This is a genomic window from Bartonella birtlesii IBS 325, from assembly GCF_000273375.1.
Lineage (GTDB): Bacteria > Pseudomonadota > Alphaproteobacteria > Rhizobiales > Rhizobiaceae > Bartonella > Bartonella birtlesii.
This window is the reverse complement of sequence record NZ_CM001557.1, coordinates 1,127,473-1,185,143: the sequence shown is the minus strand read 5'-3', so window position 1 is coordinate 1,185,143 and position 57,671 is coordinate 1,127,473. Positions and strand designations below refer to the sequence as shown.

49 protein-coding genes, 2 tRNA genes and 5 pseudogenes (1 of these 56 running past the window's edge) are annotated in these 57,671 nt (G+C 37.5%); 14 read left to right on the top strand and 42 right to left on the bottom strand.

Annotated features, from left to right (window positions below; translation table 11 throughout):
* The 6 genes from gltA to QWU_RS05745 form a co-directional block, all read left to right on the top strand.
* A protein-coding gene (gene gltA, locus QWU_RS05775) for a citrate synthase (RefSeq protein WP_006589408.1) crosses the window boundary here: on the top strand, positions 1 to 876 show its 3' portion. It extends 420 nt beyond the left edge of the window; 876 of the gene's 1,296 nt are visible here — the last part of the coding sequence; its start codon lies off the left edge, out of view; it ends in the stop codon at positions 874 to 876.
* 738 nt (positions 877 to 1,614) lie between these two features.
* Positions 1,615 to 2,367 (top strand): transporter substrate-binding domain-containing protein, encoded by a 753-nt coding sequence (locus QWU_RS05770; RefSeq protein ID WP_006589407.1) that lies wholly within the window; start codon positions 1,615 to 1,617, stop codon positions 2,365 to 2,367.
* Positions 2,368 to 2,789: 422 nt separating this feature from the next.
* Complete coding sequence (locus QWU_RS05760) at positions 2,790 to 3,542, top strand: transporter substrate-binding domain-containing protein (RefSeq protein ID WP_006589405.1); 753 nt, start codon at positions 2,790 to 2,792, stop codon at positions 3,540 to 3,542.
* A 78-nt stretch (positions 3,543 to 3,620) separates the two neighbouring features.
* Complete coding sequence (locus QWU_RS05755) at positions 3,621 to 4,343, top strand: ABC transporter permease (protein WP_006589404.1); 723 nt, start codon at positions 3,621 to 3,623, stop codon at positions 4,341 to 4,343.
* Positions 4,340 to 5,047, top strand: a complete 708-nt coding sequence (locus QWU_RS05750; protein ID WP_006589403.1) for an ABC transporter permease — start codon at positions 4,340 to 4,342, stop codon at positions 5,045 to 5,047. The genes QWU_RS05755 and QWU_RS05750 overlap by 4 nt, the downstream gene beginning before the upstream one ends.
* A gap of 80 nt (positions 5,048 to 5,127) precedes the next feature.
* Complete coding sequence (locus tag QWU_RS05745; RefSeq protein WP_006589402.1) at positions 5,128 to 5,901, top strand: amino acid ABC transporter ATP-binding protein; 774 nt, start codon at positions 5,128 to 5,130, stop codon at positions 5,899 to 5,901.
* A 14-nt stretch (positions 5,902 to 5,915) separates the two neighbouring features.
* Here QWU_RS05745 and lpxB read toward each other — a convergent pair whose 3' ends face one another.
* The 13 genes and pseudogenes from lpxB to QWU_RS09225 form a co-directional block, all read right to left on the bottom strand.
* Entirely contained in the window at positions 5,916 to 7,103 is a 1,188-nt protein-coding gene (gene lpxB, locus QWU_RS05740) for a lipid-A-disaccharide synthase (RefSeq protein ID WP_017196369.1), read from the bottom strand.
* The gene (locus QWU_RS05735; RefSeq protein WP_006589400.1) at positions 7,096 to 7,968 is read right to left on the bottom strand and encodes an LpxI family protein; all 873 of its coding nucleotides are present in this window, start codon (positions 7,966 to 7,968) and stop codon (positions 7,096 to 7,098) included. The genes lpxB and QWU_RS05735 overlap by 8 nt, the downstream gene beginning before the upstream one ends.
* A gap of 2 nt (positions 7,969 to 7,970) precedes the next feature.
* The gene (gene lpxA, locus QWU_RS05730; protein WP_017196368.1) at positions 7,971 to 8,795 is read right to left on the bottom strand and encodes an acyl-ACP--UDP-N-acetylglucosamine O-acyltransferase; all 825 of its coding nucleotides are present in this window, start codon (positions 8,793 to 8,795) and stop codon (positions 7,971 to 7,973) included.
* Positions 8,796 to 8,817: 22 nt separating this feature from the next.
* Positions 8,818 to 9,285, bottom strand: a complete 468-nt coding sequence (gene fabZ, locus QWU_RS05725) for a 3-hydroxyacyl-ACP dehydratase FabZ (RefSeq protein ID WP_006589398.1) — start codon at positions 9,283 to 9,285, stop codon at positions 8,818 to 8,820.
* Position 9,286: 1 nt separating this feature from the next.
* Positions 9,287 to 10,332: pseudogene (gene lpxD, locus QWU_RS05720) on the bottom strand (UDP-3-O-(3-hydroxymyristoyl)glucosamine N-acyltransferase).
* A gap of 62 nt (positions 10,333 to 10,394) precedes the next feature.
* A complete protein-coding gene (gene bamA / locus QWU_RS05715; protein ID WP_006589396.1) occupies positions 10,395 to 12,791 on the bottom strand; it encodes an outer membrane protein assembly factor BamA in 2,397 nt (798 codons plus the stop codon).
* Between the two features lie 206 nt (positions 12,792 to 12,997).
* Positions 12,998 to 14,139: pseudogene (locus QWU_RS09235) on the bottom strand (M50 family metallopeptidase).
* Between the two features lie 15 nt (positions 14,140 to 14,154).
* Positions 14,155 to 14,969 (bottom strand): annotated as a pseudogene (locus QWU_RS09230) (phosphatidate cytidylyltransferase).
* 745 nt (positions 14,970 to 15,714) lie between these two features.
* Complete coding sequence (gene frr, locus QWU_RS05700; RefSeq protein WP_006589393.1) at positions 15,715 to 16,275, bottom strand: ribosome recycling factor; 561 nt, start codon at positions 16,273 to 16,275, stop codon at positions 15,715 to 15,717.
* A gap of 37 nt (positions 16,276 to 16,312) precedes the next feature.
* The gene (gene pyrH, locus QWU_RS05695) at positions 16,313 to 17,032 is read right to left on the bottom strand and encodes a UMP kinase (RefSeq protein WP_006589392.1); all 720 of its coding nucleotides are present in this window, start codon (positions 17,030 to 17,032) and stop codon (positions 16,313 to 16,315) included.
* A 155-nt stretch (positions 17,033 to 17,187) separates the two neighbouring features.
* Positions 17,188 to 18,111 (bottom strand): translation elongation factor Ts, encoded by a 924-nt coding sequence (gene tsf / locus QWU_RS05690; RefSeq protein ID WP_006589391.1) that lies wholly within the window; start codon positions 18,109 to 18,111, stop codon positions 17,188 to 17,190.
* A gap of 107 nt (positions 18,112 to 18,218) precedes the next feature.
* Entirely contained in the window at positions 18,219 to 19,007 is a 789-nt protein-coding gene (rpsB, locus tag QWU_RS05685; RefSeq protein WP_006589390.1) for a 30S ribosomal protein S2, read from the bottom strand.
* 159 nt (positions 19,008 to 19,166) lie between these two features.
* Positions 19,167 to 19,990 (bottom strand): annotated as a pseudogene (locus tag QWU_RS09225) (cell envelope integrity EipB family protein).
* Positions 19,991 to 20,136: 146 nt separating this feature from the next.
* Here QWU_RS09225 and QWU_RS05675 point away from each other — a divergent pair.
* Both QWU_RS05675 and QWU_RS05670 read left to right on the top strand, forming a co-directional pair.
* Positions 20,137 to 20,598 carry a RidA family protein gene (locus tag QWU_RS05675; RefSeq protein WP_006589388.1) on the top strand — a complete coding sequence of 154 codons (462 nt, stop codon included), beginning with the start codon at positions 20,137 to 20,139 and terminating at the stop codon, positions 20,596 to 20,598.
* 140 nt (positions 20,599 to 20,738) lie between these two features.
* Positions 20,739 to 21,161: an HIT family protein gene (locus QWU_RS05670; protein WP_006589387.1), complete on the top strand. Its 423-nt coding sequence runs from the start codon at positions 20,739 to 20,741 to the stop codon at positions 21,159 to 21,161.
* Positions 21,162 to 21,169: 8 nt separating this feature from the next.
* On the opposite strand, the gene clpA is transcribed toward QWU_RS05670, so the two are convergent.
* Both clpA and clpS read right to left on the bottom strand, forming a co-directional pair.
* A complete protein-coding gene (clpA, locus tag QWU_RS05665; RefSeq protein WP_006589386.1) occupies positions 21,170 to 23,521 on the bottom strand; it encodes an ATP-dependent Clp protease ATP-binding subunit ClpA in 2,352 nt (783 codons plus the stop codon).
* A 6-nt stretch (positions 23,522 to 23,527) separates the two neighbouring features.
* A complete protein-coding gene (clpS, locus tag QWU_RS05660; protein WP_006589385.1) occupies positions 23,528 to 23,899 on the bottom strand; it encodes an ATP-dependent Clp protease adapter ClpS in 372 nt (123 codons plus the stop codon).
* A gap of 238 nt (positions 23,900 to 24,137) precedes the next feature.
* Between clpS and QWU_RS05655 the strand changes: the two genes are divergently transcribed.
* Both QWU_RS05655 and QWU_RS05650 read left to right on the top strand, forming a co-directional pair.
* Positions 24,138 to 25,484, top strand: a complete 1,347-nt coding sequence (locus QWU_RS05655; protein ID WP_006589384.1) for a D-alanyl-D-alanine carboxypeptidase — start codon at positions 24,138 to 24,140, stop codon at positions 25,482 to 25,484.
* 32 nt (positions 25,485 to 25,516) lie between these two features.
* The gene (locus tag QWU_RS05650; RefSeq protein ID WP_006589383.1) at positions 25,517 to 25,795 is read left to right on the top strand and encodes a hypothetical protein; all 279 of its coding nucleotides are present in this window, start codon (positions 25,517 to 25,519) and stop codon (positions 25,793 to 25,795) included.
* Between the two features lie 576 nt (positions 25,796 to 26,371).
* Here the strand turns inward: QWU_RS05650 and QWU_RS05640 are convergent.
* The 6 genes and pseudogenes from QWU_RS05640 to folE all read right to left on the bottom strand — a co-directional run bounded on the left by QWU_RS05640 (position 26,372) and on the right by folE (position 31,861).
* A complete protein-coding gene (locus QWU_RS05640; RefSeq protein ID WP_006589382.1) occupies positions 26,372 to 27,769 on the bottom strand; it encodes an L-serine ammonia-lyase in 1,398 nt (465 codons plus the stop codon).
* A 290-nt stretch (positions 27,770 to 28,059) separates the two neighbouring features.
* Positions 28,060 to 28,751 (bottom strand): annotated as a pseudogene (locus tag QWU_RS09220) (nitroreductase).
* A gap of 271 nt (positions 28,752 to 29,022) precedes the next feature.
* Positions 29,023 to 29,517 carry a hypothetical protein gene (locus QWU_RS05630; RefSeq protein WP_006589380.1) on the bottom strand — a complete coding sequence of 165 codons (495 nt, stop codon included), beginning with the start codon at positions 29,515 to 29,517 and terminating at the stop codon, positions 29,023 to 29,025.
* A 116-nt stretch (positions 29,518 to 29,633) separates the two neighbouring features.
* Positions 29,634 to 30,827, bottom strand: coding sequence for an alpha/beta hydrolase (locus QWU_RS05625; RefSeq protein ID WP_006589379.1), 1,194 nt, complete (start codon positions 30,825 to 30,827; stop codon positions 29,634 to 29,636).
* A 190-nt stretch (positions 30,828 to 31,017) separates the two neighbouring features.
* Positions 31,018 to 31,102 (bottom strand) — tRNA-Leu (locus QWU_RS05620).
* Positions 31,103 to 31,240: 138 nt separating this feature from the next.
* Positions 31,241 to 31,861, bottom strand: coding sequence for a GTP cyclohydrolase I FolE (folE, locus tag QWU_RS05615; protein ID WP_006589378.1), 621 nt, complete (start codon positions 31,859 to 31,861; stop codon positions 31,241 to 31,243).
* A gap of 125 nt (positions 31,862 to 31,986) precedes the next feature.
* Here folE and QWU_RS05610 point away from each other — a divergent pair, with 125 nt between their 5' ends.
* The 3 genes from QWU_RS05610 to thrS all read left to right on the top strand — a co-directional run bounded on the left by QWU_RS05610 (position 31,987) and on the right by thrS (position 34,849).
* Positions 31,987 to 32,415 (top strand): iron-sulfur cluster assembly scaffold protein, encoded by a 429-nt coding sequence (locus tag QWU_RS05610; RefSeq protein WP_006589377.1) that lies wholly within the window; start codon positions 31,987 to 31,989, stop codon positions 32,413 to 32,415.
* Complete coding sequence (yidD, locus tag QWU_RS05605) at positions 32,416 to 32,769, top strand: membrane protein insertion efficiency factor YidD (RefSeq protein WP_017196363.1); 354 nt, start codon at positions 32,416 to 32,418, stop codon at positions 32,767 to 32,769.
* Positions 32,770 to 32,884: 115 nt separating this feature from the next.
* The gene (gene thrS / locus QWU_RS05600; RefSeq protein WP_006589375.1) at positions 32,885 to 34,849 is read left to right on the top strand and encodes a threonine--tRNA ligase; all 1,965 of its coding nucleotides are present in this window, start codon (positions 32,885 to 32,887) and stop codon (positions 34,847 to 34,849) included.
* Positions 34,850 to 34,899: 50 nt separating this feature from the next.
* Here thrS and QWU_RS05595 read toward each other — a convergent pair whose 3' ends face one another.
* The 5 genes from QWU_RS05595 to QWU_RS05575 all read right to left on the bottom strand — a co-directional run bounded on the left by QWU_RS05595 (position 34,900) and on the right by QWU_RS05575 (position 38,824).
* On the bottom strand, positions 34,900 to 35,403 hold the full coding sequence (locus tag QWU_RS05595) for a MerR family transcriptional regulator (protein ID WP_017196362.1): 504 nt from the start codon (positions 35,401 to 35,403) through the stop codon (positions 34,900 to 34,902).
* A gap of 194 nt (positions 35,404 to 35,597) precedes the next feature.
* The gene (locus QWU_RS05590; RefSeq protein WP_006589373.1) at positions 35,598 to 35,921 is read right to left on the bottom strand and encodes an integration host factor subunit alpha; all 324 of its coding nucleotides are present in this window, start codon (positions 35,919 to 35,921) and stop codon (positions 35,598 to 35,600) included.
* Between the two features lie 75 nt (positions 35,922 to 35,996).
* Positions 35,997 to 36,971, bottom strand: coding sequence for a beta-ketoacyl-ACP synthase III (locus QWU_RS05585; RefSeq protein ID WP_006589372.1), 975 nt, complete (start codon positions 36,969 to 36,971; stop codon positions 35,997 to 35,999).
* Between the two features lie 36 nt (positions 36,972 to 37,007).
* Positions 37,008 to 38,090: a phosphate acyltransferase PlsX gene (gene plsX / locus QWU_RS05580; protein ID WP_006589371.1), complete on the bottom strand. Its 1,083-nt coding sequence runs from the start codon at positions 38,088 to 38,090 to the stop codon at positions 37,008 to 37,010.
* Positions 38,091 to 38,266: 176 nt separating this feature from the next.
* Positions 38,267 to 38,824: a YceD family protein gene (locus tag QWU_RS05575; RefSeq protein ID WP_006589370.1), complete on the bottom strand. Its 558-nt coding sequence runs from the start codon at positions 38,822 to 38,824 to the stop codon at positions 38,267 to 38,269.
* 214 nt (positions 38,825 to 39,038) lie between these two features.
* Between QWU_RS05575 and QWU_RS05570 the strand changes: the two genes are divergently transcribed.
* Positions 39,039 to 39,518: an outer membrane protein assembly factor BamE gene (locus QWU_RS05570; protein WP_006589369.1), complete on the top strand. Its 480-nt coding sequence runs from the start codon at positions 39,039 to 39,041 to the stop codon at positions 39,516 to 39,518.
* Positions 39,519 to 39,574: 56 nt separating this feature from the next.
* On the opposite strand, the gene nusB is transcribed toward QWU_RS05570, so the two are convergent.
* From nusB to QWU_RS09770, 16 genes are all read right to left on the bottom strand, one after another.
* Positions 39,575 to 40,045 (bottom strand): transcription antitermination factor NusB, encoded by a 471-nt coding sequence (gene nusB / locus QWU_RS05565; RefSeq protein WP_006589368.1) that lies wholly within the window; start codon positions 40,043 to 40,045, stop codon positions 39,575 to 39,577.
* A gap of 9 nt (positions 40,046 to 40,054) precedes the next feature.
* Positions 40,055 to 40,501, bottom strand: coding sequence for a 6,7-dimethyl-8-ribityllumazine synthase (locus QWU_RS05560; protein WP_006589367.1), 447 nt, complete (start codon positions 40,499 to 40,501; stop codon positions 40,055 to 40,057).
* 81 nt (positions 40,502 to 40,582) lie between these two features.
* Entirely contained in the window at positions 40,583 to 41,200 is a 618-nt protein-coding gene (locus tag QWU_RS05555) for a riboflavin synthase (RefSeq protein ID WP_006589366.1), read from the bottom strand.
* The gene (gene ribD / locus QWU_RS05550) at positions 41,182 to 42,309 is read right to left on the bottom strand and encodes a bifunctional diaminohydroxyphosphoribosylaminopyrimidine deaminase/5-amino-6-(5-phosphoribosylamino)uracil reductase RibD (protein ID WP_006589365.1); all 1,128 of its coding nucleotides are present in this window, start codon (positions 42,307 to 42,309) and stop codon (positions 41,182 to 41,184) included. Before ribD ends, QWU_RS05555 begins: the two co-directional genes overlap by 19 nt.
* Positions 42,302 to 42,784 carry a transcriptional regulator NrdR gene (gene nrdR / locus QWU_RS05545; RefSeq protein ID WP_006589364.1) on the bottom strand — a complete coding sequence of 161 codons (483 nt, stop codon included), beginning with the start codon at positions 42,782 to 42,784 and terminating at the stop codon, positions 42,302 to 42,304. Before nrdR ends, ribD begins: the two co-directional genes overlap by 8 nt.
* A gap of 13 nt (positions 42,785 to 42,797) precedes the next feature.
* A complete protein-coding gene (gene glyA, locus QWU_RS05540) occupies positions 42,798 to 44,111 on the bottom strand; it encodes a serine hydroxymethyltransferase (protein WP_006589363.1) in 1,314 nt (437 codons plus the stop codon).
* Positions 44,112 to 45,010: 899 nt separating this feature from the next.
* The gene (rpoC, locus tag QWU_RS05535) at positions 45,011 to 49,222 is read right to left on the bottom strand and encodes a DNA-directed RNA polymerase subunit beta' (RefSeq protein WP_017196358.1); all 4,212 of its coding nucleotides are present in this window, start codon (positions 49,220 to 49,222) and stop codon (positions 45,011 to 45,013) included.
* A gap of 179 nt (positions 49,223 to 49,401) precedes the next feature.
* The gene (gene rpoB, locus QWU_RS05530; RefSeq protein WP_017196357.1) at positions 49,402 to 53,553 is read right to left on the bottom strand and encodes a DNA-directed RNA polymerase subunit beta; all 4,152 of its coding nucleotides are present in this window, start codon (positions 53,551 to 53,553) and stop codon (positions 49,402 to 49,404) included.
* A 290-nt stretch (positions 53,554 to 53,843) separates the two neighbouring features.
* Positions 53,844 to 54,215, bottom strand: coding sequence for a 50S ribosomal protein L7/L12 (gene rplL / locus QWU_RS05525; RefSeq protein ID WP_006589360.1), 372 nt, complete (start codon positions 54,213 to 54,215; stop codon positions 53,844 to 53,846).
* Positions 54,216 to 54,317: 102 nt separating this feature from the next.
* Positions 54,318 to 54,836, bottom strand: a complete 519-nt coding sequence (gene rplJ / locus QWU_RS05520; protein ID WP_006589359.1) for a 50S ribosomal protein L10 — start codon at positions 54,834 to 54,836, stop codon at positions 54,318 to 54,320.
* 363 nt (positions 54,837 to 55,199) lie between these two features.
* Entirely contained in the window at positions 55,200 to 55,898 is a 699-nt protein-coding gene (gene rplA, locus QWU_RS05515; RefSeq protein ID WP_006589358.1) for a 50S ribosomal protein L1, read from the bottom strand.
* Between the two features lie 4 nt (positions 55,899 to 55,902).
* Positions 55,903 to 56,331, bottom strand: coding sequence for a 50S ribosomal protein L11 (gene rplK, locus QWU_RS05510; RefSeq protein ID WP_006589357.1), 429 nt, complete (start codon positions 56,329 to 56,331; stop codon positions 55,903 to 55,905).
* Positions 56,332 to 56,479: 148 nt separating this feature from the next.
* Positions 56,480 to 57,010, bottom strand: a complete 531-nt coding sequence (nusG, locus tag QWU_RS05505) for a transcription termination/antitermination protein NusG (protein ID WP_006589356.1) — start codon at positions 57,008 to 57,010, stop codon at positions 56,480 to 56,482.
* 20 nt (positions 57,011 to 57,030) lie between these two features.
* Positions 57,031 to 57,243 carry a preprotein translocase subunit SecE gene (secE, locus tag QWU_RS05500; protein WP_006589355.1) on the bottom strand — a complete coding sequence of 71 codons (213 nt, stop codon included), beginning with the start codon at positions 57,241 to 57,243 and terminating at the stop codon, positions 57,031 to 57,033.
* 199 nt (positions 57,244 to 57,442) lie between these two features.
* Positions 57,443 to 57,518 (bottom strand) — tRNA-Trp (locus tag QWU_RS05495).
* A 46-nt stretch (positions 57,519 to 57,564) separates the two neighbouring features.
* Positions 57,565 to 57,671: EF-Tu C-terminal domain-related protein (locus QWU_RS09770; protein WP_017196356.1), on the bottom strand; the 107-nt coding region annotated here is incomplete at its 5' end.

Here is a 57,671-nt window from a genome sequence, read left to right as displayed (position 1 = left end):
GCTATGTCTGCATTCTATCATGACTCTATTGATATTACAGACCCTCAACAAAGAATGATTGCTTCTGTTCGTCTTATCTCCAAGGTGCCAACCCTTGCTGCCATGGCTTATAAATATAGTATTGGACAAGCATTTGTTTATCCACGAAATGATCTTAGTTATGCTGCAAATTTTCTTCGTATGTGCTTTTGTGTTCCTTGTGAAGAATATAAAACAAATCCTGTTCTTACTCGAGCAATGGACCAAATCTTTATCCTCCATGCAGATCACGAACAAAATGCTTCTACATCCACTGTACGCCTTGCAGGATCATCAGGAGCTAATCCATTTGCATGTATTGCAGCGGGTGTTGCGTGCCTTTGGGGACCAGCGCATGGCGGAGCCAATGAAGCATGCTTAAAAATGCTACAAGAGATAGGTTCTGTTAAAAGAATTCCTGAATTTATTGCACGTGCAAAAGATAAAAATGATCCTTTCCGCCTTATGGGATTTGGTCATCGAGTCTATAAAAACTATGATCCACGTGCAAAAATCATGCAGAAAACCTGTCATAAGGTTTTAAAAGAATTAAACATTCAAGACGATCCACTTCTTGATATCGCTATAGAACTTGAAAAAATTGCTCTTAATGATGAATATTTTGTTGAGAAAAAACTTTATCCTAATGTTGATTTCTATTCTGGTATTACATTAAAAGCTTTAGGTTTTCCAACCGAAATGTTTACTGTTCTTTTTGCATTAGCTCGCAGTGTTGGTTGGGTTGCACAATGGAAAGAAATGATCGAGGATCCTGCACAAAAAATTGGTCGGCCTCGCCAGCTCTACACAGGTTATGGTATGCGTGAATACGTTCCTATAGATAAACGTATAAATTAAAGTAATAAGTAACCAATCAATAAAGCTTCAATTTACTGAAGCTTTATTGTGAATGATAAAGTAACTAAAATTTAAAAGTACTTCTATAAATCTTAATTCTAAATTTCTTTTTATAGTGATAAGATTATTATAAAAATTGAAAAAGCTTAGATGACTTTGACTCAATAAATTAAAAGTATTTATGTTGATCTTGCAAACAACAAGTGATTTTTTAAAAATTAGAAAAGTTTTAACTTATAATATTCACTCTCCTAAATGAAAAAATTCCGTATTATTTTATATAAAGATTATTAATAATTGATCATATTATTATATTACAACTCATTAATATTAAGAACTTTTCTCTCTATTCTTAAAAAATAATAATGAAAATACTATTTGAGAATTATATGTAAAATAATTCTTATTTTAAGTTATAAAAATACTTTACTTTTATTGTTCTAATGGTAAAAAAGTTTCTTTGATTAAATTGCATAACTTTTAAAACAAAATTCTATATTCTTTTGAAGAAAATGCTAAAAATGGTCTGTGATAAATAACCATATAATATAGTTAGTGAAATATTTTTTTGTATTTAATCATAGTCATATTTGATAAAGTGAACGTGTTTTGCTTATAATAGCCATATATAATAGTAAAGTGAATATCAGTCATTTTTTGCATTGCTCCAGAACAGCTTACAGATTATAAAATACAATATGGTCTTGTATTTTTCCGCTTATCCAATAGGAGAACATAATGAAATTATTAACAATAGCTCTTATAATAAGCACAACACTGTTTACCCAATCATCCCATGCTCAAATACTGAAAATTGCCAGTGATGCTTCGTATCCTCCATTTAGTTACATCGATTCAAATAACGAACTCAAAGGATTTGATATTGATATATCCTATGCGCTTTGTAAAAAAATGAATGTTGAGTGTAGCATCATCACTCAAGATTTTGAAGGAATGATTCCTGGTCTTCTTGCAAAAAAATACGATGCTATTGTTTCTTCTCTTGCTCCCACAGAGGAGCGCTTGCAAAAGATTGACTTCACAGATCCTTACTATAATACAGCACTCGTTATAATTGTCGCCAAAGATTCAGAAATTAAAGAAATCTCAGCAGCAGCTTTTAAAGGTAAAAATCTGGGAGCACAATCAAATACAATACAAGCTGTCTATGCAGAAGATCACTATGCCCCTGAAGGAGTAAACATTAAACTCTACCCAACAATTATAGAAGCTAATCGTGATCTTTTAAGCCACCGGCTTGATTTGATGATCTGCGATAAAATACAAGCTTTAAACTGGCTTGAAAATGAGGGAAAAGATTGTTGTAAACTGCTAGGGACTCTGGAAAGTACAAAATTCCCTATTGCAATTGCCTTACGTAAAAATAATCATGATCTTAAAAATAAACTCAATGAAGCAATAAAAGAAATCCGTTTGGATGGAACTTATGAAAAAATTATGAAAAAATATTTTGCGTTTGATATTTATTAAGTATTAATGTGAGCTAAATTTTGAAATAGTAGCATAAGAAGTAAAAAATAATTTTAAATTTAAAGTTTTTATTATTTTTTAGAAGAAAGATGCCTATTTACCAAAAGATAAATTTTTATGTGTTTCCATTATTTGAGTGCTTTGTAATAAGAAAAAACAACATGTTAATTTTTCTTTAATCTAAGAGTTAAAATTTTTCTTTGTTCCTAAATTGAACAGTCCATGTAATCAATAAAATATTTCTTTCTCTCCTATGCTTAGGATACGCATACCTGGTAAAATAATTAATTTTTTAATGATAATATTCATTATCATGAGCGCAAAACGAACATTCATAAATTTTTGCATTGCTCCTAGAAGAGCTTACAGGTTATAAAATACATGACGATCTCATTTTTTTGCTTAGCTCATAGGAGAACATAATGAAATTATTAGCATTAGCTCTTATAATAAGTGCAACGCTGTTTACCCAATCTGCTCACACTCAAATGCTGAAAATTGCGAGTGAAGGTTCCTATCCTCCATTCAGTTACATTGATTCAAATAACAAACTTCAAGGTTTTGATATTGACATATCTTACGCGCTTTGTAAAAAAATGAACGTTGAATGCACTATTACCACTCAAGACTTTGAGGGGATGATTCCTGGTCTTCTTGCAAAAAAATATGACGCTATCATTGCTTCTATTGCTCTCACAAAAGAGCGTTTACAAAAGATCGATTTCACAGATCCTTATTATAACACAGAGCTTGCTGTAATTGTCGCCAAAGATTCAGGAATTAAAGAGATCTCAGCAATAGCTTTTAAAGGTAAAAATCTTGGTGTTCAATCGAATACAACACAAGCCGCCTATGCAGAAGATCATTATGCTTCTGAAGAAATAAATATAAAACTTTACCCGACAACAATAGAAGTTAATCGCGATCTCTTGAGCCGCCGACTTGATGTGGTTATTGTTGATAAACTGCAGGCATTAAACTGGCTTAAAAATGAAGGAAAAGATTGCTGCCATTTTTTAGGAACATTGGAAGGAACAAAATTCCCTATTGCAATTGCATTACGCCAAAATAATAATGACCTTAAAAATAAATTTAATGAAGCAATAAAAGAAATCCATTCAGATGGAACTTATAATAGAATTATAAAAAAATATTTTGCATTTGATATTTATTAAATAGTAGATGCACTAAAATTGGACAAACTGTTTATTTCTAAGAAAATATTTATCTAACTCTTTGTGAGGTATGAAAGAATGATTGAAGATTTAGCATTGCTATCATTTAGCAATGGAGGGTGGGGTGTGGTTATACTTTCTAGTGCTGGAATGACATTATCATTGGCTTTGTGTTGTGGGATCTTAGGACTTCCTTTAGGTCTTCTTTCTGCAGTCATGATTCGATCCAATATTAGAGTAGTTAAAACTATCGCTACCCTCTTTTCTTTGGTATTTCGTGGATTACCAGAGCTTTTAACTCTGTTTTTAGTTTATTATGGCTTGCAAAATATTATTCAAATTATTCTTGATTATTTTAATATTGAAATCATGTTTAGTATTAGCGCCTTTGTTGCGGGCGTTCTGGCTCTCAGCATGGTTCTTGCTGCATTTTCTTGTGAAGTCTGGCTTGGTGCGTTCAATATTTTTGATAAAGGTCAATATGAAGCAGCTAAAACTTTAGGGCTTTCACGCTCAACTACGTTTTTGCATGTTGTCTTTCCTCAGGTAATCCGGAATGCTTTACCAGGACTCTCTAATAATTGGCTTACTGTGTTAAAAGATACATCCTTAGTTTCAACGATTTCACTTGTTGATCTTATGCGACAAACAAACTTAGCAGTTGCAGCCACTGATAAAGCCATGCTGTTTTATCTTGTAGCATGCGTACTTTATTTGTTATTTTCAGCATTTTTTTCTGTAATCCTGCGCTATCTGGAGACATACATGCAAACAGGATATAGAAAGGTATCGAACTTATGATTCCTGAGTGGCTTTATTTTCTTTTTAATCCAGCTCTTTTAAACCGCTATGGGTCGAAATTTTTTGAGGGCTTTATCGTTACTGTTGAGCTTGTTTCTATTGCTTGTTCCATTGGCTTTTTTCTTGGTATGTTTATCGCGTTTGCACGTTTGTCAAAAAATAAGTTTTTACGATATTTTGCAGAGATTTATGTCTATTTTTTTCGTGGATCTCCTTTACTCGCCCAACTTTTTCTTTTCTACTACGGACTTGGTTCAATGAATAACTTCTGGCAACAGATTGGTCTATGGTGGTTTTTTCAAAACGCATGGTATTGTTGTCTTTTTATTTTCGCACTCAATTCTGCAGCCTATCAATCTCAAATTTTTAAAGGAAGTTTTCTTTCTGTCACAACAGGACAACGTGAAGCGTCAAAAGCGCTAGGATTGAGTAATTCTATAACATTTTTTAGAATTATTCTGCCACAAGCAATGGTTTTAGCATTACGCCCCTTAGGTAATGAGTTAATTTTAATGATTAAATCGAGTGCTATTGCCTCGCTCATTACTATTTACGATTTAATGGGCGTTGCTAAACTAACCTATTCGCGTACATTCGATTTCCAAGTTTACGTTTGGGCTGCTCTTATCTATCTTTTTACCGTTGAATTCATTCACCGCTTTATTGCTTTTATCGAATATCGTCTAACCCGATATTTGCGGTAAATAAAATAGTCATAAAAATCTTTATTAAATCAGAAATGTTAAACTAATAAATTTATTTATCAATGAAAGAATACAACAAGATGAATTTGAAAAATAATAAACCTGTCCATATTGCACAAGACTTTGTGATTTCCATTCGGAATTTGAATAAATGGTATGGAGATTTTCAAGTACTCTACAATATTAATTTTGACGTTAAAACTGGCGAACGAATCGTTATCTGTGGTCCTTCTGGATCGGGAAAATCAACTTTAATTCGTTGTATTAATCAACTAGAAAAAGCACAAGAAGGGTCGATTTGCATCCAGAGCATTGATATTCATGCTGCTCCTCCATGCCAGCAAAAAAATGTTCTCCGTAAAATAGGAATGGTTTTTCAGAACTTTAATTTATTTCCTCATATGAGTGTTATGCAAAATTGTATTTTAGCACCTATAACTGTTCAAGGGCTTTCTAAACAACAAGCACAAGAACGGGCAATTCGTTATCTAACAAATGTCGGTATTGAAAAATACTATAATAAATATCCTTTACAGCTTTCTGGTGGACAACAACAACGTGTTGCGATTGCTCGTGCACTTTGCATGGAACCTGAAGTGATGCTTTTTGATGAACCCACATCTGCTCTCGATCCAGAAAGTGTTGGAGAAGTTTTAGAAGTTATGGTACAATTAGCGGACACAGGTATAACAATGCTTTGTGTAACCCATGAAATGGGTTTTGCGCGTGAAGTTTCAGAAAGAATCCTCTTTTTAGAAAATGGAAAGATTATCGAAGATACAGCTTCTAACGCGTTTTTTACAAATCCTCAAAGTCAGCGTGCTCGTGAGTTTCTTGCTAAAATTAAACATTAATTACCAATATTGTTTTATCTGCACAATTCTAAATTTTTTGTTTTTTCAAGAAGGCCGATAATCGCTTGAGCACCAATAACTCCTGATGGAATTTCAGTTTTCATTTTTTGTTCTACCAACTCAAAAGCATCAAGTTGTGTCTGTCGTATTAAAGGATTATACAAAAGTTGTTCTATCTGCCTTGCTAACATTCCAGGGCGCAAAAACTCATTAAAATATTCTGGCACAAAAGGCTTATCAGAAATAATATTGGGAAGAGCAGCGCTCCATAACATCATTTTGGGAAAAATGAATAATTTGGAAAAAAAATCAAGTTTATAGCAAAGAACCATGGGAATTTTTGCTAATGCCAATTCCAATGAAACCGTTCCATGTGCTGCAAGTGCAACATCTGCTTGTGCAAAAGCACGCCATTTTGCATCTTCACCAACAACAATTTCTACTTTATTTTTCCAGCTCCGTACAAAATTACGAATTTCATTCACCAAACGTGGTAAGGTTGGTAAAATAATATATAAATGAGGAATACGTTGTGCAAGAATTTCTACTGCTTCTCGAAAAACTGGCATTAAAGAGCGAAGCTCTGAATTGCGTGACCCTGGCAAAAGAATTAATGTAGATGATGATGTTTGTTTAGAAGCAAAATGTCTTTTTTCTGCTTGAACCGCTAAAAGCGGAGGATATGCTAAAAGAGAATGTCCAACATAGGTAGTGCTAGGACCTTTCAAATCCTGCATAATTTTTTCTTCAAAAGGAAAAATCGCCAAAACATGGTCAACAAATTTGCGCATAGTCTTAGCACGCTCTGGACGCCATGCCCAAACAGTTGGTGCAACATATTTAATGATAGGAATAGAAGGTACCAACATACGCACTCTTTTTGCAACACGATGTGTGAAATCAGGACTGTCAATAATAATTAAACAATCGGGTTGTTGTTGTGCAATAAACTTAGATAAATTACGAATATGTATTAGCAATGATGGCAGTTTTTTTACAACTTCCTTCACCCCGATTAAAGCAATATCATGGAAATTAAAAAGGCTTTTTAAACCCAATGTTTCTAAATGTCTCCCACCAATCCCAATCAAATCGATATGACATCCCGTCTGTTGTGCTAAACAAGAAATCAAATCTGCTCCAAGAAAATCAGCAGACTCCTCACCTGCAACAATAGCAATTTTTAAGAAACGATTATTCATGATCGGACTTTTCAAATGTTTCTATAAATAGGGAATATTTGTTCGCTTTTTCTATTGTTGTTTTTGCTGATAGTATAAGACTTTTATTTGCTTCCACCGCAATGCCAGATAATCCACTTTTTGCAATATTCATTATTGTCGCAGGTCCAATTGATGGTAAATCAACACGACAATCTTGTTGTGGTTTTGCACATTTAACCAAAACGCCTCCTTTAGGTGGGATTTGTTCTCTTTCTCGCATTTCACAAACCCTCCACAGCATATTATCGGTTCCCTCTGCTCCCTCAAGGGCAATCACCCTTCCATTAATAACTACTGCTGCTTGCCCAATATCTAGTTGACCTAAAAGCTTTGCTGCTTTTATTGCTAAGTGAATATCTTTTTTCTCTTTCTGCGTAGCACGCCGTAATGTTACATCAAATTTTATCGGTGCCAAAAGATCTGGTACTATTTCATGAGCACCAATCACAGTAAAACCATATGATTCAATTAATTGTATAAAAGCTTTTAATAGTGCATCATCCCCAGCTCTCAAAGCGCCTATTAACTTAGGAAGAGCCAAAAATGTTGTCCAATTAAATCGAAATTGTGTAAGAAATGGCCGCCTTTTCACACCACCTGCCAACACAATATTACAAACTCCAGCTGCCTTTAAGACTTTAACAAGTCGCGCCAATTCCACAATTGATAACGTACAATGCTCATAACGACAAAGCACGGCATCCGCCTCATCACGCAAAAGTACAAGAAAAGGATTTTGTCCATGTTTTTCCAATTCCTGCGCAACAGTGATAGGTAGAATACCATTTCCTGCTATAACAGCAGTACGGCCGGAAAGAAAACTTCTGGCACAAGGGATAGGCATCTTTAATCCTTATATTCTTTTATTCTATCACCTTCAAATTTTGGTGTACAATAAAAACGTTTTCCTTCTTCTTTAATAAAATTAACAACATCAATAACTGATTGAGAAGTAGAATAGACAGAAGAAACATCACTAACACGCTCTTTAAACGGCTTACTGTGATCAAAAAGCATAACAATAGCATGGCGTAATGCATGAATATCTTTACGCTCAAGACCCGCACGTTTCATCCCAATAATATTTAACCCCGCAAGTTTTGCTTGCACACCAACAGCGGTCCCATAGGGAATAAGATCGCCAACCAACGCAGATACACCACCAATAAATGCATGATGCCCAATACGAACAAATTGATGAACAGCAGCACCTCCACCAATAATAACATAATCACCAACAGTAACGTGTCCAGCGATCATCGCATTATTGGCAAATGTCACATGATCCCCTACACGACAATCATGAGCGATATGCGCATAACAAAAAAATTGGCAATTATCCCCCACAACCGTCATTCCTATACTCGAATCGGAACCTCTATGTATTGTTACACCTTCACGAATGATACAATTTTTACCAATAGAAAGCGTTGTATACCCTCCCTTATGTTTATTATTTTGCGGATCTGCCCCCAAAACTGCATGGGAAAAGACTTTACTATTTGCGCCTAATGTTGTGTTTCCCACTATTACAACATGACTCATCAAACTGCATCCATCGCCAATAACAGTCTCTGAACTAATATGACAAAACGGTCCAATTTGTACATTCTCACCAAGCTGCGCTCCCTTCTCTACAAAAGCAGTTGGATGGATTTTCGTACCGGACATTTTTAAATTCCTATTAAATCGTTTATTCTTCTTCAATAATCATCGCAGCAATTTCTGCCTCAGCGACGCGGATATCCTCTACTTTTGCAATACACGAAAAACGCCTCATACCAGATCTTTTTTTTAAAAGCTGAACATGAATTTTTAGTTGATCGCCGGGTACAACCGGTTTACGAAATTTCGCATTATCAACAGTCATAAGATAAACCAAATTTGTTTGTTTATTCTCTAATTTTAAAAGTGAAATTGCTCCCGCTGTTTGGGCCATAGCCTCTAAAATCAATACTCCAGGCATCACTGGCCTTACAGGAAAATGTCCAGTAAAATGTGGTTCATTAATTGTTATATTTTTAATACCAACAGCTTCTTGCTCGCCATTAATGTCAACGATACGATCAATCAACAAAAATGGATAGCGATGCGGTAATATTGAGAGCAATTTTTCAATATCTACAGTTTCTAAATTTTTTATTTCTCCGATGTTGATCATATTAGCGTTTCTCCTTTTTAGCTTTGCCAATATTACGCAACGCCGCTACTTCTCGAAACCACTGCTTAAATGGTCGCGCTGGACTCCCTCCCCATTTTTCTCCATCTGGAATGTCATTCATAACACCACTACCAGCAGCAATCTGAACACATTTACCTATTACGATATGATCTGCTACCCCAACGCTCCCGCCAAGTTGAGACATATCACCTATTGATGTACTTCCAGCAACTCCACATTGCGCAGCAATAAGACAATAGCGACCAATTTTTACATTATGTGCAATCTGGACTAAATTATCAATTTTGCTTCCTTCGCCAATAATGGTATCTTCAAATGTTCCACGATCAACCGTTGTGTTCGCACCGATTTCTACACCATCCTCAATAATAACACGACCAAGTTGTGGGACTTTTTCAATTCCGGAAATACTACCAACATAACCAAAACCATCTTGTCCAATACAAACACCAGGATAAAGTTGAACTTTGTCACCTATTAAAGAATACTGAATCGTTACCTTTGGACCAATATAGCAGTCACACCCAATACGACAATTTTCACCGATAACAGCTGTAGATGAAATAAGCGTTCCTGCACCAATCTCAACATTTCGACCAACAACAGCACCTGCTTCAATACATACATCAGGTGCAAATTTAGCAGTTGGATGAATATGCGCATGCGGTGAAATTCCTTTTTGCCCAAACCACGGCATTGGCTTGACAGAATCAGGAAACAAGATTCGCCCAATCTGAGCAAAATCGCGCTGTGGTGTAGATGTAACCAAAATTGCCATAGTTTCAGGAACTTTAAAAACAATTTCATTGGTACAAAAAACAGCCACAGCAGAACTCCCGACGAGAGCATCAGAAAATTTCCGATGCTCTACAAATACAAGGGAACCTTCTACGGCACTCTCAAGTGAAGAAAGAGTATTGATCACCGTGTTAGAAAACTCTGGATTAAGAAGTTTTGCCCCTGTCAACTCTGCAACATTAGCAACTGTCAATCGCCGGGACGGCGTAAAAAAAATGTATCCGCCATCAAAACGTTTTTTCTCCCAGCCTAATCCGTTCTCTTCAATTTTTCCCTAAAGAAAATTAAAATCAGAACTTCGTAGAAATACCAAAGTTCAATTTCTGTAAACGGTCTCCTTCCTGTTTCTTTATTGGCCACGCATAATCAAAACGCAGAGGACCAAACGGTGAATCCCACATCAAACTGACACCTGCAGATGAACGCAAAGCACTTTTAGTATGAGTAACGGGAGCCTCACCTTGAAAAACAGGTTGATAATTATTTCCATAGAGCGTCGCAACATCTGCAAATAAAGCGCCACGTAACCCTAACCCTTCAGGGACAATAGGGATAGGAAATTGCACCTCAGCAGTTGCATTCATATAGGTTGTCCCTCCTAAGAAATAGACTTCACCTTTATTAGAAATCTGACGTGGACCTATTCCGTTGTACTTGAATCCTCGGATCATATCAGAACTCACCTTAAACATATCAAAAATACGAACACCATTTCGGCCGATTTCGTGAATATATCCCCCACCAAAAGAGAATAAACCAACAAGATCCATCTGCTCAGATAATGTCTTGTACATCATCGCCTTACCCGTTGTCTTCAAGAATTTTGCACTCCCACCAAGGCCGGCATACTCTTGTAAAACACGCATGTACCATCCATCATGGGGATTTTTCATATCGTCAATAGTATTATAGGTAAAACCATAACTAATCGATGAGCGTTTCCAAGGGCTGTGCTTTGCTGCTTGAACAATTGCACCAGAATATTTCCCATATAATTCTTTTATGTCAGTTTCTTTGTTTAAGTCATATTCTTTACCAAAATTATATTCTTCCTGAACATAAGAATAAGCTAAATTAGCAGATAATTGATCATTAATGGGCATCGAGAATCGGAATGATCCACCAGTCTGTCGAACATCATATGCTTTATCAGCACGATAGGTACTACGAAAAACATCAACACCAGCCGATAAACGATAGCCTAAGAAATAAGGATCAACAAACGACAAATTGTAATTACGGGATTTTTCTTGCCCTGCACCTAATCCCAAACGAACATACTGACCGCGTCCTCCAAGGTTACGTTCAGTCACAGACACTTCAAGCGACATACCAGGACTTGTCCCACCTGTTGTATAGCCTCCAGATAAAGAAAGATCACCGGTTGGAGCTTCAACAACATCGATAACTAAAGTAATCTGATCAGACAAATCTGTGGGAACCATAGAAATGTTAACAGCTTTGAAAAAGCCTGTATTTTCTAAACGGCGTTTTGCCCGTTGCACTAGGGTTTGATTGTATGCATCCCCTTCATTTAAATCAATTTCACGGCGAATAACATAGTCACGGGTCTTTTCATTCCCACGTATTTCAATACGCTGAATATAAGCACGTGGACCTTGTTCAATGTTATATGAAATCGAAATTGTATGATTTGCAAAATTACGATTGCCCCGTGGCTCAACTTTAGCAAAAGCATACCCAGAATCAGCAGCCTTATTATTGATAATTGCAACAGACTGCTCAATATTCTCTGCGCTATAAGTATCACCTGAGCGAGTTTTAAGAATTCTCTTTACAGATTGAATATCAATCCCATCAATATCACTTTCAATCTGAATATCACTAATTTTATAGCGCACACCCTCGTCAAGAACAAAATCAATTTTGTACGTACTACTCGCTACATCAAAAGTTGCTTTAGAAGAAACAACACGAAAATCCGCATAGCCGCGATTGTAGTAAAAACGACGCAAAGCTTCTTCATCAGCAGCTAGACGCTCTTCACTATACACATCCCCTCCCAACAGCATCGAGAAAATTCCTGAAGACTTTGTTGAAATCACATCACGCAAACGACTGCTTCCAAAAGCATGATTCCCCTTAAAGGTGATATCACCAATCTTTGTCTTTCGTCCTTCAACAACATTAAAAACTACATTTACCCGCCCTTTTCCAAGATTAATGGTTTGGACTGTAACTGCAACATTATTACGACCAACAGTTTTATAAGCTTCACGAATCGTATTAATATCTGCTGAGAGCTTAGCAGAATTAAAAGGTTCATTTGGCTTTAAAGAAATAAATCGTTTAAGATCAGGATCTTTAAGAGATTTATTTCCTTGAAACAACACCTGATTAACAATCTCATACTCCTTGACAAACACAACGAGTCTGTCGCTAACCTGATTTATTTTCACATCATAAAATAAGCCTAATCCAAAAAGACGCTTTACTGCAGCATCGACATCACTACTAGAAAAACTCTGTCCAGCTTTAATGCCCATATTGTCTCGAACCACCTGAGCACTCACAAATTTGTTCCCGCGAACCTCAATAGAACGCACTACAGATGCTTGCACTTCCCCAACCATCGCAATCGACATAAAAGCCGTTGTAGGAGCAACCATCCCCACACTTAACACCAACACAGATGCTGCACTTAAAAACTTTGAATTTATAGTCATTGGCTTTTTTTACCTTATCTTATTCTTTAGACATGATGTCTCAAAAAGCTAACCGCCATAACAACTCTTTTTTCACAGCGAGACTTTTCATTCCTTAATTACTGATTATAGAAAACAATGCCACAATATTTTATGGACATGGTAAACAATATTCAATTTACTTCTTCTATTATTACCCAATTTATAAAATATTTTCCATAATTTAATTAGCTAAACCAACAAAAATAATCATTAATGAACGCAAAAATCATAAATAAAAGGACAATCAAAAAGCCTACGCGAAAAATAATTTCTCGAATTTTAACGGATATTGGCCTTCTAGTCACGACCTCAATAGTATGAAATAATAAGTGCCCACCATCAAGTGGTAGCAAAGGAAAAAGGTTAATCACTCCAATCCCTATCGAAAGAAAAGCCGCAAAATTTAATAAAGAGATAAAACCTGTTTTACTCACTTTCCAAGCAATTTTAACGGTCTTTGAAGGGCCACTTAGCCGACAATGATCTTCTTTTCCTCCTATTAAACGACCAATAAAAAAAACCGTTTGGGTAACAATAAATGTGGTGCGTTTTGATGCTTCTTCTATAGCTCTTATAAAATTGTAGCGGATATGTTTTACATAAGCTGGATCTAAACGCCCCTGATCATTTGGATCAACGGGAGCACCTACACCAATCATACCAGCTTGAATCCGGTTACCAAACCCATCATTTCTCTGAACCATCTTTGGTGTAATCACCTTGGTAAATATCTGCCCCATACGTTCTATTTTAAATTCTATAGGATCTTTACCTTGTAAAATTACATAGCTCATCAAATCTTCAAAACTTTCAACCCGTCGACCATCCATTTCAATAAAACGATCACCCAATCCTAAACCTGCCTGAAAAGCAGGTGAATCCTTTACTAAAGAACCAACAACGGGTTCAGTAGCTACACGACCATACATAAAGAAAAAAATGTTAAAATAATAACAGTAAAAAGGATATTGAATAAAGGACCTGCAAACACTGTTACTGCTTTTTTCCACGTATGTGCACGAACAAATGAACCCTCAATATCTCGAGAGGACTGAAATGATGATACATCTTCACCATCCCCAATAAACTTCACGTAACCACCTAAGGGAATAAGTGATAAACGCCACTGTGTACCGTGCTTATCTCTATACTCTACAACCTTGGGACCAAATCCAAGCGAAAAAACAGCTGCCTTAATACCGCACCAGCGCCCAATAAGATAATGCCCAATTTCATGCACAAAAATAATAATCATAATGATAAAAAGAATACTTAAACTTCTTAAAAGTAAGTCCCCAACAGTAATCATATGATCCACAAATTCCAAAATATTGCCTCCCAATTAAACCATACAAAAGAGATTAAAAGGTGTATTCATATCAGATACAGACGAACCAATTAAATAAAGGAGAAAAGCAGCACCTATCAACCCATCCATACGATCCATAATTCCACCATGTCCAGGTAATAAAAAACCGGAATCTTTAACAGAAAAATGTCTTTTGAACCATGATTGCGCTAAATCACTCAATTGCGAAAAAATTGACAAAATAAAAACAAGGAGTAGCACAAAAAAACTCGTTAAATTTACATCAAAAAATCTAACAGCAACCAATATACCACCAGTAACTCCGATAAATGTACCACCAATGGCTCCTGCCCATGTTTTATTAGGAGAAAATCGTGGTGCTAATTTAGGTCCACCAAATGCACGTCCACTAAAATATCCAGCAATATCAGTTCCCCACACTACCGCAAATAAAAAGATAACAACTTGGAATCCTAACGTTTCATGCCCGCGTAAAAAGCATAAAGCTACAACTGGAAAAGACGCATACAAAAAACCCAAGAAAACCCACCCACTCTTTTCGAGTGGCCCAATAGCCAATACCGCTCCTAAAATTATAACAACACAAAAAATCAATGAAGCCGATACACTTGAGAGCAAAAAAGAACCAAAAATCAAATAAAAAATACTTGCGAATATTTTTTGTGCAACACTCCACTTTTCTTTAGTGATACTAATCCATTCATAAAGGATAAAACCGCCAATACCCCATACAAATAAAAAAAAGGAATTCCTCCGATCCATGTTAAATATAAAGCGATGATACCAAAAACAAGAGCCGTCAGAATACGATAAAAAAGATTAGACAAAGCAACATCCAAACACTGAAATAAACAATACACGTACAAAAATTGACAGAAGCACAGCAGCTTGCTATGCAGTACTTTTATATTCACTTTTTTCAAAACTTTTGTAATTTATCATGAATTATTCACTATACCAAGAGAGTGGTTACCAAACAAATAGTCAATGAAAATAGCCTAAAAGGCTGCAGGTTAAAACTCATTTTAAAATATGCTTTCAAACATTACTATCAACCTTAAAAATAAGAAATCGCACTCTTCATTACTAACATGAATTACGAAATGGAGGCTGGACTTTGCTTTGTATAAAAGCACTTTTCTATAATAATACCCGCTATCTGAAAAAAGCTGCTTAAAACAATGGCCGTTTAATCTACAGTACTGCATCTTTCATAGTGAAAAATAATAGTAAAATTAAAACACTCTCCTTTGTATTAGACTTTTCTCAAAACCTGCTATTCAATATTTATAAATCTTTAATAATGAAATATCTTCATTATGCAGCTCAACAACAACTTCTTATTATCTTATTTAATAATTTTCTTCAAAAGAAAACCTCATTCGCAGCGCAGGCAAAGAAATAAAAATACCCGTCACATCAAACCAATTTTATCTTTTAGTATGGAATTGCGACAAAAAAACGTTATCATTCTCCGTCTATAACTCTCAATAGCACGTAGAACTTTCTGACCTCACCTACAAAAAGATGTTACATGCCATAAATAGATATTTTTATAATAGCACAACAGCCTTAAACATGCATAATTTCAGATTCTTTCATAGCTAAAATCTTATCAATATCAGCAATCGTCTCATCTGTGAGTTTCTGAACTTTCTCAGACAAGCCATGTGCTTCATCTTGACCAATCTCACCTTCTTTTTCTAATTTTTTTAAACTATCCATGCCATCTCGGCGAACATGGCGGGTAGCAATACGTGCTTGCTCTGCATATTGATGTGCAATTTTTACAAGTTCTTTACGACGTTCCTCATTTAATTCAGGTAAGGGAATACGTAAATTTACACCATCAGTAATAGGATTTAAACCAAGACCAGAATCACGAATAGCACGCTCTACAGCGCCTACCATTGTTTTATCCCACACAGTAACTGAAAGCATCCGCGGTTCTGGGACAGAAATATTCGCAACCTGATTTATATGTACAACGGAACCATAAGCTTCAACTGTTAGTGGCTCTAATAAACTGGTAGAAGCCCTTCCCGTTCGCAAACCACCTAACTCATGTTTAAAAGCGGAAATAGCGCCATCCATACGACGTTTCAGATCATCCATAATCGATGCAACATTCATATCTCTGTCTCCTTCAATCATACTTTGAAGCTTATCCCTATTCCGATACTATTGTAAACTGTCCTGTTCCATTTAATACCTTAGCTAAACCACCTTTTTCATGAATAGAGTATACAATAATCGGTACATTGTTCTCACGTGCTAAAGTAACCGCCGTTGTATCCATAACAGATAATCCCCATTGTAAAATCTCAACATGCGTCAATTGATTAAAACGCTTAGCCGTAGGATCTATTTTAGGATCTGCGGAATAAATACCATCCACTTGTGTTCCTTTCAAAAGAACATCTGCACCAATTTCTGCAGCACGTAAAGTCGCTGCAGAATCAGTGGTAAAAAATGGATTTCCAGTACCACCAGCAAAGATAACAACCTTTCCTTGATTCATATAACTTATCGCTTTACGTTGTGAAAAACTCTCACAAATTTGCGGCATAGCAATCGCAGACAATACGACTGTTTCAATTCCTAATTTTGTCAGTGATGTTCGCAATGCTAAAGAATTAATAGCAGTTGCAAGCATTCCCATATGATCCCCTGTCACACGATCTCCACCATGCGAAGCAACAGCAACCCCACGGAAAATATTTCCACCACCAATAACAATCGCGACTTCCACGCCCATCGCTCGTACTTCAGAAATATCAGCAGCAATACGATCTGCAACAGAAACATCAATCCCAAAGCTCTGTTCTCCCATAAGAGCTTCACCAGAAACTTTTAAAAGAATACGCTTATATTGTGGCACCAACGTCACTGATAACCTCCCAAAAGCACGTTTATTTTTTACTTTCGACACACTAAGGGCACCACTTTATCAGGTGACGCCCTCTTAATAATTACACCTTTTCATACCAATGATTCTATCACCAATGCTATGATTTCAAATCTCGAATAATAACCTATAAAAGATTATCCTTTTGCAACTGCAGCAACCTCGGCAGCAAAATCAGTCTCTTCTTTTTCCACACCTTCTCCTAGTGCGAAACGAACAAAGCCTGTTATTTTTGCTGGTGCACCAATCGATTTTTCAGCATCCTTTAAAGCTAATTCAACAGTCATATCAGGATTCATCACAAAAGCCTGTGAAAGTAAAACAACTTCTTCAAAAAATTTGCGCATACGCCCTTCCACCATCTTTTCAATAATATTCTCAGGTTTTCCAGATTGACGTGCCTGATCTGAAAAAATCGCTTTTTCACGCTCAATAGCACTAGCATCAACATTTTCTACTGTTAGTGCTAATGGGTTAGTTGCAGCAATATGCATTGCGACCTGCCGACCAAAAGTAGCTGCAGCCTCCTTATTTCCGATGGTTTCAACAGCAACCAAAACGCCAAGTTTGCCAAGACCATCAGCCACACTGTTATGTATATAAGTAGCAACAATACCATTCTCAACAGAAAGCTTGGCAGAACGCCGAAACGTCATATTCTCACCAATAGTACCAATCGCATCTTTAATTGTCGTTTCTACCGTCTTCTCAGAACCAGGATAAAAAGCGGCAGAAACAACGTCAACGCCTCCATGCGTATCCAAAGCAGCTGTTGCCACATTCCGTACAATATCCTGGAATATATCGTTGCGCGCTACAAAATCTGTTTCAGAATTAATTTCAACCAAAACCGCACTTGAATCTTTTGATGCAATTCCGATTAATCCTTCAGCCGCTGTACGGCCAGCTTTCTTATCTGCTTTTGCTACCCCTTTTTTACGAAGCCAATCAACAGCAGCTTCCATATCGCCATTAGTTTCTGCTAGCGCCGCCTTACAGTCCATCATACCAGCGCCTGACAATTCTCGAAGTTTTTTTACTTGTGCAGCAGTAATGCTCATATTTGCCTCTTTATTCTGTAACGATGAAAGCGTGCTAAAAGAAAATTCTGCGCACGCTTACGACCTCTTCTTTAGAAAATAAACACCCTAACAGTGTGTCTTAATAACTATTCGGAAACTGGAGTCGCATTTTCCAAAATAGCTTCTTTCAAAACAGTTTCTACAGGCACATCAGTTTGAGCCCCTAAATCAACGCCCATTGCGCCTTGTTGGCGCGCAATACCATCAAGGGCCGCACGAGCAAACAGATCACAATAAAGAGCAATTGCACGTGACGCATCATCATTCCCTGGAATAGGGTGTGTAACGTTATCAGGATCACAGTTCGTATCAATAATAGCGATAACTGGGATGCCTAAACGTTTCGCTTCTTGAATAGCGATATTCTCTTTATTTGTATCGATAACAAATATAAGATCTGGAACAGACCCCATATCTTTAATACCACCAAGAGCACGATTAAGTTTTTCACGATCACGTTCAAGATTTAAACGCTCTTTTTTGGTAAAACCCTGCGCTTCAGAAGCGAGAATTTTGTCTAATTTACGCAAACGATGTATCGAATTGGAAATTGTTTTCCAGTTCGTGAGCATACCACCAAGCCAACGCGCATTAACATAATATTGTGCTGAACGATTTGCTGCATCAGCGATAATATCGGATGCCTGCCGCTTAGTACCAACAAAGAGAATACGACCACCACGTGCAACTATATCTGAAACAAGTTTAAGTGCTTGGTGTAAAAGAGGAACGGTCTGTGCAAGATCAATAATATGAATATTATTACGCTCACCGTAAATATAGGGAGTCATTTTGGGATTCCAGCGATGAGTTTGGTGACCAAAATGGACACCTGCTTCCAAAAGCTGGTGCATAGTAAAATCTGGTAGTGCCATAATTTATCCTTTCCGGTTTAAACCTCCGCGGAAAAAGTAGAGAAATCTACTACCGGCGGACGTTTGCTAGATTTTTCTTGCAAACACCCAAATTCCGCGTGTGGAATAGTGTCAACATACTAATATTTGATTCTTTTTCAAGTTATTTTCTATAATTCTTTAATCTTTACATTGATTAAGATTCTTCGCAATCTCGAGGAATTCAAGACTGTTCAATTTAGCACGCACTGCAAAAGTTCCATAATCTACACGAAGATCTCGCATAACACCATTCTCATATAAAAGAAAACTTGTATGATAGACTGGCAATCCATCTTTTTTTCTACATCATCAAAATAGGAAATTGTAACTGGCCAAGATTCTTCTTCATCCAATTTTCCCATTTTTTTCGTTTCAACATCAAAGTGTTGTAATGTTTTTTCTCCAATAACTATACTTTCTCTAATAATTTTATCTGCTTTATCTGTTCCATCAAAGACACTAACATTATAAAAATGACGTCCTGCTTTTGCATTGCGTATAATATTTTTTAATTGCATAATTGGAAATTCAGCCATTGCAAGTTTATATTCTTTTTCTTTTGGTTTTGTCAGTTTTACGACAAGCCCATCTTGAATACGCTCAGCTATTCCTTCCGCTCGATGTACAATTTCTTGTCCGGTTTGATCTGTAACATTAAAATGAAATATACGACTATCACCCGTTTCATAACTTATAGTTTGTTGATCAGTTAAACGTACTGGCATATCATCCATATGAATACGACTAATAAAGCGAAAACGTGTGGTATAGCCCTGACATGCTGAACCGGTTAGCTCATAAACCATGCGCCCTGTCATTCCCGAAATTGTCATTTCATGAGAGACACTATCAAGCTGAAAATCATAAATTGCTCGGTGAGGCGCAATAAAAATAGACTCTTCAGCGCTCGCAGCACATGAAAAAACAACATATAAGACTATTATAAATAATGATCTGATCATTCCTAACTTCCAATTTTCATCCGCGCTGCATAACACCATACACAAAAGCAAAAAAGACTTGCTTCTCAATTAACCACACATTTCCTTAAATTAAAAAATAGTTTATGCAATGAATATATTCATTAGAAAGCTATGGAGTTTAAATTATGACAAATACAATTGAAATTCATCTTAAAAAACTAGGAATCGTTCTTCCTGAAGCAACACAACCTATTGCCAATTACGTAACTACCTTACAAAGTGGAAACCAACTCTTTGTTTCTGGACAACTCCCTCTTTTAAATGGAAAGCCAATAGCAACTGGCAAAGTCGGCGTAACGGTTAACGCCGAACAAGCAAAAAAAGCAGCTGAAGTCTGTGCACTCAACATTCTTGCACAAATCAAGGCAGCTCTCGGTGATTTAGGAAGAATAAAACGTGTGGTCAAAATTACCGCTTTTGTCGCTGTAGATACTCACTTTACTGATATTCCTCTTATCGCCAATGGAGCTTCTGATCTATTCGTCAATATTCTTGGTGAATCTGGAAAACATGCTCGTTCTGCCATTGGTGTTACCTCTCTTCCTATGAACGTCCCTGTAGAGGTTGAAGCTATCATAGAAATCTAAATCTTTATAAATGGCAATATCACCGACATAAGGCAACAACTCAATGCGAAATCTTTCTTTTTTAACGCTCTAGCGGCTTGCATATTCTTCGATCTAAAATTAAAATTTATAAATCAAATACATAATAAGGGCATATTGATATGAAAGAAACGTATGATGATAATAATGCTTTTGCTAAATTGGTTCGTAATGAGATTCCTTCCGTTCGTGTCTATGAAGATGATGATGTCATTGCATTCATGGATATTATGCCACAAGCACCAGGTCATACACTGGTCATTCCCCGAAAAGGCTCTAGGAACTTATTGGATGCAGATACTGAAACATTGTTCCCAGTTATTAAAGCTGTGCAAAAAATTGCCAACGCTGTCAAAAAGGCCTTTCACGCGGATGGTATAACAATCATGCAATTTAATGAAGCCGCTAGTCAACAAACCGTTTATCATCTACATTTCCATGTTATTCCACGTATGGAAGGAATAGAACTTATCTCCCATAATAATGTTATTACACCTACGGAAATACTTGAAGAAAACGCAAAAAAAATTCGTGCTGCTCTTTAAAGACTTTTTTAAGTTGTTGAGCTTTTTTTCTTCGTACGTTTTTGGATAAAATGCGTTATTTTGTTATTTTTTAAGGACATAGACACATCAGAAGATGAGACTTTCAACTGCAATCTCTCTTTTTCTCCACTTGATTTTTGTGTCGATATGTGGACCATGCCACCATTGCGCAACTTTCCAAATAAAATTTCATCAGCTAATGGTTTTTTAATATGCTTTTGTATAATACGACTCAATGGACGTGCTCCCATCTGGAGATCGTATCCTTTGTGAGCAAGCCAAGCCATTGCGGAAGAACTTAACTCAAAACAAACACCTCGATCAGCTAATTGTGTTTCAAGCTGCAAAATAAATTTTTTCACGATCTGATTGATAACAAACTGAGATAAAGGTGTAAATGGAATGATTGCATCCAACCGATTACGAAACTCCGGCGTAAAGAGTCGGTTAATTGCTTCAATATCATCACCATCACGATATACTTTGCCAAATCCGATAGCTGCTTTTGCCATCTCTGAAGCGCCCGCATTTGTTGTCATAATTAAGATAATATTGCTAAAATCAATTTTTTTACCATTATGATCTGTTAATTTCCCATAATCCATTACCTGTAATAAAATATTAAACAATTCTGGATGCGCTTTTTCAATTTCATCCAGTAAGAGAACGGCGTGAGGATTCTGATCAACTGCATCTGTCAGAAGACCTCCTTGATCAAATCCTATGTAACCTGGAGGAGCACCAATTAAGCGCGCCACTGTGTGCCGTTCCATATATTCTGACATATCAAAACGTAACAACTCAATACTTAAAGAAGATGCAAGTTGTTTTGCAACTTCAGTTTTTCCTACCCCTGTTGGCCCTGAAAATAAATAACTGCCTATTGGTTTGTTTGGTTCTCGTAATCCTGCCCGGGCCAATTTAATGCATGATACCAATGCGGAAATTGCCTGATCTTGTCCATAAACAGCTTGCTTAATTTCTTTTTCCAATTTGCTAAGCATCTTCTGATCATCACCAGAAACTGTTTTTTGTGGAATCCTTGCCATCGTAGCAACAGTTGCTTCAATTTCTTTAATGCCTATAGTCTTTTTTTGTTGTTTTTTTGGCAAAAGCTTTTGTGCTGCCCCACTTTCATCTACAACATCAATTGCTTTATCAGGCAATCGGCGATCAATCATATAACGTGAAGATAGCTCCACGGATGCCTTCATCGCTTGATCTGTATATTTGATCTGATGAAAATCTTCAAAATAAGGCTTCAATCCTTGCAAAATTTTAATTGCATCAGCGATAGAAGGTTCATGAACATCAATTTTCTGAAAACGGCGCTCTAAAGCTCGGTCTTGTTCAAAAATTTTGCGATATTCTTTGTAAGTCGTTGAACCAATACACCGAAGAGTTCCAGAAGATAATGCGGGTTTTAAAAGATTCGCCGCATCCATATTCCCTCCCAGTGTAGCCCCTGCTCCAATTAAGGTATGAATTTCATCAATAAATAAAATAGCATCTGGATATTGCTCAAGTTCTTTAATAATTTGCTTTAGGCGTTCTTCAAAATCGCCACGATAGCGTGTACCAGCAACAAGCCCTCCCATATCAAGAGAAAATATCGTTGCCTTTGATAAAACTTCAGGAACTTTTTCATCAACAATGCTTTTTGCTAACCCCTCAATTATAGCAGTTTTTCCAACCCCAGGATCACCAACCAAAAGTGGATTGTTTTTTGATCTTCGACATAAAATCTGAATCATGCGTGACATTTCTACTTCACGACCGATTAATAAATCAATTTTTCCATTACGTGCTTTACAATTAAGATCAACACAATAGTTTACCAGTGCATTCGTTATCTTTTCATCATTGTCTGAAATCTGCTGATCTAATTGCTCTTCAAGCCCCTCAAGCAACATAGATAATCCCTCATCCCGCGTAACACCATGTGAAATAAAATGCACAGCATCATAGCGTGTCATCCCCATCTCTTGAAGAAAATATGCCGCATGACTTTCACGTTCAGAAAAAATGGCAACGAGAACATTTGCTCCTGATACTTCATCCTTTCCAGCTGATTGCGCATGAATCACTGCACGTTGGATAACACGCTGAAAAAACGTTGTTGGTTTTGTATCCTCATTCGCTCTAATCTGCATATCCAATTCTGAATGGATATAGTTTGTTAAGCGTTCTCGCAATTCTTCCACATCTACCTGACAAGCCTGAATAACCGAATTTGCATCGGTATCATCAAGCAGGGCAAGCAGAAGATGTTCTAATGTCGCATATTCATGCCGAGCTTGCACAGCAATTGTTAATGCGCGGTGTAAAACCTCTTCAAGACTGGGTGTAAAAGATGGCATAATCCCTCACTTCCGTTCCATTATACATTGTAATGGATGTTCATTTTGATGTGCGCACTCCCTAACTTGCATTATTTTCATTTCAGCAACTTCATAACTATAAATTCCACATTCTCCTACCCCATTGTGGTGAACGTTTAGCATAATACGCATTGCTTTTTCGAAATTTTTATTAAAAAAGTTTTTCAAAATAAAAATAACAAAATCCATAGGAGTATAATCATCATTAAGTAAAAAAACGCGATATAATTTAGGCTTTCGGAATTTTACTTTCATCTTTGGCATTAAAACAGCATCATACCTACATTCATCCCAATTTTCGCCTTTTTCATTCTGCATAATGGAAATTAAAGGTTTTTTTACCGGTCTTTGTACCATTATTATTTCCTATGGAACGTGTTTTTTTGAATTTTAAATTCTTTCATAACTATTGCAATAGCTGTTCGTGTAAAGAGAAAATTTTCTTTTGCGATTATGAGATTTAAGATAAATACGGAAACTCATAAAATAATTTCTGTAAACAAATTAGTAATATCATTTGACTAAATTGTATCAATAAGCTGTGAAAAGAGTTTTACAGAATTTTCAAAGTAAATGGAGAAATAGGATATCGCAAGTGTATATTAACTACCAAAAAGTTGCGTGGTGCTATAAAAAAATAGCAATTGCTTTTGTTGTTTTAGCTTTTTCTTACTCTTGGGCATTAGCGACTCCTCAAGAAGCTTATCCTGATAAATATGCTGCTATTGTTATAGATGCAAATACAGGTAAAACTTTATTTCAAGCTAATTCGACGCTAAAGCGTTATCCTGCTTCTCTAACAAAAATAATGACATTGTTTATGCTTTTTGAAGCTATGCATATGCGTCGTGTGACACTCAATACACCAATTCCCATCTCACTTTACGCAGCAACGCGCCCACCAACGAAAATCGGCTTTAAAGCAGGACAAACAATTTCTGTAGAAGAAGCAGCAAAAGCTCTTATTACAAAATCAGCAAATGATGTTGCCGCTGCTATTGCAGAATATCTTGGTGGCAGTGAAAAAAAATTTGCTCGGATGATGACAGCAAAAGCCAAAAAACTTGGTATGACTCATACGAATTTTACAAATGCTTCAGGACTCCCAGATGTGCGCAATTATTCCACAGCGCGAGATATGGCAACCCTATCACTAGCTCTACGCAAACATTTTCCACAACAGTATAAATTATTCAAAACAAAAAGTTTTACTTTCCGTGGACATACAATTAACAGCCACAACAGACTCGTTAAAACAATGAAAGGTGTTGATGGAATTAAGACAGGTTATACACAAATGTCCGGTTCTAATTTAGCATCTTCGATGCGCCTTGAAGGGCGTTCTATAGTTGCTGTCGTTATGGGTGGTAAATCCTCTATCGCACGTGACAGACACATGGCTAACTTGTTAAACGAATATCTACCCAAAGCCAGCAAGATGAAAAATAATGGACGCTTAATAGCTTCTGTAAACTACAACTTACCCACTGGAAAAAATGTTCCTATCCCTTCCATTAAAGCTGAACCAAACAATCTTGAAAATGAAATGTCTACTCTGTTAACAGCATTTGCAGAACAACCTCAAAATCCCAATATAGCAATAGCTGCAGTAAACCAAGCAATTATACCAATTCCTAACCCTCAGAAAACCCTATCCGTTGAGACTAAAATTGTAACAGCCTCTCTATCGACAAACGCTGAATGGGCCATCCAAATTGGTTCGCTTCCTAGTAAAGAACAAGCACAAACTCTGATTTCAAAAGCAAAAAATATTGCTTATTCTTCTCTAAAAAATGTATCTTCACATATGCAACGGTTTGAAAAAAGTGGACGCCTTTATTATCGTGCACGATTTGTAGGATTTCAATCAAAAAAAGCTGCTTTTAATGCTTGTTCTACATTAAAGAAAGCAAATTTTAACTGCTATACTGTAACTTATTAGAAGTTTTTAGATCACGCGTTAAGGATAGTGCCATGATACACAATGCCCTTTCTTCATCCCATAAAAAAGAAAAGTTATTGAAGCAATCGTCTTTCCTCTCATTACGCTCTTTTCATGATGCTATAACAAAACTTGCCGGTTTAAAGTATACTCCAGCTGCGTTAGACACGCAGACTCTTGTCAATCTTCTCATTTGTCAAACAATGCGCAACCGCCGCCTTATGATGCGTCCTGTACGTATTCATTTACGTGTTGCAAGTCAAACCGGTAATGTGCCTATTAAAATTCATCTAGGTGCGACAAATATTTAAGTCTATAAGTAATTTTCACAAGAATTATTTGATTAATAAAACTATTCATGCATTACTTACAGTTTTTAAAAATATTTTAGAAGGCGTACTTCTTTTCTCAAATTGAGGAAAATCGTACTTGTTAGTTTTTCTTGAATTTTTCTTAGCTTTTAAAAAAAATCATCTGAAAATAAACGGAAAATAACAAACATTGATTTATTCTTAAATCTGATTATCCCCGGTGTTTCTTTCATGAAAAAATTTTTTTATTGGACGCCAATTTTATTACATTGATTGGATATGTTGTAAAAACCTTATGGAAAGGTGCCCTTCAATAATGCCAAAAGCCACCAAATCAAAGTAAATATTATACAAAAATTTTTAACTCTTTCTAAAACGTATATTCTTTTCAAAGACATAAAAGAGCTTTAGAATATAACCCTCTGCATACTTCTCTCCATTTTTATTGCTACCTATGAATCATAAAAGCCATCGGCAAATATGAAAATAAAAAAACAAAATGATGGCGCATCACCTGCATTTTTATGCGATAAAATATACATAAAAATTTAGCGGAGTAAACATCTGCCGAGCTCTTTAACAGGATATCGCATTGACTGCAAGACCAGCTTTACTCGTTTCTTTGTAGCGTTCACTCATATCATGTCCAGTCTGTCGCATTGTTTCTATACAAGCATCAAGAGAAACAAAATGTTCTCCATTCCCATGTAAGGCGAGAGAAGATGCTGTTACTGCCTTAACAGCACCCATTGCATTGCGCTCAATACAAGGCACCTGTACAAGACCCGCAACTGGATCACAGGTCATTCCTAAATGATGCTCAAGCGCAATCTCTGCCGCATTTTCAATTTGATCTGGTGTCCCACCTAATGCAGATGTCAATCCTGCTGCTGCCATTGAAGATGCCGTTCCAACTTCACCTTGACAACCCACTTCTGCTCCAGAAATAGAAGCATTATGTTTGATAACACCACCAATAGCTGCTGCCGTTAACAAAAAATTATGTATTCCTTCTCGATCTGAATCGTCATAAAATTGAAGATAATAACGTAAAACTGCTGGTATAACACCAGCTGCCCCATTTGTCGGTGCTGTCACAACACGACCACCGGCAGCATTTTCCTCATTTACGGCTATGGCATACACTGAAAGCCAATCATTTGCTAAAAGAGGAACGTTGCGGTTTTTCTTTTGATTTTCTAAAAGTGTTTCGTGCAACTTTTTAGCACGTCTTGGAACGTGTAATCCGCCTGGCAATTCACCTTCTTGTGCAAGACCTCTATCAATGCAATTTGTCATAGCTGAAAAAATTCCATCAAGCCCCGCATTAAGCACTGAACGCTCCATCTTCATCTCTTCATTTAAGCGCTTCATTTCAGCAATTGAGTGTCCTGATTTTTTTGCCATTGTTAACATTTCACGCGCAGAATTAAAGGGATATGGCACTTCAGAAATTTCTGATTGTATATTGTCCTTCATATGACTCAATTCATCTTCAGTCACAACAAAACCACCGCCAATAGAATAATAAATCTGCCGTAAAAGAACATTTCCATTAGTATCAAGCCCTTCAAAAGCAAGTCCATTAGTATGTCCAGGGAGAACTTTTTTTCGTTCAAAAATAAGATCATTTTGTAAATTAAACTGATAGGCAGGATGACCTTCCGGGTGCACTTTTTTTTCACGTTCAACCTTTTTTAACAAGAATTCCATAGAATCAGGATTAACAGTTGAAGCTTTTTCTCCCAAAAGCCCTAATATAATAGCTCTATCTGTAGCATGACCAATTCCTGTAAAAGCCAAAGAACCATAAAGATAGACCCGTATACGAGAAACTTTAGCATCAAATGGTTGAGAAAAATTTCGTGCAAGCATCTCTTGCAAAAACATATTCGCTGCTATCATCGGCCCCATCGTATGAGAACTAGAAGGACCAATCCCAATTTTAAAAAGCTCAAAAACAGATAAAAACACACATCACCTCAAAACTATACAGCTTTTAAGTATATGCTTTTTCATCACGCCTGTCCCATTTAAAATTAAATTGCAAGATAAGCTAAAAAAATAACTGTAATAAATATAAATATAGCCCGTCTTGCTACTACCCAACACTTATTTTCTACAGTGCTTTCCATAGCCAACCTTCAAAAATGGAAAACGATCTAAAAATGATCACCCTTTTAATTTTGTAAACTTAGTAAAATAAGTATTAGCATGCAATATTAAAATTCAATAGGAGCAAAAGATTCCCACCAAAATATTTTTTATGGACATGTTTCAATAAAACGCACAAAGTTCTCTATTGGTTCGCGTTCAGTCTCAAAATTATTCTCTGGAGCACTTTTATCACGATAACCAAGCGCCATGCCACAGATAATATTACGATCAACAGGTAAAGATAACAGTGTACGAATTTGTTTATGATAATCGGCAAAAGCTGCTTGGGGACATGTATCTAATCCAAACCCACGTGCTGCTAACATAATTGTCTGCATAAACATACCTAAATCAAGCCAACTCCCCCTTTCCATATCATGATCCATTGTAAATAAAAGTCCTACAGATGCGCCAAAAAATGAAAAATTCCGCGCTTTTTGGTGAAGCATTTTTTTTGATCATCTTTTTTAATTCCAAGACTTTCATAAAGATCTAAACCAATTTTTTTGCGCCTTGAAAGATAAGGCTCACGCCATTTACGTGGATAATAATGATATTCACGCTCTCCTTTTATGCCTGAAAGTGCAAGACATGACAGCTCTTGTCCTAACTTCTGCAATGCATCTCCCGTAAGAACAATAACTTGCCATGGCTGAAGATTTGTCCCAGATGGAGCACGTGCTGCAAATTTTAAAATTTTTCTAATTGTTTCTTGTGAAACTGGTTGGCTAGTAAAAGCGCGAATTGATTTACGCGATAGAATGGATTGGAAGATATCAAGAGGAGAATTATCTATCATTGCTTTTACTTTCTTTAGGCTATCATTTTTTTTATTGCATAAAACCCATTACTTTAAAATATTTTAAGCGTAAGGGATCTTCAAATAAAAAGGAATAGGATTTTTTTAATACACCTTTTATAAGTACAAGTAAGGAAATCACAGGATTCTACCGAAAAATGTATAATAACCATCGGCTCCTTTTTTTAAGGTACTATATTTTTAGTGCACTGTTTTCTATGAAATTAAAAATATTTGCACCAGTATATTTTATTCAATTTTTTTCTAAGCTTTAATATTCTTTTTCAAAGAGATGTGGACTTTCAATAATAAGCTTTTCTCGTGCTTTTTGTAACTGCTTAATAACTTCGTCAATTTTTGATGGAGAATGGAAACATTCTTGGTTCTTTAATAAATACTTTTTCTCCTCTCCTTCATAAAAACATTGAAGCTGAGATTGTAATATTCTAATCTCTTGGAAGAAAAGACGTCCCGTTTCCTTGAATGCACTGTTAAGTGAAAAAAGTTGATCAGAAATTGACAATAAAATCTGTTTTAAAAAACGCTCATTTTCTTGGCGTTTATGATACTCTAAAATAAGAGCATGGCTTATCTCATCCAGCTGTTTTTTTGTAGAATCAATTTGACGCAATAAATTTGCTTTTTCCCCCATATGACCTTCTTTCACCTTCAAAAGCATAGTATAAATATTTAATAATTTAACTGCGGAATGAGATAAATAATCAACTAATGTAGGCGTATCGGCATAGCGCTTTCGTGCAACCATTATAAACTTACCTAATGATTGGTTTTTACATTCATCCCGCTATTCATTTTTTATTCTACAAAGCTATTCTAAAGAAAGTGCTAAAGACATTGAGCATTTCTCCATTCTTTTCACAGTTAATGCGGAGCAAATGGAGATAACAAGCGTATTGGTGTATAAAGAATAATATGTGTTGTTTTCTCCAACACAGTACTACTATCAGCAAGGAGCGCCTGACTGGGTGATAATTCTGTACCCTGCATAATTGTAGAAGCCAAAGAACCTTCTCGAGAAAGCGCCATTAATGTTGGTGAAGATGCAAAAACATTGTGTGCTCCACCATCAACATTGGAAAAATCAAGGACAGCTATTCCATTTTTACGTAACATTTCAATATCTGCGCCATCCCCCACACGATGATGGCCACCTGTAAGACGTCCTGAAATAGCAAGAGCTTTATCAGCTCGAGATACCAAAATAGCGGTTGGTTGAGGCAATTTTTTAATATCTTTAAGTTGGCGTTCAAACACATCAACATCAATATCAGGTGCTGCCATTAAAAAACTTGTAATACGGTGAATAGGCTTATACTTTCCCTGTAATGCTAACGTTCTAAATGCCTCCATGATGACAAAATTACCCATAGAATGCGCAATAACAGAGATTTGATCAGCATTGGTTTCACTAATGAGGGTTAAAAGTTCTATTAATCCGTCGCGTGCAAAGTTAGCGCTATCACGGTCATAAATATAAAGAGGAACGGACCCAGCAGAGGGCCATGAGTAATGTACAGTGACAACATTTAGAGAATAATCATGTGTAAACTGAGCTGTCCGAAATGTGCCATCTGCAAAATTGTTATTATAACCATGAATAAAAAGAAAAATTTCTCTTTTACCCTTTGGTTTTTTTGCTAAAGCAGCATTTAATTGTTGCTTAAACTGTTCTTTGTTATCGTATTTTTGTAAGGCTACTGCTGCAAAATATTTATCGTGAGTAGGTTTATAAGCATTTATTTCAACAAAACCCTTCACATGTTGTTGAGGAATTCCTACATCAACACGGTTATAATGTACTCTATTTGATCGCTCTGCACCATAAGGTTGGGAATAGCTCTTTTGCATCATACGACTTGTTGCAACATATACCGGAATAATAGCTTTTGGAAGAATTGGTTTTTTTTCAACTTCTCTTTGTACTGCAATCATAGATGGTGTCGCATGTATCCCATGCCAAAGTACAGCACGCGATTTGCTACATGCCGTTAATAAAGATATGCAAATAAAAAATGCTAAATACTTTGAAAACACTGTGCCTCTCACTAACACCATTTCGCCCTCTTAAAAAGATTTAAATTTAAATCTACCAAAAAAGAACAAAGCTTCCATTAATCTGATATAAAACCGTTACGCGAAATATACTAACAGATTATATACAAAGAAAAACTTCACTACAATGCAATGCAATAAAATAGTGTTCTTCAACATAAAAAAACTTACCCCGCCATAAAGAGAACTTAACTGGTGCGGTCGAGAAGACTCGAACTTCCACGGGTTGCCCCACAGCGACCTCAACGCTGCGCGTCTACCAATTCCGCCACGACCGCACGTGGTGAGGTAAAACATATCGGTTTTTTTGGCTTTAACAAATCGCAAAGCAAGGTACAAGCCTATTTTCACTTTCTCACGATTTATTTTACCTGAATAATTTAGCTCGACTTAAAATTATAAAAATACAGATTTTACTATGCCCTTTGAATCATCTTAATAAAATTATCTTGCACAGCTCGATCTTCTTCATAACAACCACGAAAACATGTTGTAATTGTTGTCGCCCCCTGCTTTTGGATTCCTCTCATTGCCATGCACATATGCTCAGCCTCAATCAATACAGCAACACCACAAGGTTGCAAATGCACAGCTAACGCATCAGCTATTTGCGCTGTCATAGCCTCTTGAGTCTGTAAACGACGAGAAAAAATATCTACAACACGCGCAATTTTTGAAAGACCAACAACCTTTGTATCAGGAAGATATCCGATATAAGCTTTCCCAACTATTGGAATCATATGGTGCTCACAATGAGAATAAAATGGAATATCTTTTAGGATTATCGCTTCATTATATCCCGAAACTTCTTTAAAAACCGTACCCAAAATTTTTTCAACGGATTTCTCATAACCAAGAAAAAGCTCACGGTATGCTCTAACCACACGTTCTGGAGTATCTAAAAGCCCTTCTCGATTTGGATTTTCTCCCACCCATAAAAGCAATGTACGAACCGCTTCTTTTACTTCTTCAAAGCTTGGGCGCTCTTCTCTTGGTAAGAATGAATCTCTCTTACTCCCTTTAACAACATTATGCATTTAAAAACTCCAAGCTTACCCTCTATAAAGAGTTTGCCATATATCTATATCATTTTGTATAATCTTTATATAAGCAAATGAAAAGTTTAAACAATCACGATTCTTAAAATTTCAGGCGATAGTGCATGATTGACAATATTTATAGTGACAAAATACTTGAATATGCTGCACACATAAGCAGAATTGGGCGTCTTAATAATCCAAACGCAACGTCAAAAAAATCTGCACGCCTTTGTGGTTCAACAATCACTGTAGATCTAAAAATAGAAAATAATATCGTGACAGATTTTGCCCATGAAGTGCATGCGTGCGTGCTAGGACAAGCTTCTGCTTCACTTTTAGCATCCCATATCGTAGGACAAACAACACAAAATCTGGTACTGTTGCATGAAGTTATCTATCATATGCTAACAAAAAATGGTCCACCTCCTCAAGCTCCCTTTGAAGCCTTTTCTTGCTTACAACCTATTAAAGACTACAAAGAACGTCATGCATCAACGATGCTTCCCTTTGATGCAACTGTAGATTGTATTAAACAAATTAAAAGAAAATAAATGCTCAGATCACAGTCTCAACAAAAAAAGAAACAAAGGCGAAATTATATGGGCCCTTGGCGGAAAACACCAGGGCGATTGCTTGGAATTTTCTTGATACGTTTTTATCAAATAACATTTTCCAGTTTCATAGGCAATCAGTGCCGCCATGCACCAACTTGTTCAGAATATACTTATGAAGCGATCGCGCGCCATGGACTATGGGTTGGTTTTTGGATGGGGCTTTTTCGTCTTATACGTTGTGGCCCATTTGGAACATATGGATTTGATCCAGTTCCTACCTCTCTTGAAAATTCTTATTGTTTTTATAAACCTTGGCGTTACTGGAAAATTTATAAAAAAAATCATAAATAATCCTTTCCTTTTTTCATACCTCTTGATAAGAAAATCAATTATAGGCTTTAATAATTACTAATTTTTTACAAAACCATCCGCAATCGTTAGCGGAATTGGCTTAAAGGGGTATTTTATGTCCTGTTCTGTTTCTCTTTCTTTTCCTGATGGTTCAAAACGTGATTATCCAGCCCAAATGACCGGTTTGGAATTGGCAGAATCCATTTCTAAATCACTGGCAAAAAAAGCAGTCGCCTATAATCTTAATGGAATCACCCGAGATCTATCAGATTCATTAGAACAATCTGGTCAAATAGAAATTATTACCCGAGAAGATCCACGTGCTCTTGAACTTATACGCCATGATTGTGCACATGTTCTAGCTGAAGCAGTGCAAGAGCTTTTTCCTGAAACGCAAGTAACAATCGGCCCTGTTATCGAAAATGGCTTTTATTATGACTTTGCACGTCAACAACCTTTTACCTTGGATGATCTCTCCGTTATTGAAAAGAAAATGCATGAAATTATCCAACGCAATAAAGCTTTCAAAAAAGAGATTTGGTCTCGTGAAAAAGCTCGAGAGGTTTTTTCTGAAAAAGGAGAACTCTATAAGGTTGAGCTTATAGATAGCGTCCCTGAAAATCAAGATTTAAAAATCTATTATCAAGGTGATTGGTTTGACCTTTGCCGCGGACCTCACATGCAATCTACTGGCCAGATTGGCAATGCCTTCAAATTGATGAAAGTTGCAGGAGCTTATTGGCGTGGTGATGCCAATAAGCCAATGCTCACGAGAATTTATGGCACAGCATTTGCGAATGAAAATGACTTAAAAGCTTATCTACACATGTTAGAAGAAGCTGAAAAACGCGATCATCGCCGTTTAGGAAGGGAAATGGACTTATTTCATTTCCAAGAAGAAGGACCAGGCATGATTTTTTGGCATAAAAAAGGTTGGAAAATGTTCCAAAATTTGATCAATTATATGCGTAGACGACTTGATGACCATCAATATGCTGAAGTTAATGCACCACAAGTTCTCGATAGATCACTTTGGGAAATATCTGGCCATTGGGAGTGGTATAAGGAGAATATGTTCAAAGCAATTCCAGCAGCTGATGATTGGGATGATGAAAATGTTTACGCTCTTAAACCAATGAATTGCCCTGGTCATGTACAGATTTTTAAACATGGTTTAAAATCTTACCGCGATTTGCCTATAAGGCTTGCTGAATTCGGTCTTGTCCATCGTTATGAGCCTTCAGGCTCTCTTCATGGTCTGATGCGTGTACGTGGCTTTACACAAGATGATGCACATATTTTTTGTACAGATGAGCAGTTAGCCGATGAATGCCTCAGCATTAATGATTTGATTTTATCTACTTATGCTGATTTTGGATTTAAAGAAATTAGTCTTAAACTTTCAACACGCCCAAAAAAACGAGTTGGATCTGATGCGTCATGGGACCATGCAGAAAATATTATGAAGTCCGTCCTTACAACTATTGAAACAAAATTCTCAGGACAGATAAAAACAGATATCCTTCTAGGTGAAGGAGCGTTTTATGGTCCGAAATTTGAATATACATTAAAGGATGCTATCGGTCGTGAATGGCAATGTGGAACAACACAAATAGACTTTAATCTTCCTGAGCGTTTTGGAGCATTTTATATTGATAAAGATTCAGAAAAACGTCAACCTGTCATGATACATCGTGCCATTTTTGGCTCAATGGAGCGGTTTCTCGGTATATTAATCGAAAATTTTGCTGGGCATATGCCTCTTTGGCTCGCACCTGAACAAGTCATTGTGGCAACGATTACATCAGAAGCAAATGAATATGCAAAAAAAATAACAGCAAAACTTAAAGCTGTTGGGCTTTCCGCCACATCAGATCTTCGTAATGAAAAAATTAACTATAAAATACGCGAACACTCTTTACAAAAAATTCCTGTGATTTTGGTGTGCGGCAAACGTGAAATCGAAACAAACAGCGTAAGCGTACGCCGCTTAGGAAGTATGGATCAAGTATTTTTATCTACAGAGGAAGTAATTAGGCAACTCACAGATGAAGCAGTCCCTCCAGATTTACGCCGTTAATGAGTGCCTAAAAAAACTAAAAAGAACTATCAAGCGGAAAGAACCCTTGGCTATCGTGCTCTATCAAGCACACGCTTGCATTCAATCAATTCAAATAGAGTCTCCTGTAGCAATGCTTTATCAGTTTTATCTTTGTAAATGTTAACAGAACCAATAGATGTCTCACCTTCATTCCTCATGAAACTCAAAAGCCCAAAAGAAGATTTTTTAGACTTATTGTTACTTGTTTCAGAAGTATCACCCACATATTTTTTTTCTACAACAATATTCATAGCATCCAGATCGCCATTTCCAAATGCAGTGACAAAAGCAATTCCATTTTCTTTCAAAAGGCGTTGCACACCTTTTATGGTATATCCCTGATCATACAATAACTTCTTAATACTATTGAGCAAATCAATATCGGCGGGGCGATAATAGCGCCTTCCCCCACCACGTTTCATCGGTTTAATCTGCCTAAAACGCGTTTCCCAAAATCTTAATACATGTTGTGGAAGCTCCAACAATTCAGCTACTTCGCTAATTGTGCGAAAAGCATCGGAGCTCTTATCCATTTTATCATACCTTATCAAAATACTACAAATGATTTCACAAAGACTTATCAAGCTCTAATTTCTCAACAAGATTGGTCAAAAATAGGACCACACTTGATAATCTTTAAACCAAAAAGCTTTTTTCTTAAAAAAACGCATAATTTTATCCTATACAATTTTTTTTAATAAATACCAAACATTATAACAGCGTCTATTTATGCAATATCGCCTTTTCGCCTTGCACGATGCGAATCAAGAATTCTCTGTTTAAGTATATTTGCAGCCTTAAATGTCACAACACGTCGCGGTGGGATAGGCGCTTCAATACCGGTTTTTGGATTACGCCCAACCCGTTCATTTTTATTACGGACTTGAAAAGTTGCAAAAGAAGATAATTTAACAGCCTCACCTCTTATCAGTGAATTGCAAATTTCATCCAAAACCAATTCAACCAAAGCTGCTGATTCAGTATGTGACAAGCCAACCCTTCTACAAACTACGCTCGCTAAATCTGCACGCGTTACTGTTTTACTTGTCATTATAACCACCTATTCAAATATTAAAAATTATCAAGTGACTTATACGTTTTATTCAAATATGGTCAAGTGACTATACTACCAACGAATAAGAATTGCTCCCCATGTAAATCCGCCGCCCATAGCTTCTAACATGATGAGATCTCCTTTTTTAATTCTTCCATCACCAATAGCCGTAGTTAAAGCCAATGGCACCGACGCAGCAGAGGTATTACCATGCTGATCAACAGTAATCACAACTTTATCTATGGCAATTCCTAATTTTCTAGCTGATGCTTCAATAATACGCCTATTGGCCTGATGCGGTACAAACCAATCTAATTGTGAAGAAACCATGCCAGCAGCTGTAAAACAGTCATCAACCACATCCGTTATCATACCAACTGCATATTTAAAAACTTCTCGTCCTTCCATACGCAAATAACCCGTTGTTTGCGTTGTTGAGGGACCACCATCCACATAGAGCTTATCCATATACGCACCATCAGAGCGTAGTTTCGTAGACAATATACCACGATCAAAAGTTTTCCCCTCTTCACTGTTTTGTGCCTCCAAAATAGCTGCACCTGCACCATCACCAAATAAAACACATGTCGTGCGATCTTGCCAATCCAAAATTCGAGAAAATGTATCAGATCCGATCACTAAAACTCTCTTGGCTGCTCCGCAGCGTAAATAAGCATCTGCTGTCGTTAAAGCGAAAATAAAACCAGTGCAAACAGCTTGAACATCAAAAGCAAATCCATGGTGCATTCCCAAAGCATGCTGAATTTCAACCGCAGAAGCAGGAAAAGTACGATTTGGAGTAGACGTTGCTAAAATAATACAATCAATGTCTTTTATTTTTAAACCAGCATTTGTAAGGGCTGCTTGTGCAGCTTTAACTCCTAAAGAAACAGTTGTTTCATTTTCACTAGCAATATAACGTTGGCGTATTCCTGTACGCTGAACAATCCATGAATCTGATGTTTCAACAAATTTTGCAATCTCATCATTCGATAAGCTTTTTTCTGGCAAGGCACTTCCTACCCCACACATAACGGATCGAATCATTCTCCCCAAACCTTTTCTTTATATTTTCTATTTGCATTACAAAAGCTTATCATGATTTCTCCCCTTCACTATTGCTTCATTATCTTGATCAAAAAGCGTTTCTTTATTCTCATGAAAATGCCGTAAATCAGCTGTTATTTTTTTTAACAATTCATTATGAACCATCTCGTAACCAACACGAATAGCAGAAGCAAAACCGTTAGCATTAGCACTACCATGACTTTTGATGACAACACCATTTAAACCTAAAAGCACACCACCATTAACTCTATCGGGATCCATCTTGTGTTTCAGTGTACGAAAAGCACTCCGCGATAAAAAATAGCCAAGAGATGTTAAAAGAGAACTTCGCAGTGCGGAATTTAAGATTTCCGCTATTTGCCGTGCAGTTCCCTCCGCAGTTTTTAAAGCAATATTACCAGCAAATCCTTCTGTTACAACAACATCCACTGTTCCCTTTCCAATGTCATTTCCTTCAACAAATCCCTTATATTCTAATCCTTCTAATTGCACTTCACGCAATATCATTCCCGCCTTTTTAATCTCATAAAGGCCTTTAACCTCTTCAACACCTACATTTAAGAGCCCAACAGTTGGTTTTTCAGTATGATATAAAGCGCGAAACATACCCGCCCCCATAACGGCCAAATCAACCAACTGGCTAGCAGATGCCCCAATCGTCGCTCCAATATCCAAAACGATACTCTCGCTGCGAAGTGTTGGCCAAATACCAGCGATTCCAGGACGCTCAGCTTCCGCCATCATTTTTAGACAAAAATAAGACATTGCCATGAGAGCACCAGTATTGCCCGCAGAAATACAAGCATCAGCTTCACCATTTTTTACTGCTTCAATTGCATACCACATCGATGATTTACCACGTCCATTACGAAGTGCTTGGCTTGGCTTCTCATCCATACGCGTATAACTTTCTGTAGGATAAAAGTGCGACACAGAAACCAAACAAGGGTATCTTTTTAAAACCGGGGCAACAACTTCTTTTATGCCATAAAATAAAAAATAAATATTTGGCAAATGTTTTTGTACAATTGCTGCTCCTGCAATAGTGGCTTCCGGACCATAATCACCGCCCATGACATCTACAGAAATCCTAATCACGTCGCATATCCCACATTTTTTCATTTACGCATTTTATTTTCATTTATGCATCTGAATGCCTATGGCAATTTTTTGTTATTAGAACAACAAAAAAAGTGCATCATGCGAAAATAACTTCGCAGAAAATAACTTTTTTATAATAATATATAATAGATATTTTTTTTACATTTTTACAATCACTTCCAACTTTTCAAAACAGAAAAGGGTGATAATTTTTGTCCAATTTTTTCTCCATCTTCTATGATGAGCATCTCACTTCCCTCTTTGCGTGGGTAATGATTAATGGATAACTCAAAAAACTCTTCCATGATTGCACCAATATCAATTTTATCACCATAAAACACTTCTGGCGTATCTAGCCCCTCCGCATCTAAAAACAATTCCCTCGTATCCTCCAATATTTTTGGTTTCAACAAATCTGAACCCTCAGGGACAAAAACAACTTCAATATTTTCACGGAGAACGTTTTCTAATGGCTCTAATGTGATAACACATAACTGTATTATACGTGCCTGCAATAGACCTTTTATACGTACCCCACGCTTTTTCCACGGGAAAATATGGAATTTTCCCTCACAGGATTTTACTTCAACCAAAGCATGATTTTTAGCTAAATTTACACATTCTTGCTTATTTGTGCAAATATGAACTCTTATACCTTTCGCTGGCAAGGAGCGTACTGAGATTGGATAAGTTAAAGCAAATGCCATTTGAGAAATATTTTGAACATTCATTAGCAACTCCCGAATAGAAAAGGATGTACTGCGCTTTTATTTAGCCAAAATACATTTCATTCATTTTTTCTTTTCTAAAGAAATTCTGTATGGCATAATTTACTTTATAACAGGGAAACTCAATGTAAGCTATGATAGATTAAGCTAAAATGAGAAAAAACTTGAGATTGCCTTCTTGTAATATAAGTATAAAAGGGAGATACCATTGTTTCAAATGCCTTACAGAGTAGACATAATCAAACGTAAACTATTGATTGGTCTGTCAATAGCAAGCATGGTAGCAGCTGCGGGTTGTAGTATTCTTGATTCTTCAGGCACAAGCCAAATATATCAAGAAGGTTATATTCTTGATAAAAATGCTCTTGGTTCTATTTCCATTGGATCAAGCCAAGAGCAGGTTCTGCTTGCATTAGGAACCCCTTCGTTAAAAACAAAATATGATAATGAAATCTTTTATTATATCTCACAAACACGCTATCGTGGGATGCAGTTTATGAAAACAAGAATTATTGACCGTAAAGTTTTAGCCATTTATTTTAATAAAAACGATCAGGTTACTAAAGTAGCCAACTATGGTTTGCGAGATGGTCAAGTCTTTGATTTTATTGCGCAAACAACACCAACCGCAACAAAAGAACAACCTTTTTTGCTTCAAATTATAAAAGGCCCAGCGAATTTGCCAATTCATAACTAAACTTATATACTATCTGCTTACAGTCCTGATGCTTTCAGGATTGTAGCGTGTGTTTTTCAAGTGCGTATTTTTTTAGCCATATTATCCAAAACCGCATTGACAAGCTTTGGTTCGTCGCCTTCAAAAAATGCCTTTGCTATATCTACATATTCATTCATAATAACAGCAACGGGAACATCTTGACGATTGATTAACTCCCATAAGCCTGCACGCAAAATTGCACGTAGTATAGAATCGAGACGTGAGAGTGACCATTCAGTAGAAAGCTGTTGATGAAGCATTGGATCGAGTTGTTTTTGATTCTTTACAACACCAGTAATAATAGCCAAAAACCATTGAAAATCAGCATCAAGATATTGATTTCCATCAATATCTTTTCCTAAACGATAAGCCTCATATTCAGCTGCTGTTTCTATCACACCAGAACCAACAATATCCATTTGATAAAGCGCTTGAACTGCAGCGAGCCTTGCTGCTCCACGTTTATTAGCTGAGCGTGAAGAATGCCTACTTTTCATATCAGACATATTTATTGATTAACTCCAAATGTTTTTTAGAGCGATCATACATAAAGCAGCTTCAGCAGCAAAACCACCTTTATTTTTTTTATCCTGCTTTGCACGTTCCCATGCTTGGTTTTCATTTTCAACGGTTAAAATACCATTGCCAATAACCAAGTGTCTATGAATGGTTAAATCCATCAAAGCACGACAAGAATCATTAGCAACAATTTCAAAATGATATGTTTCTCCTCGAATAACACAACCAAGTGCGACATAACCATCATAAAATACCTTACTCTTTTCAGCAAAAGCTATTGCACTCGGTATTTCTAAAGCGCCTGGAACTGTTACAACATCATAGCTTGCTCCAGCTTTTTGCAAAGCACTTACTGCACCTGCCAGAAGTGTATCAGAAATCTCATCATAAAAACGTGCTTCAACAATCAATAGATGCGGCTTTTTATGTCTTTCTTTTGTCATAACAGAATTCCAATAAAAAACAAACAAACGAATTAAGAGTTATAGAGTACAAAATTTTAAAAACTATCAGTAACTTTCAGCTTATTCATCTTTCATTTTAAAGTTAGAAAATTTCGCAGCATACCGAGCAAACTGATCAATTTCTAAATTAACCTGATCGCCAATTTTAGTTTGTCCCCAAGTTGTCATTTCAAGTGTGTGACGGATAATAAGAACATTAAAAATACAATCTTCAATAAAATTAACAGTTAAAGATGTTCCATTGAGTGCAATAGACCCCTTATTGACAATAAAGGGTGTAAATTGTTTTGGAATTTTTAGAAAAAAACGAATTGCATCACCTTCATTTTTTTGATCAATAACCTCAGCCAAGCCATCGATATGCCCAAAAACCAAGTGCCCACCTATTTCATCGCCCAATTTGAGTGAACGCTCTAAATTAATACGAGTTCCTTTTTTCCACTCTGTAAGATTCGTCAAACGCAATGCTTCTTCCCACGCTTCCACAGCAAACCAATTAAGATTCGCACATTTTGATCCTCTCTCAACGAGAGTCAGGCAAATTCCTGAACAGGCAATAGATGCACCAATTTCTAAACTCTCTAGATCATAGTGCGTAGAAATATTTAAACGCACTCCTTGCTTTAAAGATTGAACATCTTCAACACAACCAATATTTGTTATAATCCCTGTAAACATAATGTCTTACGTCTCCATTTATAAAAACGGTCATTTCCAAATATTCTTGTCTCAACTTCATGAAACTGTGAAAGATAATTTCCAAAATGAGGTGCCTCAATACGATTTTTTCCTAAAATAACAGGGGTATAAAAACATATCAAATGATCTACACAACCAGCATTTAAAAACTTTTCTCCTGTCTTTACCCCCCCCTCAAGTAAAACACTATTGATTCCACATTGATAAAGCAGCTGTAAAATAGCAAGAGGCTGTAGATAACCATTTTTCATTTCTACTGAATACACAGACACGCCATACTGCTCTAACGCACTTTTTTTGCCTTTCTTTGCAAAATTCTTATTACAAATAACCCATGTAGGAATTTTTGTTGCTGTTCGAACAACTTTTGCATCAAGGGGAATAGATAAATCTACATCTAAAACAATACGTACAGGTGAACGTTTTTCCATCCCTGGTAAACGACAATTCAATTGTGGATCATCTGCTAATATAGTACCAAGACCAACAAGAATGGCATTATTTTGAGCGCGCAGAATATGCGTATGAGTATGAGAAATCATTCCACTAATTTTTATTCCGCCTTGCCCCTTTTTTCCTACACCATTATCAGCAGAAATTGCCATTTTAAAAGTGACAGAACAACGTTGCATTGTTTTTATACACCAATGGGAGCACAAAGCTTCAAACGCCTCTTGCGCCAAAACGCCTTCAACAACTTCGATACCAGCCATCCGTAAAAGAGCAATACCACGACCATCAACCCGCTTATCTAAATCGGTCAGAGCAATAACAACCCGAGAAATACCTGAATCAATGAGTGCATTTACACACGGTGAAGTTTTTCCATAATGCGAACAAGGTTCTAAAGTGACATATGCAGTGGCTCCGTGTGCCAAAGAGCCTGCCATATGCAAAGCTTGCACTTCAGCGTGTGGCCTTCCATTAATGGCTGTGACACCATAACCAACAATGGATGCTCCTATATCGTTATCGTTTCGCACAATTAACGTACCAACTGAAGGATTCTCACCCGTAAGACCAACATGTCGTTCTGCCAAACGGATAGCTGCAGCCATAAACCGTTCATCTTGCATTTTTTTATTCATCAAAATGAAATTCTGTGTCCGTTATGCCCTTTGACAACTCATCTATAACATCATGAAAATCGCTGGCATTACGAAAATCTCGATAAACAGAAGCAAAACGGATATAAGCAATGTCATCAATTCTTTTCAATGCTTCCATCACAAGATGTCCAATTTTTTCTGAAGCAATTTCTGGTTCTCCCAAACTTTCAAGTTGACGTACAATGCCAGAAATCGCTCGTTCAATATAGTCAGGATCAATATTACGTTTCCGTATAGCTATATCAACCGATCGCATTAACTTATCACGATCAAATGGTTCGTATTTTCCATTTTTTTTAAAAACTAAAAGCTCACGTAATTGAACACGCTCAAAAGTTGTAAAGCGACCACCACAAACGGAACATACACGCCGACGACGAATAACGGTTCCTTCTTCCGCCGGACGTGAATCCTTAACCTGTGTATCCTCGTATTGGCAGTAAGGACAGCGCATCTCTATTGTGTCCTTAACAAGCGCTAAGATAAGGATAAAGAGGAAACTGATTCGTTATATCTTTCACCTTTTTCTTAACAGCCATTTCAACAGCACTATTATCCTCATCACTGCTTGCTGTTCTGAGCGCCTCAAGAACTTCTGAAATCAGCTCACCAACTTGAATAAATTCCTTTTCTGCAAAACCACGTGTTGTCGCAGCAGGTGATCCTAAACGAATTCCTGATGTTATAGATGGTGACTCAGGATCAAAAGGAATGCCATTTTTATTACAGGTGATATGTGCCCGCCCTAAAGCTAATTCAGCACGCTTTCCTGTTATATTTTTGGAACGCAAATCGACTAATAACAAATGATTATCTGTACCACCAGAAACAATATTAAAACCATTACTCTGTAATGTTTTTGCTAAGATTTTGGCATTAGCAACAACATGAGCACTGTAACTTTTGAAAGAAGGCTGCAAAGCCTCTGCAAATGCAACAGCCTTAGCTGCAATCACATGCATTAAAGGACCACCCTGAAGACCAGGAAAAATAGCTGAATTGATTTTTCTGGATAAAGCCTCATCATTTGTCAATATCAAGCCACCTCGAGGACCACGTAATGACTTATGCGTTGTTGTCGTTACAATATGTGCATGAGGAACAGGTGAAGGATGAACACCTCCAGCAACTAGACCCGCAATATGAGACATATCAACAAGGAAATAAGCGCCGACCTCATCTGCAATTTCACGGAATCGTTTCCAATCCCACAATCGAGGATAAGACGATCCGCCTGCTATAATAAGTTTTGGCTTACGTTCCTTTGCAAGCCGTTTAACTTCCTCCATATCAATAATCTGATCTTCTTGCCGCACACCATAGGAAACAACATCAAACCATTTTCCCGACATATTGACGGATGAACCGTGCGTAAGATGACCACCAGCATTTAAATCCAGTCCCATAAATGTATCACCCGGCTGAAGTAAAGCTAAAAAAACCGCCTGATTCATTTGACTACCAGAATGAGACTGAACATTCGCAAAAGCAGCACCAAAAAGCTGTTTTGCCCTTTCAATTGCTAAATCTTCAACGACATCAACAAATTGACAACCTCCATAGTAGCGCTTTCTTGGATAACCTTCTGCATATTTATTGGTTAGAACCGACCCCTGTGCCTCAAGAACCGCTCTTGAAACAATATTCTCTGAAGCAATCAGTTCAATTTCATGTTGTTGACGCTCAAACTCTCCCTTAATTGCATCAAAGATTGCAGCATCGATGGTCTGTAAATCATCATTAAAAAAGCGCTTTTGTATGTCATTTCCTTGCTGAGTCATAAAATACATTCCTAACATTAAAAATAAACCTATCAAACGATAACACAGCAAACCACGCAAACCAAATATTTTAAACCATTCTTACTTAAAAATGGTGCAAACATTTATCTTATTCTTTTGAATATTAATTTTTACTTGATCTAAAATTTTATAGTGATATTAATGCTATATTTGTTCTGTTGTATCTGACTACTTGTAGAAATCTTAAATTTTAGCTTCTAACTTGAGCATTTGAAATCGTATGCCTCTACACTAAAAGGTGTAACTTGTGCTCAATAATAAGGCGAAGTCGAGATGCTTATTGAAAATTGACATGTCAATGCACAAATTGCATAATATTTGCACATTTCTCTTTTGTTTTTGTAAACACGCTCTTATAAGAATTTATCTATTTTTATATAAAATTTTGGTTAGCATTTTATCGTTGGTTTTCTTGAATTTTTTATAAAAGAAATATGTAAAGGTCCGCTATGTGAAAAATTATATAGCAGAAAATCGGTATTTTTAGACGACAAAAAAGATTTTTTGTTATTTTTTGTAAAGCTTTTTCAATCTTTATAGAGGATATCTAATCGGCATTGAAAAGCAGCGGTTAGCTCATTTCAGATAAATTATCCCTTTTCTTTAAGATATCGCCACCTATTATCTTAAGCAGTTATTTTACATATTTTGCAAACGAAGCTTTTATCTAACCGCATAAAATCCTACAAACAATAGAAAAGGTAAATCTATTATCAAAAGACACAATAAACTATAAAGGATGCTAAAAATAGCAGCAACTTTATAGATTTGCTTATATTTATTAAAAAATACTCTCACGCTGCATTTAATAATATAAAAAGCACCCAAATTCTAAATTCAGGCGCTTTTCCATTTTCCTTTTTGAGTATGCACTCAAATTATTCAGCAACTGCGTTAGTTGCCATATTTGTCAACATAGCCTTAGCCGCCACGTTATTGCTAGACTTGCGCCGCTCATCTACAATTAAATCATCACGAACTGCAGCAATCCGGCGGATTTGTGCAATCGTACCACCTGTACCGGCAGGAATAAGACGACCGACAATAACATTCTCCTTAAGACCTTGCAAAGTATCAATTTTACCAGAAACCGCTGCCTCTGTAAGCACCCTTGTTGTTTCCTGAAACGACGCAGCTGAAATAAACGATGGTGTTTGAAGAGAAGCTTTTGTAATCCCAAGAAGGATGGGGGTACCAGATGCAGGCTTTTTTCCTTCTGCAATCAAATTATCATTGATTTCATCAAGTTCAATACGATCAACATTATCGCCTGGAATATAACCAGAATCCCCAGATTCAGTAATTTCAACTTTTTGCAACATCTGGCGAACAATCACCTCAATATGTTTGTCATTAATGAGAACACCCTGTAAACGATAAACTTCTTGAATTTCATTTACAAGATAAGATGCCAAAGCTTCAACCCCCTTAATTGCTAAGATATCGTGAGGAGCTGGATTACCATCGAGGATATAATCCCCTTTTTCAATCTGATCACCCTCTTGGAAGTGAAACAACTTACCCTTCGGAATTAAATATTCTACTGGCTCAAGAGTTTCATCATTTGGCTCGATGATAACACGACGCTTATTCTTATAACCACGACCAAAGCGAATTGTACCACTGACTTCAGCAATGATGGCATGGTCCTTTGGACGTCTTGCTTCAAAAAGCTCTGCCACACGTGGTAGACCACCTGTAATATCTTTTGTCTTTGCACTTTCCATTGGCAAGCGAGCAATAACATCTCCTGCCTTAACATGAGAACCAGGCTCAACAGAAAGAATGGTTTCCACCGACATCATATAACGGGCTTCACCACCCTTATGCAATTTGGCAATGTTCGCGCCTTTTTTATCTGCGTGGATGATAATAGCTGGTTTTAGCTCAGAACCACGTGGATTAGCACGCCAATCAATCACCAAACGCTTGGTAATACCTGTAGATTCATCAGCTGTTTCAGTAACTGATAAACCATCAATCATATCTTCAAAGCCTACATACCCTTCAATTTCAGTTAAAACTGGACGTGTATAAGGATCCCATTCTGCTATACGTTGGCCACATCTAACAACATCACCATCATCAACAAAAATATGGGCACCATAGCTAACACGATGCACAACACGCTCTTTTCCACTCTCATCCTTGATAATGATCGCCATATTACGCCCCATAACCACCAAATGGCCTTCAGAATTGCGAACCACATTGCGATTACGAATTTCTACCGTACCTTCATAAGAGGCTTCTAAATGAGATGAATCAACAACTTGCGCTGTTCCTCCTAAGTGGAAAGTACGCATAGTCAACTGAGTTCCTGGTTCACCAATGGACTGAGCAGCAATAACACCAACGGCCTCCCCCTGATTAACCGATGTACCACGCGCCAAATCACGACCATAGCATTTGGCACAAACACCAAGGCGTGTTTCACATGTTAAAGCAGAGCGAATTTGGACAGATTGAATTCCAGCTTCTTCAATCTTAGCAACATCAGCTTCCTCAATCATTGCGCCACCTTCAAGGATAACTTCTCCAGAAACTGGATGCAAAATATCAACAAGCGCTGTGCGACCAAGAATTCTTTGCCCAAGAGAGGCAACAATTTGCCCAGCATCAACAATTGGTTGCATGGTCAGCCCCTTTGCTGTACCACAATCCACAGCCGAAATAATAGCATCCTGCGCGACATCAACAAGGCGTCGTGTGAGATAACCAGAGTTAGCGGTTTTTAATGCAGTGTCAGCAAGTCCTTTACGAGCACCGTGTGTCGAATTGAAGTACTCATTAACGGTTAGCCCTTCTTTAAAATTTGAAATAATTGGAGTTTCAATAATCTCACCCGATGGCTTTGCCATCAATCCACGCATTCCAGCCAACTGCTTCATTTGATTAGCAGAACCACGAGCTCCAGAATGCGACATCATATAAATCGAGTTCATTGGACGTTGACGACCGGTCTTGGGATCAAATTCAATGGACTGAATACGCTTCATCATCTCATCCGCAACTCGATCTGTACATTTACCCCATGCATCCACAACCTTGTTATATTTTTCACCTTGTGTAATGAGACCATCATTATATTGCTGTTCATATTCTTTAGCCAAAGCTTCTGTTTCTGCAACTAAACGCGATTTGCTATCAGGGATAACCATATCGTCCTTACCAAAAGAAATCCCCGCACGACACGCATAAGAAAAACCAAGTTGCATAATACGATCACAGAAGATAACTGTTTCTTTCTGCCCACAATGACGATAAACTTGATCAATCATTTTAGAAATATTCTTTTTAGTCATCTCCTGATTGATAATATCAAACGAGATATTTGGATTTTTCGGCAAGAGCTCTCCAATAATTAAACGACCAGGTGTTGTATCATAGAGTTTAGCAACCTCTTGCCCATCCTTTCCTATATTCTTAACACGACCTTTGATCTTTGTGTGAAGCGTTACAATTTTATTTTCCAAAGCATGATGAAGCTCGCCCATATCGGCGAAAGCCATTCCTTCTCCCGGTTCTTTCTCGGAAACAATCGAAAGATAATAAAGCCCCAGAACCATATCCTGTGAGGGAACAATAATTGGCGCACCATTGGCGGGATGAAGAATATTATTGGTCGACATCATCAAAACACGAGCTTCAAGCTGTGCCTCAAGAGAAAGCGGAACGTGAACCGCCATCTGATCACCATCAAAATCCGCGTTAAAAGCCGTACACACCAATGGATGAAGCTGAATTGCTTTGCCTTCAATTAAGATAGGCTCAAAAGCTTGAATCCCTAAACGGTGCAATGTTGGCGCACGATTAAGCAAAACAGGATGTTCACGAATAACCTCATCCAAAATATCCCAAACTTCTGGATGCTCTTTTTCTACTAGCTTCTTGGCCTGCTTTACAGTTGATGAAAACCCTTTTGCATCAAGCCGCGCATAAATAAAAGGCTTAAATAATTCCAAAGCCATTTTTTTAGGAAGGCCACATTGATGCAATTTTAATTCAGGGCCCGTCACAATAACAGAACGCCCCGAATAATCAACACGTTTCCCAAGTAAGTTTTGGCGGAAACGTCCTTGCTTACCTTTTAGCATATCTGAAAGAGACTTGAGTGGACGCTTATTTGCCCCGGTAATCACACGTCCACGCCGACCATTATCAAGCAAAGCATCAACAGCTTCTTGTACCATACGCTTTTCATTACGCACAATAATTCCAGGAGCACGCAATTCAATTAATCGCTTCAAGCGGTTATTACGATTTATAACACGTCGATAAAGATCATTTAAATCTGATGTTGCAAAACGTCCACCATCAAGTGGAACCAACGGACGTAAATCTGGTGGGATGACTGGTATCGTCTTCATAATCATCCATTCTGGTTTATTGCCAGACTCAAGGAAGTTTTCAACGATTTTAAGCCGTTTAATTAGCTTTTTTTGTTTTAATTCTGAAGTTGTCTCGGACAATTCGATACGCAAATCATTAGCAATTTTCTCTAATTCCATACCTGCTAAAAGCTCATAAATTGCCTCAGCACCAATCATGGCTGTAAATTGATCCTCTCCAAATTCATCAATAGCAAGCATATATTCTTCTTCCGAAAGAAGCTGATGAAGCTTAAGAGATGTCAATCCTGGTTCCGTTACAATGTAATTCTCAAAATAAAGAACCCGCTCGATATCTTTTAAAGTTAAATCTAAAAGTGTGGAAATGCGACCTGGTAATGATTTAAGAAACCAAATATGTGCAACGGGCGCAGCAAGTTCAATATGCCCCATACGCTCACGACGTACGCGCGAAAGAGTAACCTCTACACCACATTTTTCACAGATAATACCCTTATATTTCATGCGTTTATATTTACCACATAGACATTCATAGTCCTTAATAGGGCCAAATATACGTGCACAAAAAAGACCATCACGTTCTGGCTTAAAAGTCCGATAATTAATAGTCTCAGGCTTCTTGATCTCACCGTATGACCAAGACAAAATCTTCTCAGGACTCGCGATGGAAATACGAATAGAGTCAAATGTCTGCGTTGGCGCTTGAGGATTGAAAAGATTCATGACCTCGTGGTTCATGCTGTTCTCCTTCAAAGATTCTTAGAACCTATTGTAATATCTCTTTAATTTTATAACAGATCTTAATTTAAAATCTATTTCTACTTTTTAAACTGATCTATAACTCTTTTCATAGAAGCTTCTTGATTTTCTTTCTCAAGATAACTAGAGCGCATCCTTTTCAGTGTGCGCTCCTTGAATTATCGTTCTGCTGTATCAGATAACGCGCGTTGTGCAATAAGTTCGCGTGCATCATCAAGCTCTACATTAAGAGCCAGTGAACGCATTTCTTTTACCAAAACATTAAAGCTTTCCGGTATACCTGCCTCAAATGTATCATCACCGCGCACGATTGCCTCGTAGACTTTTGTTCGACCAGCCACATCATCTGATTTTACTGTCAGCATCTCCTGCAAAGTGTACGCAGCACCGTAAGCTTCAAGTGCCCAAACCTCCATTTCACCAAAACGCTGACCACCAAATTGTGCCTTACCACCCAATGGCTGCTGTGTTACAAGGGAATATGGTCCAATCGAACGTGCATGAATTTTATCATCAACAAGGTGATGTAACTTCAACATATAAATATAGCCCACGGTCACTGGACGATCAAAAGGCTCCCCTGTGCGACCATCATAAAGCGTAACCTGTCCTGAACTATCTAAGCCTGCATCCTCCAACATCATATTGATATCAGCTTCATGCGCTCCATCAAAAATAGGCGTTGCAATTGAAACACCTTTCTTCATCTGTTGCGCTAATTTGTGAAGACTTTCATTATCATACTGACGAACTGGCTCATTATGATCATTATCAGGCATGAGATTTTCGATACGCTGACGCAGAGGTAGTATATCCCCGGTCTCTTGATATAATTCTAGTAAATCACCAATCTTCTTACCTATACCAGCGCAGGCCCAACCAAGATGCGTTTCAAGAATTTGCCCAACATTCATACGACTAGGTACACCAAGCGGATTCAAAACAATATCAGCATGGGTTCCATCTTCCAAAAACGGCATATCTTCTACTGGAAGAATACGTGACACAACTCCCTTATTACCATGACGTCCTGCCATCTTGTCGCCTGGTTGGATTTTGCGTTTTACAGCCACAAAAACTTTTACCATTTTCATGACACCAGGAGGCATTTCATCGCCTCTTTGGACTTTTTCAACTTTATCCATAAAGCGACGTTGTAACGCTTCTTTTGATTCATCATATTGCTTGCGTAAAGCATCAATTTCATTTTGAAGCTTTTCATCTTCAATAGCGAATTGCCACCATTGTGAGCGCGGATAATGTCCTATTACCGTACTGTCAAGCACTTTGCTTCCTGAAAAACCTTTTGGTCCTTCTATAGCAACTTTACCTGTCAACATATCAGCAAGACGCGCATAAACATTACGATCAAGAATCGACTGTTCATCATCACGATCTTTAGCCAAACGTTCAATTTCTTCACGTTCAATTGCCATAGCGCGTTCATCTTTTTCTACACCGTGACGGTTAAAAACACGAACTTCAACAACAGTCCCAAAAGTTCCTGGTGGCATTCGCATAGAAGTATCACGAACATCTGAAGCCTTTTCCCCAAATATTGCCCGCAACAACTTCTCTTCTGGTGTCATAGGACTTTCACCTTTTGGTGTAATCTTGCCAACCAAAATATCGCCCGGTTGAACTTCAGCACCAATATAGATAATACCAGCCTCATCAAGATTCCTTAATGCTTCTTCTGCAACGTTAGGAATATCGCGGGTAATTTCCTCAGGCCCAAGCTTTGTATCCCGTGCCGCAACTTCAAATTCCTCAATATGAATCGAAGTAAAAACATCATCGGCAACAATGCGCTCAGATAACAAAATGGAATCTTCATAATTGTATCCATTCCAAGGCATAAAAGCCACAAGAACATTCCGTCCAAGAGCTAAATCACCAAGATCCGTGGATGGACCATCTGCAATAATATCGCCCTTTTCTATCCGATCACCAACATGCACAAGAGGACGTTGATTAATACAAGTAGACTGATTAGAACGTTGAAATTTCTGTAAACGATAGATATCAACACCAGACTTTGAAGGATCTAAATCTTCTGTTGCACGGATAACAATACGAGTTGCATCAACTTGATCAACAATACCACTACGCTTTGCACTAACAGCAGCACCTGAATCACGTGCAACAACAGCTTCCATTCCCGTACCAACAAATGGTGCCTCAGCACGTATCAATGGAACAGCCTGACGCTGCATGTTTGATCCCATCAAAGCGCGATTCGCATCATCATTTTCCAAAAATGGAATGAGCGCCGCTGCCACCGAGACCAACTGCTTTGGTGAAACATCCATCAAATCTACATGATCGCGCGGAGCCATCAAAACTTCACCAGCATGACGACAAACAACGAATTCTTCTGTAAAGCGACCTTCACTATCCAATGAAGAATTGGCCTGTGCTACATAATGCTTCGATTCTTCCATAGCAGACAGATAAATAACTTCCGTTGTCACTTTACCATCAATAATTTTGCGGTATGGACTTTCAATAAAACCATATTTATTAACGCGTGCAAATGTCGCCAAGGAATTAATCAAACCAATATTAGGACCCTCAGGCGTTTCAATCGGACAAATACGACCATAATGTGTAGGATGTACGTCACGAACTTCAAAACCCGCTCTCTCACGTGTCAAACCACCTGGACCAAGAGCAGAAAGACGGCGCTTATGGGTAATCTCTGACAATGGATTGGTTTGATCCATAAATTGCGACAATTGCGAAGATCCAAAAAACTCGCGAACCGCTGCAGCAGCAGGTTTTGCATTTATCAAATCCTGCGGCATAACCGCATCAATTTCAACCGACGACATACGCTCTTTTATTGCACGCTCCATACGAAGCAAGCCAATGCGGTATTGATTTTCCATCAATTCTCCAACAGAACGCACACGACGATTGCCAAGATTATCAATGTCATCAATTTCACCACGGCCATCACGCAATTCAACTAACATCTTAACAACAGCAAGAATATCCTCTTGACGCAAAATACGAACTGTGTCTGGGCAATCAAGGTCCATACGCAAATTCATCTTAACACGCCCAACAGCAGAAAGATCATAACGCTCTGGATCAAAAAATAACGAATGGAACATCGCTTCTGCAGTATCCATCGTTGGTGGTTCACCTGGACGCATCACTCGATAAATATCAAACAACGCATCCTGCCGACTTTCATTTTTATCTACTTTTAAAGTATTGCGGATATACGCCCCAACATTCATATGATCAATATCAAGAATATCTATTTGATCCGCATTAACATCAGACAAAATCTTTAGTATTTTCTCATCAATTTCATCACCAGCTTCAAGGTAAATTTCACCTGTCTGGTAATTGACTATATCTTCTGCTAAATAGCACCCTAATAAATCATCCTCACTAACTTTAACAACCTTTAGACCTTTCTCGGCTAAAATCTTTGCAACACGAACTGTTAGCTTTTTACCCGCCTCAGCAACAACTTCACCACTGTCCGCATCAACAAGATCAGAAACGAGTTTCATTCCTTTAAAGCGATCAACAGAATAAGGAATACGCCACCCATCCCCATCTCGCTCATAAGTAACTTTATTATAAAATGTCGACAAAATATCTGAGGCATCCATGCCTAATGCCATCAAAAGACTAGTGACAGGAATCTTACGGCGCCGATCAATACGAGCATAAATGATATCCTTAGCATCAAACTCAATATCCAGCCAAGAACCACGATACGGAATAACACGAGCAGCAAAAAGAAACTTACCTGATGAATGGGACTTTCCCTTATCATGGTCAAAAAAGACACCAGGAGAACGATGCATCTGCGAAACGATAACACGTTCCGTACCATTAACAATAAAGGTACCATTGGTCGTCATTAAAGGCATATCGCCCATATAAACGCCCTGCTCTTTGATATCTTTGATATCCTTCGAACCAGTATCCTCATCAACATCAAAAACAATTAAACGTAATATCACCTTCAATGGTGCAGCATAAGTCAAATCACGCTGACGGCATTCTTCAACATCAAATTTTGGTAAATCAAATTCATAACCAACAAACTCAAGCATAGCCGTACCGGAAAAATCCGAAATAGGAAATACCGATTTAAAAACAGCTTGCAAACCTTCATCTGGTCGTCCGCCTTTCGGTTCCTCAACCATGAGAAACTGATCATATGACGCTTTTTGAACTTCAATAAGATTCGGCATTTCTGCTACTTCAGGAATCTTACCAAAAAATTTGCGTACGCGCTTACGACCATTGAATTGAGACATCATCTTTAGGGTCTGAGCCATCGTCGCTCCTTGATATTTACTCTTCAAGGTAGACTAAACCTTGAAAGCTTTATGCCATTAACCTGCACATGCAGATCAGTTTACTTGATGCCCGATAACGAACACCACCAACTTGTCCCACTAAACACAAGCCATCCGCTTACTTGGTCCACGAGAAAGGGACTAAGAAGAACAAAATCTTTCCCCATTACAGCTACTGAATCTTTGGGAAAAGTCTTTTATTGTTTCTCTTCCTTTTTATGAGAAGAAAGAAAATCGGCAAACATAAATGCTCGCCGATAAAATCAAATTTACTTAAGTTCAACTTTAGCACCAGCAGCTTCAAGTTGAGACTTAATTTTTTCCGCTTCCTCTTTGGAGGCACCTTCTTTAATAGGTTTAGGTGCACCTTCGACCAGATCTTTAGCTTCTTTAAGACCAAGCCCCGTAAGAGCACGAACTTCTTTAATGACATTAATTTTTTGTGCACCACCTTCAACAAGAATAACATCAAATTCTGTTTTTTCTTCAGCAGCTGGAGCAGCAACACCAGCAACAGCAGCTACAGCTACAGGAGCCGCAGCCGAAACCCCCCATTTTTCTTCAAGTAATTTAGAAAGCTCTGCAGCTTCCAAAAGAGTTAAGTTAGAAAGGTCTTCTACGATCTTCGCTAGATCAGCCATTTTTAAATTCCTTTAATTAAAAGATTTGAACCATTGTTTAAAATTTATTCAAAAAATAGAAAAGCAGCTAAGCTTTTCCATAAATATGAATACAAAACAGCCTCAAGCCGCCTTATCCTCCTGAGCATATGCTCCAATGACACGCGCAACCTGACCAGCAGGCGCACTAACAACCTGTGCAATACGGGTCGCAGGAGTAGAAATCATACCCACGAGTTTTGCCCGCAACTCATTGAGTGAAGGTAATGAAGCCAACGACTTCACAGCATCTACACTCAAACTTGTTGCCCCCATTGAACCACCAAGGATGACAAATTTGTCATTGCTTTTCGCAAAATCAACAACAACTTTCGGCGCTGTAATTGGATCTTCTGAATAAGCAATAAGTGTCTGCCCAGTAAACAGACTTGCTATCGATTCAGATTCCGTGCCCTGAAGAGCGATTTTAGCAAGACGGTTTTTGGCGACTTTAACGGCACCACCAGCTTCACCCATTTTTGAACGAAGTTCGTTCATCTGCGAAACTTTCAGACCAGAATAATGTGCAACAATAACAGAACCAGACTTTTGAAAAGCCTCGTTAAGCCATGTAACAAATTCGCGTTTTTCCGCTCTATTCACTGTCTCTCTCCATTTAACAGATTTGTTTTAAACAAATCTATCGATTACCTTTGATAACATAAAATACTTTATGTTATCGATGAGGATCCTGTCCCCTTCTTCACGCATAGCGATCAAAGGCAACCCTGGCTCAAACCCTTTAAGTTTTTTAACTCTCAGTTTTTACCCCAGTCTCATGTGGGCTTTTTGATTAAGATACTTCAAACAGTATCACCCGCAATCTCGGACAGGATATTCCGGAATTTCTTCCGGTATAACCTAAGCTTGATAAAGCCTAGATGAAAAACGCCGAAAAATACCGACATTTTAAATATAATTTCGATATTCACACACCCCAAAATATAATTATAAACTCATTCAGATCTATTCTGAACGAACTGTTGTAGGATCGACTTTAACTCCAATCCCCATAGTCGAAGAAACCGCAACGCGCTTAATATATTCACCTTTTGCACCTTGCGGCTTAGCTTTAATAACAGCGCTGGCAAAAGCTTTAATATTTTCCACTATTTTCTCAATTCCAAAAGAAGCCTTACCTATACCAGCATGCACAATACCAGCTTTTTCAACACGAAATTCAACAGCACCACCTTTAGAAGCCTTAACAGCACCAGCGACATCAACTGTCACAGTACCAACTTTCGGATTAGGCATTAAACTGCGCGGCCCCAAAATCTTACCAAGACGACCAACAAAAGGCATCATATCTGGCGTTGCAATACAACGATCAAAATCGATGGCCCCACCATTAATACGCTCAAATAAATCTTCAGCCCCCACAATATCAGCACCAGCAGCTTTAGCTTCCTCAGCTTTATCACCACGTGCAAAAACGGCAACACGAATATTTCGTCCCGTTCCGTTAGGCAAATGTGCGACACCGCGAACCATCTGATCTGCGTGACGAGGATCAACACCTAAATTTATTGAAATTTCAATTGTTTCATCAAATTTAGCAACTGCACGATCTTTAACCATCGAAACCGCATCGTTTAAAGTATAAAGTTGATTAAAATCAACATCTTTGCGGATATTTTTTATTCTTTTTGCTACTTTTGCCATAATATTAGCCTACCACTTCCAAGCCCATAGAGCGAGCAGAACCTTCAACCATGCGCATCGCTGCCTCAATGTCATTTGCATTCAGATCTTTCATTTTTGCTTCTGCAATTGAACGTATCTTATCGCGAGGAATACTCCCTACAGACACCTTACCAGGTTCTTTTGAACCAGATTTCAAATTTGCTTCCTTTTTCAAGAAAAACGATACAGGAGGCGTTTTTAAAGAAAAAGTAAAAGATTTATCTTGATAATAAGTAATAATGACTGGAATCGGCGCACCCTTTTCCATTTCTTGTGTAGCTGCATTAAACGCCTTACAAAACTCCATGATATTAATACCACGTTGACCAAGTGCTGGACCAATTGGTGGGGATGGAGTAGCTGCTCCTGCAGGAACTTGCAATTTGAGCTGACCTATACTTTTTTTTGCCATAACAATCTGCCTTCAATTTTACTGGTATGCTAATAACCTATCTTATCAGCACCCTGCAAGTGAGTGGTTCGGATCATTAAGCCGACAAAAGCCATAAATCACCTCCCACCAGTTCTTCAAAGTGATCAAAAAACCACTTTAAATTTAATTAAAGTTTTTCAACTTGATTAAACTCTAAATCAACAGGCGTAGGACGCCCAAAAATCAGCACTTCCACCTTAAGGCGAGAACGCTCTTCTTCAACCTCCTGAACAATCCCATTAAACGAAACAAAAGGACCATCAGCGACACGAACTTGCTCGCCTACCTCAAATAATACTGAAGACTTTTGGACCTCAATCCCTTCTTGAACTTGTTTAAGAATTTGTTCAACTTCTCGATGAGAAATGGGGACTGGACGCGCATCCGATCCTAAAAAACCTGTTACTTTAGGCGTATTCTTAATAAGATGATAAACCTCATCCGTTAACTCAGCACAAACAAGAACATAACCAGGAAAAAATTTCCTCTCAGCATCAACTTTGCGTCCACGACGAACTTCTACAATACGCTCTGTAGGAACAAAAACCTTTTCAAACAGATGATCAAGTCCTTTCTGTTTGGCCTCTTTTTCGATAGCTTCTGCCACCTTCTTTTCGAAATTTGAATATGCTTGAACAATATACCAACGAGCAGCCACAGTCATACTTCCTTGCACTATCAACTAAAAAGATACTTTAGAAGACCAATACCCCGCCACACACTAAAATGCATAACCTGATCTACAACAAAGAAGAAAACTGAAGCCAATGCAGTTACCAACAGCACCATAATAGTTGAAATCACCGTCTCACGACGCGTAGGCCACTTCACCTTGACTGTTTCTGCATAAACTTGCTTAAAAAAGGTAATTGGATTGGTTTTAGATGCCATTAGTCACACTATACTCTTTCTAACCTTATTGTGATAAAAAACAAACACAATAAAAATGCAAAAGGCAAAATAGCCCTATGCGGCTTCCTTATATTTACTCAATAACAATTCACACATAAAAAAACAAGCCCTATAGAAAAAAAGTAAAGAAGGCAATTAAAAAATCTACCTCCTCACAGCTAAAAACCTACTTCTCTCCTGGCAGGGGCAGCAGGATTTGAACCCGCGACCTGCGGTTTTGGAGACCGCCGCTCTACCAACTGAGCTATACCCCTAACTCTCAAAATTAAAATATCTTTAACAACCCTCAACAACCATTATTTACTCAATGATCTTAGAAACGATCCCTGCACCAACAGTACGACCGCCCTCACGAATAGCAAAACGAAGTTTCTCTTCCATGGCAATTGGAACAATCAAAGAAACAT

What these genes read in the sequence shown, in the direction of transcription:
- QWU_RS05770 (WP_006589407.1), top strand. Translation starts at nt 1,615, where the DNA reads ATGAAATTATTAACAATAGCTCTTATAATAAGCACAACACTGTTTACC.
- QWU_RS05760 (WP_006589405.1), top strand. Translation starts at nt 2,790, where the DNA reads ATGAAATTATTAGCATTAGCTCTTATAATAAGTGCAACGCTGTTTACC.
- QWU_RS05755 (WP_006589404.1), top strand. Translation starts at nt 3,621, where the DNA reads ATGATTGAAGATTTAGCATTGCTATCATTTAGCAATGGAGGGTGGGGT.
- QWU_RS05750 (WP_006589403.1), top strand. Translation starts at nt 4,340, where the DNA reads ATGATTCCTGAGTGGCTTTATTTTCTTTTTAATCCAGCTCTTTTAAAC.
- QWU_RS05745 (WP_006589402.1), top strand. Translation starts at nt 5,128, where the DNA reads ATGAATTTGAAAAATAATAAACCTGTCCATATTGCACAAGACTTTGTG.
- lpxB (WP_017196369.1), bottom strand. Translation starts at nt 7,103, where the DNA reads ATGAATAATCGTTTCTTAAAAATTGCTATTGTTGCAGGTGAGGAGTCT.
- QWU_RS05735 (WP_006589400.1), bottom strand. Translation starts at nt 7,968, where the DNA reads ATGCCTATCCCTTGTGCCAGAAGTTTTCTTTCCGGCCGTACTGCTGTT.
- lpxA (WP_017196368.1), bottom strand. Translation starts at nt 8,795, where the DNA reads ATGTCCGGTACGAAAATCCATCCAACTGCTTTTGTAGAGAAGGGAGCG.
- fabZ (WP_006589398.1), bottom strand. Translation starts at nt 9,285, where the DNA reads ATGATCAACATCGGAGAAATAAAAAATTTAGAAACTGTAGATATTGAA.
- bamA (WP_006589396.1), bottom strand. Translation starts at nt 12,791, where the DNA reads ATGACTATAAATTCAAAGTTTTTAAGTGCAGCATCTGTGTTGGTGTTA.
- frr (WP_006589393.1), bottom strand. Translation starts at nt 16,275, where the DNA reads ATGAATGTTGCATCGATTATGGATGATCTGAAACGTCGTATGGATGGC.
- tsf (WP_006589391.1), bottom strand. Translation starts at nt 18,111, where the DNA reads ATGAGCATTACTGCTGCACAAGTAAAAAAACTTCGAGAATTGTCAGGC.
- rpsB (WP_006589390.1), bottom strand. Translation starts at nt 19,007, where the DNA reads ATGGCACTACCAGATTTTACTATGCACCAGCTTTTGGAAGCAGGTGTC.
- QWU_RS05675 (WP_006589388.1), top strand. Translation starts at nt 20,137, where the DNA reads ATGACAAATACAATTGAAATTCATCTTAAAAAACTAGGAATCGTTCTT.
- QWU_RS05670 (WP_006589387.1), top strand. Translation starts at nt 20,739, where the DNA reads ATGAAAGAAACGTATGATGATAATAATGCTTTTGCTAAATTGGTTCGT.
- clpA (WP_006589386.1), bottom strand. Translation starts at nt 23,521, where the DNA reads ATGCCATCTTTTACACCCAGTCTTGAAGAGGTTTTACACCGCGCATTA.
- clpS (WP_006589385.1), bottom strand. Translation starts at nt 23,899, where the DNA reads ATGGTACAAAGACCGGTAAAAAAACCTTTAATTTCCATTATGCAGAAT.
- QWU_RS05650 (WP_006589383.1), top strand. Translation starts at nt 25,517, where the DNA reads ATGATACACAATGCCCTTTCTTCATCCCATAAAAAAGAAAAGTTATTG.
- QWU_RS05630 (WP_006589380.1), bottom strand. Translation starts at nt 29,517, where the DNA reads ATGGTTGCACGAAAGCGCTATGCCGATACGCCTACATTAGTTGATTAT.
- QWU_RS05625 (WP_006589379.1), bottom strand. Translation starts at nt 30,827, where the DNA reads ATGGTGTTAGTGAGAGGCACAGTGTTTTCAAAGTATTTAGCATTTTTT.
- folE (WP_006589378.1), bottom strand. Translation starts at nt 31,861, where the DNA reads ATGCATAATGTTGTTAAAGGGAGTAAGAGAGATTCATTCTTACCAAGA.
- QWU_RS05610 (WP_006589377.1), top strand. Translation starts at nt 31,987, where the DNA reads ATGATTGACAATATTTATAGTGACAAAATACTTGAATATGCTGCACAC.
- yidD (WP_017196363.1), top strand. Translation starts at nt 32,416, where the DNA reads ATGCTCAGATCACAGTCTCAACAAAAAAAGAAACAAAGGCGAAATTAT.
- thrS (WP_006589375.1), top strand. Translation starts at nt 32,885, where the DNA reads ATGTCCTGTTCTGTTTCTCTTTCTTTTCCTGATGGTTCAAAACGTGAT.
- QWU_RS05595 (WP_017196362.1), bottom strand. Translation starts at nt 35,403, where the DNA reads ATGGATAAGAGCTCCGATGCTTTTCGCACAATTAGCGAAGTAGCTGAA.
- QWU_RS05590 (WP_006589373.1), bottom strand. Translation starts at nt 35,921, where the DNA reads ATGACAAGTAAAACAGTAACGCGTGCAGATTTAGCGAGCGTAGTTTGT.
- QWU_RS05585 (WP_006589372.1), bottom strand. Translation starts at nt 36,971, where the DNA reads ATGATTCGATCCGTTATGTGTGGGGTAGGAAGTGCCTTGCCAGAAAAA.
- QWU_RS05575 (WP_006589370.1), bottom strand. Translation starts at nt 38,824, where the DNA reads ATGAATGTTCAAAATATTTCTCAAATGGCATTTGCTTTAACTTATCCA.
- QWU_RS05570 (WP_006589369.1), top strand. Translation starts at nt 39,039, where the DNA reads ATGCCTTACAGAGTAGACATAATCAAACGTAAACTATTGATTGGTCTG.
- nusB (WP_006589368.1), bottom strand. Translation starts at nt 40,045, where the DNA reads ATGTCTGATATGAAAAGTAGGCATTCTTCACGCTCAGCTAATAAACGT.
- QWU_RS05560 (WP_006589367.1), bottom strand. Translation starts at nt 40,501, where the DNA reads ATGACAAAAGAAAGACATAAAAAGCCGCATCTATTGATTGTTGAAGCA.
- QWU_RS05555 (WP_006589366.1), bottom strand. Translation starts at nt 41,200, where the DNA reads ATGTTTACAGGGATTATAACAAATATTGGTTGTGTTGAAGATGTTCAA.
- ribD (WP_006589365.1), bottom strand. Translation starts at nt 42,309, where the DNA reads ATGAATAAAAAAATGCAAGATGAACGGTTTATGGCTGCAGCTATCCGT.
- nrdR (WP_006589364.1), bottom strand. Translation starts at nt 42,784, where the DNA reads ATGCGCTGTCCTTACTGCCAATACGAGGATACACAGGTTAAGGATTCA.
- glyA (WP_006589363.1), bottom strand. Translation starts at nt 44,111, where the DNA reads ATGACTCAGCAAGGAAATGACATACAAAAGCGCTTTTTTAATGATGAT.
- rpoC (WP_017196358.1), bottom strand. Translation starts at nt 49,222, where the DNA reads ATGAACCACGAGGTCATGAATCTTTTCAATCCTCAAGCGCCAACGCAG.
- rpoB (WP_017196357.1), bottom strand. Translation starts at nt 53,553, where the DNA reads ATGGCTCAGACCCTAAAGATGATGTCTCAATTCAATGGTCGTAAGCGC.
- rplL (WP_006589360.1), bottom strand. Translation starts at nt 54,215, where the DNA reads ATGGCTGATCTAGCGAAGATCGTAGAAGACCTTTCTAACTTAACTCTT.
- rplA (WP_006589358.1), bottom strand. Translation starts at nt 55,898, where the DNA reads ATGGCAAAAGTAGCAAAAAGAATAAAAAATATCCGCAAAGATGTTGAT.
- rplK (WP_006589357.1), bottom strand. Translation starts at nt 56,331, where the DNA reads ATGGCAAAAAAAAGTATAGGTCAGCTCAAATTGCAAGTTCCTGCAGGA.
- secE (WP_006589355.1), bottom strand. Translation starts at nt 57,243, where the DNA reads ATGGCATCTAAAACCAATCCAATTACCTTTTTTAAGCAAGTTTATGCA.